Genomic DNA, 44,435 nt, shown 5'->3' with positions numbered 1-44,435 from the left:
ATCCAGCAGCCCAGACCCTCCCCCCCCGCACATTCCGTGTGGGCGCGGGCGTGCGCGCGAATGCGGCGGGCCAGCCGACATCAATGTTGAATGTGCCGGCTTCTTCGCGAGCAAGCCCGCTCCCACAGGATCTGCGGCAGGCTCGAAGTACATGATCGCTTGACGCAACCGCCATGCTATCGTGCCCGCCCGACTTTCCACTGGTTTACGCCAGCATGCTGCCGACCACCCGTACCTTGCGCCTGTCGTTGTACACCTTGCTGATCCTCGCCGGCGCGGCGGTTGCCGCCACCCTCGCCGTGCGCCACGCCGAGCGCGAGGCCTTGGAAGAAGACGCCAGCCGTGCCAGCCAGCAGTTGGCGCTGTATGCCAATTCGTTGCATACCCTGATCGAACGCTACCGCGCCCTGCCCGCCGTGCTGGCGCTGGACCCAGAGTTGCGCTCGGCCCTCAAGGGGCCGGTCAGTCCAGCCCAGCAGGATGCGTTGAATCGCAAGCTCGAACAGATCAATGGCGCCGCCCAGTCATCCACATTGGAACTGCTCGACCACAGCGGCCTGGCCGTCGCGGCCAGCAACTGGCGCTTGCCCAGCAGCTATGTCGGTCACAACTACGGGTTTCGCCCTTACTTCATCCAGACACGCACCCATGGCACCGGGCGGTTTTATGCGGTGGGCGTGACCAGTGGCATTCCCGGTTACTTCCTGTCCAGCGCGGTGACCGACGACGACGGCAAGTTCCTCGGTGCGATGGTGGTGAAGCTCGATTTCCCGGAGCTGGAGAAAGAGTGGCGCCAGGGCAGCGCCACGTTGCTGGTCAGCGATGCGCGAGGCATCATCTTCATCGCCAACCGCCCGGGCTGGCGCTATCGCCACCTGCGCGCGCTGTCCGACAGCGACCTTGCCGAGCTCAAGGCTACGCGCCAATACGACAAGCAACCGCTGAAACCGCTGGCCTTCGAGCCGCTGCGCCGCTTCGATGACAACAGCCATCTGGCCCGGGTAGAAGCCCCCGATGGCTCGGCGGATTACCTGTGGGAATCCTTGCCGTTGACCGCCGAGGGCTGGACCCTGCACTTGCTGCGCCGCCCGCAGATTACCTTCGAGGACTTGCGCAACGCCGGGCTCGCCGCTGCGGGTTTGTGGTGGGCGCTGGTGGTCCTGTTGCTGTATCTCAACCAGCGCTGGCGCCTGGCAAGGTTGCGCCAGCGCAGCCGCGACGAGCTGGAACGGCTGGTGGAGGCGCGCACTCGGGATCTGCGCACGGCCCAGGACGGGCTGGTGCAATCGGCCAAGCTGGCGGCGCTGGGGCAGATGTCGGCGGCCCTGGCCCATGAAATCAACCAACCGTTGACCGCCCAGCGCATGCAATTGGCAACCCTGCGCCTGCTGCTGGATCACGGTCGGGTCGATGATGCCTACAAGGCCCTCAAGCCGGTGGATGACATGTTGACCCGCATGGCCGCCCTCACCGGCCACTTGAAGACGTTCGCGCGCAAAAGCCCCCGCGGCCTGCGCGAACGACTGGACCTGGCGGCGGTGGTGGACCAGGCCCTGCAATTGCTCGACACACGCCTGCGTGATGAGCAGGTCAGTACCGTGTTGCACCTGACCCGCCCGGCGTGGGTGCGCGGCGATGCGATCCGTCTCGAACAGGTGTTGATCAACCTGCTGCGCAACGCCCTCGACGCCATGGCCGGCCAACCGCTCAAACGCTTGGAAGTGCGCCTGGAGGCCGATGAGCAATTGTGGCGCCTGACCGTCAGCGACAGCGGCACCGGCATCGCCGAGGAACACCTGGCCCAGGTGTTCGATCCGTTCTTCACCACCACGGCCGTGGGCGACGGCCTGGGCCTGGGGCTGGCGGTTTCGTTCGCAATCATTCATGAATCCGGTGGGCGGCTGACGGCGGACAACCACGGGAACGGCGCGGTAGTCTGCGTGACCTTGCCCATCGATCAGGAGGCGCAACTGCATGCTTGATTCAGTCATGGTCGTGGATGACGAAGGCAGCATTCGCAGTGCCGTCGAGCAATGGTTGAGCCTGTCGGGATTCCAGGTGCAACTGTTCAGCCGCGCCGACGAATGCCTGGCCCGGTTGCCGGAGCATTTCCCCGGGGTGATCCTCAGCGACGTGCGCATGCCCGGCCTCAGCGGCCTGGAGCTGCTGGCCGAAGTGCGCCGCCGGGATCCGGACCTGCCGGTAATTCTCTTGACCGGTCACGGCGACGTGCCCATGGCGGTGGAGGCCATGCGCGACGGTGCCTACGACTTCCTGGAAAAACCCTTCAGCCCGGAAGCCCTGCTTGGCAGTTTGCGCAGGGCCCTGGACAAGCGTTTCCTGGTGCTGGAAAACCGTCGATTGCACGAGCAGGCCGATACCAGGACCAGGCTCGATGCCACCTTGCTTGGCGTCTCCCGCTCGTTGCAAAACCTGCGCCGCCAAGTGCTGGACCTGGCGACATTGCCGGTCAACGTGTTGATCCGTGGTGAAACCGGCAGTGGCAAGGAATTGGTCGCCCGTTGCCTGCACGACTTCGGCCCACGGGCGAGCAAACCCTTCGTGGCGCTGAATTGCGCGGCCATCCCCGAACCACTGTTCGAAGCGGAACTGTTCGGCCATGAAAGCGGCGCCTTCACCGGCGCCCAGGGCAAACGCATCGGCAAGCTCGAATACGCCGACGGCGGCACGCTGTTTCTCGATGAGATCGAAAGCATGCCGCTGGCCCAGCAGGCCAAGTTGCTGCGAGTCCTGCAGGAGAAGAAGCTCGAACGCCTGGGTTCCAACCAGAGCATCCATGTGGACTTGCGCATCGTCGCCGCGACCAAGCCGGACTTGCTGGACGAAGCACGGGCCGGGCGTTTTCGCGAGGACCTGGCCTACCGCTTGAACCTCGCCGAGCTGCGCCTGCCCCCCTTACGTGAACGGCGCGAAGATATTCCGTTGCTGTTCGAGCATTTCACCCACAGCGCCGCCGAACGCCTCGGCCGCCCCGCCACGCCCTTGAGTGGCCCGCAACTGAGCCATCTGCTGAGCCACGATTGGCCGGGCAACGTGCGCGAGCTGGCCAACGTCGCCGAACGCCAGGTATTGGGGCTCGATCAACTGCCCGTCCTGGAGGCGGAGCCGGGCCAGTCCCTGGCGGCCCAGCAGGAAGCCTTCGAAGCCCAATGCCTGCGCGCCGCCCTGACTCGACATAAAGGCGATGTGAAAGCGGTGCTAGAGGAACTGCAACTGCCGCGCCGCACCTTCAATGAAAAGATGCAGCGGCATGGGTTGAGTCGAGAGATGTTCCTGCAGGACAACTGATGGGCTGTCGCGACGCGACTCGCGATCACCCCTGGCCTGGGGTCAACCCGACAGCAAACTGGCAATCAGCCGTTTCCGACCTGCCACATCCAGCGCGCGGTAGCCATCCAATAGCAATTCTTCATCCGGCGCCAAGGCCGGTGCGGTTGGCGCACGCTCGCCCGTCAGGACGTAGTGGGCATCCACCCCGATCGCCACCAGTTTCGCCACCAGATCGGCCGGGCATTTCTGCCGCCCGGAGACCACTTCTTTCAGGCGTTGCGGGCTCGACTCGCCTGCCGCACGAGACGCGGCGGCCAGCGAAACACCACAACGCGTAATTTCTTCGCGCAGACGAACGTGGATATAATCCACCAAAACTATTGACATGGTGGATATATCCCACCAAAATCGCCAACACAAAAAACGGCCATCATCGCCTCACTAGAATCGGCACCACGGCCGTGCAAAGACTGCGCGCATTCGGAATCCCATCCATTTCGCGGTAATCAGCAAGCAGGGTGCATTGAGCATGAATTTACTCCGGAAATTTCCTACAGGAAATAGCGAAGAGTCTGAAAGCAAAAAAGAGGTAGGACACGGGGTCTTGCGCGGCGTAACGAAGCGCCGTTTTTTTCTCATGCATGACCGCAGGTTGGGTCGAAACACGTCCCCTATGTATTAAACGTTGATCGTCCCTCTTCCTTGTTCGAGGTTTTAAATGCATTTGTATCAAGTGTTTACCCGTCCCTGGGCTGCCCTGGGCAAACTGGCATTCATGACGCTCGCCATCGGCCTGTCGTTGCCAGCCACCGCGAACATGGTGGTCTACCCGATGAACAGCACCATCGGCACCGAGCAGGACGGCATTGGCCAGATCCAACTGCACTCCAAGTCCGACAAGGTGCAATACATCAAGGTCAACGTGACCCAGATCCAGCGCCCCGGCACGCCCGACGAACACGAAAGCCCGCTGTCGCCGGCCGATGCCCTGGGCATTGTCGTGTCGCCACAGCGCACGGTGCTGGCGCCCGGCGCGAGTCGCACCATACGGATCATTGCCCAGGCGATACCCAGCGAAGAAACCGTCTACCGGGTCTATTTCGAGCCGGTCGCGGCACCGGGCCTGGCGGACGAAGACGATTCAGAGCCCGACGGCGTACAACCCAAGATCGGCGTCAATCTGATCTGGGGCGCCTTGGTGCGCGTGTTACCCGACGATCGCCGCACCAGCCTCAAGCTGCAACCCAAGAGCAACGAACTGCGCAACGACGGCACCCTGCGCGTCGGCGTGCTGCAGGTCGGCCAGTGCGCCGACGTCCAGGGCGAGAAAGACTGCATCTGGAACGACGTCAACCGCAGCCTTTACCCCGGCAGCACGCTGCCAGTCTCACCCGGTTCAAGTGGCAACGTGGTCGTGCGTTTCGTGACCAGCGACGACAAACGTCCCCGCACCCTCGCCGTATTGCCGGAAAGCTGATTCCCATTTTTCACCCAAGCCACGTGCCTTGGCACGTGGTCAGGCCCCCGTTCACCCATAGCAAAAGAGGAACACCCATGAAACTGATGAAATTCGCCCCCTTGGCCCTGGTCGCCCTGACCTCGCTGCCCGCCATGGCGGTGGAGAAGAGCATTATGGTCTTTGCCGATGTCGACCCGACGCTGGAAATCCTCCAGTCCGATGGCAGCCCGTTGCCGCCTTCCATGGAGATGGCCTACCTGCCGGGTGCCGGCCTGCGGCCGACCAGCCTGGGTACGCGGATCTACAGCAATGACACCGACAAAGACATGACCTTGCGACTGATCACCAGTCCGGTCCTGGCCAACATGACCAACCCCGCCGCCGCCGCCGTTCCCCTGAGCGTGAGCTACGGCGGTCGTGCGCTCAACACCACCGGTGTCACGTTGCCCGCCGCCGACCTGTTCCCGGGTGGCGACCCTACCAGCGGCTCGATCGAGCAAATGCTGGAGATCCGCCAGAGCACCGCGGGCGCCATCGCCAACGCCGGTCGTTACGAAGGCATGGTCAGCCTGGTATTGACCCAGCAGCCGTAAGTATCGCCGGTTCATCCCCAGAAGGGAGGTACGGCACCGTCGTACTTCCCTTTTCCTTCGTCAAGGCCCTGTATGAAACGCCACTTCACTGCACTCTCCATCTCCCTGACCTGGGCGCTGGCCGATGCCGTATCGGCCGCGTCCACCGATCTGCCCCAGGTGCCGGCCGGTTTCGAGGCGCTGGTTGAAGGTCAGGTGGAACAACTCGAACTTCAATTGCTCAATCGCAACCTCGGCCTGCACCCGGTAATGGTGCGACCCGGCCGTATCGAATTCCAACAGCCCGAGCGAATCGCGGCGCTGCTGGTCGAGGCCGGTGCCTCGGCCTCCGCCCAGGAACTGCAGCCGTTGCTGTCCGAACCGTTGCCCAGCAACAGCCAGTTGGCCTGCTCCTATGGCCTGGCCAGCGAAGCGAGCTGCGGCTACCTGGAAACCGATGCGGTGGCAGTGATTCTCGACGAGGCCGGCGCACGCCTGCAAATCCTCATGCGCAAGGATTGGCTGCCGGCCAACGATGCAGCGGCGCTGCGCCTGCATACGCCCACCGAGGCCCAGAACGCCCTGGTCCATCGGCAGAACATCAACATCGCCCAGGCCGACAGCTACCGCGCCCTGGGTGCCAGCGGCCTCGGAGCCCTGGGCCTGGGAGAAAGCAGCCACCTGGGCTTCACCTGGAACTACCAGGCCTACCAGAACAAGCGCGGCAGCGAGAGCAACCTGGAGTTCAACAACGCCTACTACCGGCAGGACTTCGATCGCGAACACTACGCCCAGGCCGGGCGCATGGACATGAGCAACCTGTCCAGCGCCGAAGGCGGCAATTTCAGCTTCAGCTTGTTGCCCCTGGGCCGGATCGACGGCGCCCGCGTCGGCACCACCCTGGCCTACCTCAACCGCGAAGTCGTTGGGCAAGGTACGCCGATTTCCCTGATCCTGACCCAGCGCTCGCGGGTCGATGCGTTCCGTGGCGAAGAACTGCTGTCCACGTCCTACCTCGACGCCGGGGTGCAGAACGTCGACACCCGGACCTTTCCCAACGGCAGCTATCCGGTGACCCTGCGGGTGATCGAAAACGGCCAGGTGACCCGTACTGAAACCGTGCCTTTCAGCCGCACCGACGGCAACGGCCTGGGGGACGACACCGTGCAATGGTTCCTGCAAGGCGGGCGCACGGCGGAACATTCGCTGTACGAACAGGACCCCTCCGCCGTGGCCCAGACCGGCCTGCGCATTCCGTTGCGCGATGACCTGGCGCTCACCAGCGCGGTCACCTGGCTGGACTCGGCGTTCTATAACGAAAGCCGCCTGGATTGGGCCGGCACGCTGGGGGCCAGCAGTTGGTCGTTATCCGGCGCCGTCCTGGCCGGCAACGATGGCGCGAGCGGCAACAGTCAGCAAATGACCTTCACCCACGGGATCTCCTGGAACCTGTATCGCTACTCGCTGCGCAGCCCCTCCTGCGAACACAACACCCGCGCCTACCAACAGAGCGGTTGCAACGAAACCTTGATGGCCAGTGCCGCCCTGCCGCTGGCCGGCGGTACCTTCAGCGCCGGCTACACTTACAATCGCTATGCCCAAGTGAACCCGTTCTCCTATTGGAACGATATACCTGACGAAGACGATCCGACCCGCGACCTGACCACATCCACCTGGGCCCGACCCCTGCAACTGGGCTTCTCCCGCAGCCATGTCCTGGGACCCTTCCACCTCATTCATCGGGTGGGCGCGTTCCGCAATGCCAGCGGCAACCGCGACACCGACCACGGCGTGTACCTGAGCCTGAACCTGTCCCACAACGAGCGTTCGAACACCGGCGGCTACCGCCAAAGCAACCTCGGCGTGGACATGCGCCGCGAGCAGCATGCCCGTGACAGCCTGCGCACCGGCCTGGGCCATACCCGCGCCTGGGACAACGAACAGGGCAGGAACGAAGTGAACACCGGCGTCGGCTACGATGACCAGGGCCGCTGGGACGCGGAAGTCGGCGGACGGATCGAACGTAACTGGGGCGAAACCAGCCTGACCGTGGCCCAGCGTGGCGGCGACGAGCAAGACTCGCGGCCAAGCCTGAGCGGCAATCACTCTTCCTCCCTGGCGCTGGGGCGCGAAGGTTTCTTCTGGGGCCAAGGCCAAGGCGGTACAGGACCAGGGGCCGCCGTGGGCATCGTTGCCGCGCCGCTGGAAAACGCCACCGGTGCGGCCGCCAAGATCAGCGGCGGCTACGGCGCCCAGACCAGCATCGGCTTTGGTGAAAAACGCCTGATTCCGGTCAATGGCTTCGAAGCCACCCAGACCCGCATTAGCGACGCCGATGCCTCGCGCCAGAACCTCAGCTCGGTGAACGTCGGCAACGGCAGCCGCGAGTGGTTCCTGCCACCGGGCAAACTGGCGGTGCAACGGATCGAGTCCAGCGTCAGCTACACCTACGTCGGACGCTTGGTGAATCCGCAAGGTGAACCGCTGGCACAGGCAGCCATTCTCAATGCGGCGATGCTCGAAACCGGCGAGGACGGCAGCTTCGTCGTCGCCCTCAACCATCACCCCGAGCCCTTGTTCGCCCTGGACCTCAACGGTGTGCACGCCTGCGCGATCCAAACCCGCGCGGCCCGCAGCAGCCTGCGCCGGGTCGGCACACTGACCTGCGAAAGCACCACTCTGGACGCTTTGCCCAAGGACCTCAACGACCCGGATCGCCTGGGACGCTGGACCGCACGGCGCAGTGCCGCGTTATCGTCGGACAAGAGGAATCAGCCATGAGCAGAACCTTGAACCATTGGGCCCTTCACCTGGTTGTACTCGTTTACTCGGGCGCCGTGCTGCCGGCGCTAGCGGATGTCCATCCCGTCGACCACTACCAGATGGTGACGCTCAATTACGACCGGGCGGCGCCACCTGGGGATCATTACCTCTGGAATAAGATGCTGCATGGCTGGCACGAAGCCCCACAAACGCAAACCGGCTATAGAACCATGCATTTTGTTTGCCTTTCCAATACCGATCCCGCGACCGGCCAGTGCCGCACATCCAGCTATGGGGAAACCGGTATCACCAACGTAGCGCTGCGTTTCACCGAGAGACGCAGCCGCCTGTCCGTGGTACTGCAGGTCAGAGGCTATCTGTCGCGCAAACGCCATCTTGGCAACGGTTGCGGAACCTGGGTGCCGCTTGACTTCTTGCTGAGTTCAACGGCAAGGCTCAGTACCTGCGGGGAGGAGGAGCCCACGGGCACGGCCTCTACCCTTTGGATTCCTCAATCGGAGCTCGCCAAGCTACCCTCCGGTGGCGTCTGGACCGCGCAACTGATCATGAAACTCAAAACGTATCACTCGCAACCCATTGGAAACGCCAAGACCTTCACCGTGGATTTCAAGCTGGACGTCACCGACCACAACAGCATGCAAATCTACCTCCCCGACTACGGCATCAGCACTCCACAGGTAGACCTCAACCTGCGAACCCGCCCGTTGAGCACCGCACCCGGTGGCATCGTCTCCGGCCAGGCGGTGGTGGATGCCTGCCTCTACGACGGCTACAACGCCAACAGCCAGCGCTACGAGATTCGCGTGACCGGCATGAACTCCGTGCCGGGCATGGACGGACGCTTCTTCGTCCACCATGTCTCCGGCGGCACCGGCGAGCGTAACCGCATCGAATACAAGGTGCGCACCCGCACCGCCAATCTAGGGGAGACGCAACATCAGTCCGGGCAACCGGTGAGTTTCAGCGGCATCAACAACGCCGAGATCCGCGCCGTGAAACTGCCCAATGTGCCTTTCCCGGTGGTATGCACACCGTGGCCGATCACCTTGGACACGCCGGCGTTCAACCAGATCGACAAGAACACTGGGCAGTATCGGGGCGAGTTGAAGCTGGAGTTCACGCCTTCGACGTCTTCGCCCTGAGTTTTTTGGCGCCCAGGGTGGCGCCATCGCGAGCAGGCTCGCTCCCACAAGGATTATGTGTACACAGGTCCAAATGTGGGAGCGAGCCTGCTCGCGATGAGGCCAGCAGCGCCGTCAAATTTCCCCTTCCAAAAATGCAGTCATAAGAACCCGCAATGAACAGACTCTTTCCCCGATGGGCTCGCCGATTAGGCGCGCTCATCGCTGCAGCCACCGCATTACCCGCCTTCGCAGGCGTCGTACCCAGCGACCACTACCAATCCGTGGTCCTCAATTTCGACCGCTCGGCCCCACCCGCCGATCATTACCTTTGGACCCGGATGACGCATGGCTGGAGCGAACAACACATACCGGGCGCCGGATATACGAACCTGCACTTTGTCTGCCTGTCCAGCACGGATCCGGCCACGGGCCAATGTTCCACGACGACTGCCGGACGGTTGGGCACCACCAACATCCCGCTGCGCTTCACCGAGCGGCGCAGCGGTCTGAGCTATGTACTCGTCCTCAAGGGCCAACTCCACCGCAGGTTTCCGCTCAATCTTTGCAACGGGTCTTGGGACGGCAAGATATTTGTCTTGACCACCAACGCACCGGCTTATTGCGGCCAGGAAGATGAGGAAGTTTCCCTGCGATCGGAGGGGACAGGCTCAACCGTCTGGCTCCCCCAATCAGAACTCGCCAAACTGCCCACCGGCGGCATCTGGACGGCGAAGATGATCTTGAAACTCAAGCGGTATTACTCGCAACCGATCAGCGCGGCCAACACCTACACCGTAGACTTCAAGCTCGACGTCACCGACCACAACAACATGCAAATCTACCTGCCCGCCTACGGCATCAGCACTCCACAGGTAGACCTCAACCTGCGCACCCGCCCGTTGAGCACCGCCCCTGGCGGCGTCGTCTCCGGCCAGGCGGTGGTGGATGCCTGCCTCTACGACGGCTACAACGCCAACAGCCAGCGCTACGAGATTCGCGTGACCGGCATGAATCCCGTGCCGGGCATGGACGGGCGCTTCTTTGTCCATCATGTCTCCGGCGGCACGGGTGAGCGCAACCGCATCGAGTACAAGGTGCGCACCCGCACCGCCAATCTAGGGGAGACGCAGCATCAGTCCGGGCAGCCGGTGAATTTCACCGGCATCAACAACGCCGAGATCCGCGCCGTGAAGCTGCCCAATGTGCCTTTCCCGGTGGTATGCACACCGTGGCCGATCACCTTGGACACGCCGGACTTCAACCAGATCGACAAGAACTCCGGGCAGTACCGGGGCGAGTTGAAGCTGGAGTTCACGCCTTCGACTTCTTCGCCCTAAGGTTTTTGGTGCCTGAACCGGCCTCATCGCGAGCAGGCTCGCTCCCACAAGGATTATGTGTACACAGGTACAAATGTGGGAGCGAGCCTGCTCGCGATGAGGGCACTAGAGCCGCCGAATTCTCCCATTTAGCCGTGGGGGCCAAGTTGACATCGCGGCGATGAAAAACAGATCGGCCATGTATGAAAAATCTGTCATTCAACTGCGATTAATCCCGCGTTAATGCCCGTGCCCCACCCTGGGTTCACTGGATCGATGTCCTGCGCAAGGTTCGCTGCGAATGCCAAAGCGCGTGAATGCGCCCGCCATAACATCGATTTAATCGATTGTTATTAGCATTTATTTGCGCTTTTCAATCAATTTTATTGGCGTAGCATTCAACCCATGCAAGACATATCGCCAACGAACCCGGAGTAATCACCATGAAAACCAAACTGATCATCGCCCTGACCCTGTCTGTACTGGCCGCCAACACCTTCGCCGCCGATGGCTTCGACCGCACCGTCGCCGCTGACGGTTACGACCGCACTGGCGCTGCCACTGTTGCTGCCGATGGCTTCGACCGCACCAGCGGCGCCATCGCTGAAGACGGCTTCGACCGCACCAGCGGCGCCCTCGCTGAAGACGGCTTCGACCGCACCAATGGCGCCATCGCTGAAGACGGCTTCGACCGCACCAACGGCGCCCTCGCTGAAGATGGCTTCGACCGCACCAATGGCGCTGCCATCAGCTAATCCGATAACCCTCCCTCACAGCCCGGCTTCGGCCGGGCTTAGTTGTTTTTAGGGTCCGTGAAACCCCGCAGCGATAACAGCAGAGCACATGTGTCGGATTTCAAAGATCCAATGTGTCGGCGCCCGCTCGCGAAAGGGCCGGCCCGCACCGCCACATAAGCGGATTCCCGCCCACACCCCCAGCTTCAATAAGCGGATTTCCGCTCACCGAATCACCACACCCCCTCTAAACCGGCCTTCTCCCACCTGGCACAGCTCCTGCTATAGCCCTGTCAGGCTGCGTTCCCACGCGCTCCACAAAAACAATTAAACGAAGGATCCTTCAATGGATAACTCAAACGCCCTGCCCATCGGGTCGGCTGCCGTGCCCGCCCGTGAAAGAACCACCGCCAGCCGGATCAAGTCGATCTTCAGTGGCTCGGTCGGCAACATGGTCGAGTGGTACGACTGGTACGTCTACGCCGCTTTCTCCTTGTACTTCGCCAAAGCCTTCTTCCCCAAGGGCGACACCACCGCCCAATTGCTCAACACCGCCGCGATCTTCGCCGTCGGCTTCCTGATGCGCCCGATCGGTGGCTGGCTGATGGGCCTGTACGCTGACCGCGCTGGTCGCAAACGCGCATTGATGGCCTCGGTGTACCTGATGTGCTTTGGCTCGCTGATCATCGCCCTGAGCCCCGGCTACGAAACCATCGGCGTCGGCGCACCGATCCTGCTGGTGTTCGCCCGCTTGCTCCAAGGCCTGTCGGTGGGTGGCGAGTACGGCACCTCGGCGACTTACCTGAGCGAAATGGCGACCAAGGAACGTCGCGGTTTCTTCTCCAGCTTCCAGTACGTCACGCTGATTTCCGGCCAGCTCATCGCCCTCGGCGTGCTGATCGTGCTGCAACAGGTCCTCACCACTGAACAGCTGTATGCCTGGGGCTGGCGCATCCCGTTCGCCATCGGCGCGCTGTGTGCGGTCGTTGCGCTTTACCTGCGTCGCGGCATGGAAGAAACCGAGTCGTTCACCAAGAAGGAAAAAGCCAAGGAAAGCGCCATGCGCACCTTGATGCGCCACCCCAAGGAATTGCTGACCGTGGTCGGCCTGACCATGGGCGGCACCCTGGCCTTCTACACCTACACCACTTACATGCAGAAGTACCTGGTGAACACGGTGGGCATGAGCATCTCCGACTCCACCACCATTTCCGCCGCCACGCTGTTCCTGTTCATGTGCCTGCAACCGATCATTGGCGGGCTCTCGGACACGATCGGTCGTCGACCGATCCTGATTGCCTTCGGCATCCTGGGGACGCTGTTCACCGTGCCGATCCTCACCACCTTGCACACCATCGAGACCTGGTGGGGCGCGTTCTTCCTGATCATGGCCGCGCTGATCATCGTCAGCGGCTACACCTCGATCAACGCCGTGGTGAAGGCCGAACTGTTCCCTACCGAAATTCGCGCCCTGGGCGTCGGCTTGCCTTACGCACTGACCGTGTCGATCTTCGGCGGCACCGCTGAATACATCGCACTGTGGTTCAAGAGCATCGGCATGGAGACCGGCTACTACTGGTACGTGACGGCTTGCATCGCCGTGTCGCTGCTGGTTTACATCACCATGAAGGACACCCGCAAACACTCGCGGATCCTGACGGACTGATAGCTGCGTTTGTACAAACGAAAGGGGCGAACCTGCACAGGTTCGCCCCTTTCGTCGTTTCGGGCCGGCGTCGTTTCCTACATTAATTTCCACTTAATGGCCCCACTCCATCCTCCCCCCATCAACTATCGATGCTTGGAGTATGACCATGAAAACCAAACTGATCTTCGCCCTGACCCTCACTGCACTGGCCAGCAGCGCCTTCGCCGACGACGGCTTCGACCGCACCGGCACCGCCGCTTTTATCGCCAGCGGTCACGAGCGCGCCGGCTCCGCCGTTGTGGCCAAGAAAGATGAAAACCACGCCATCGAGCCTGCCGTCGCCGCGGATGGCGCCGACCACGCGGATGCGGCGTCTACCAACTACCCTCAGCCATCACTAAATCCTGTGGGAGCGGGCTTGCTCGCGAAGGCAGGGTGTCAGTCGATACTATACTGACTGACACTGCGCCTTCGCGAGCAAGCCCGCTCCCACAAGGTTTTGAGGTGCTGACAAAACGGGCTGATCGCTGCACTATCGTCGGATCCCTCCAAATAGCACCGGATTTGCGCACCCTCATGCCCGACGATACTCATTACTACGAACCCGCCCAAGGCCATGGCCTGCCCCACGACCCGTTCAATGCCATCGTCGGCCCACGGCCCATTGGCTGGATCTCTTCACAAGATGGCGAAGGCCGCCTGAACCTGGCGCCCTACAGTTTTTTCAACGCCTTCAACTACGTGCCGCCGATCATTGGCTTCTCCAGCGTCGGGCGCAAAGACAGCCTCAACAACATCGAACAGACCGGTGAGTTTGCCTGGAACCTGGCCACTCGCCCGCTGGCCGAGCAGATGAACCAGAGCTGCGCGATGGTCGCGCCCGAGGTCAATGAGTTCGAACTGGCGGGTCTGACGGCGGCTCCGTCACGGGTGATCCAGGTACCGCGTGTCGCCGAAAGCCCGGTGTCCTTCGAATGCAAGGTCACGCAGATCATTCAATTGCAGCGGGCGGACAAGGGGCTGGTGCCGAGCTGGCTGATCCTCGGTGAAGTGGTCGCCGTGCATATCGCCCAGTGGCTGTTGAAGGATGGGGTGTACGACACCGCCGCCGCCGAGCCGATCTTGCGCGGTGGCGGGCCGGCGGATTATTTCCAGCTGGGGCCTGAGGCGTTGTTCAAGATGCATCGCCCGAAGTAAGCGATAAAATCCTGCAAACAACACCGCTCACTTGAAATGAAGGTATGTGTGGCGAGGGAGCTTGCTCCCGCTTGGGTGCGCAGCACCCACCAAAAAAGGGGCCGCTGCGCAGCCCAGCGGGAGCAAGCTCCCTCGCCACAAAAGCAATCACCAAAAGACTGATTACCAGACCAACCCGCCCTCATCGTCGACGCCCTTGAGATGAGTCAACTGCACGGCGGCGGCTTCATCGGCCTTGGTAGCGGTTTCGAACGTCTGCTCTTCAAGCACCTTGTTGAAACGCGGCGCACCTGAGCCGCCGATGGCCTTGGTGGCTATGGCGGCGTGGTAACCACCGCCCTCCTTGGGAACAACAGCAGAAACAGCTTCAAAAGTTTCAAAGGCTTTACGTGCCATATTGCGCATCCTGGCGATGAAAAATGACGCTCATTAAACCTTCAACCGGCCAGTTTGTGTACCTGCGCCCGGCACCCTTCGGTCGCCTGGGCGGCGGAGACTTCCCTGAAGGTATGGAAATCCAGGCTGCTCACTACCAGGTCTTGCACCAGCTCGGCGAAAATCGCCATGGCCGGCGAATTGAAGTATGCGTCCATGGACGGCTGATTGACCCAGAGCCCGGACACCAGCCACAAATCAGCGTCGCATTGCGATTGCTGCAAGGCAAAGTGCAAGCAACCGGGCGCCTGGCGCGAAGGTGCGATCAGCGTGCTCAGGCGCGCACCCAATTGCTTGGAGCAACCGCTGCGGGCCCGGATAAAAGCCATGTGGCTGACGGGGATGTATGTAGTCATGTTCAACCCTCCCAGGTAATCCGTTGTGCAGCCGGGGACAGGCTGCGACAGGATCAAAGGTTAAGCGCCGCGCCGCCAGCTTCGTTAGTCGATTCCTGCCGACCCATTGCACAATCCTGCGCATCGGCCGCTCGAATTTCGCCATCGATCCGGTTACAAGCCGGGAAGTTGAAACAAAAGGTTTCAAGCAAGTTTCGGCAGCGTTGCACCGTCATGGCCCATTGCGCCGTGCAGGATCAGGCAAGCTTTCAACAGGATGTGGCTACCGCTGCGCCTTGCACAAACATAAGCTTTGTTCATCGCTCCCTATTGCCTGAGGATTCCGGCATGTCGCCACTCGATCACGCCCACGTCCCGCTGGACACGTACCTGGAACAACAGCGCGCCGAACTGGCGTCGATCATTGACCGTAACACCAGCGAAGACGGCAGCTACGCCACGGCGATCGGCTCGCTGAACCTGTCGCGGCACAGCCAGCCGCACAAATTCGCCCCGGTGCTGGCGCAACCGGCGCTGTGCATCATGGCCCAGGGCAGCAAGCAGGTGCGTCTGGCGGATGAGTTCTTCAACTACGATCCACTCCATTACCTGGTGGTCTCGGTCTCGATGCCGCTCAGTGGTTGCATCGCCGACGTGTCGCCCGAGCAGCCGATCCTGGCCTTGCGCCTGGACATCGACCCGACGGAAATCACCGCGTTGATCGCCGATGCCGGCCCCTTGGGCGTACCGACCCGCCCCGCCGGGCGCGGGCTGTATGTCGAACGCCTGGACACACCAATGCTCGACGCCGTCCTGCGCCTGGCACGGCTGCTCGACACGCCAAAAGACATCGCCATGCTCGCGCCCCTGGTGCGCCGGGAAATCCTCTACCGCCTGTTGCGCAGCCCGCAGGGCTATCGGCTGTATGAAATTGCCATCGCCAACAGTCAGAGCCACCGCATCAGCCAGGCGATCAAATGGCTCAACGGTCATTTCGAACAGCCGTTGCGCATCGATGACCTGGCCCGGGAAGTGAACCTCAGCGTCTCGACCCTGCATCACCGCTTCAAGGCCATGACCGCCATGAGCCCGCTGCAATACCAGAAGCAACTGCGCTTGCAGGAAGCCCGCCGGCTGATGCTGGCCGAAGGGCTGGAAGCTTCGGCGGCGGGGTATCGGGTGGGTTACGAAAGCCCTTCGCAGTTCAGCCGCGAGTACAGCCGGTTGTTCGGCGCGCCGCCGCTAAGGGATCTGGCGCGGTTGCGGATGACTGTTTGAGCTGAGGGTTGTGTTGGCAGGGCTGGCCTCATCGCGAGCAAGCTCGCTCCCACAGGGGATGTTCAGTGAACACAAATTGTTTGTTCACCGCAGTCCAATGTGGGAGCGAGCTTGCTCGCGATGGGGCCAGTCGTCACACCTCAGTTAATCCAATTTCCAGCGCGCCTGATTGATCTCAATCAACGTCGGCCCCTGCCGCTCACGCGCCGCCAGCAACGCAGCCCGAAGCGACGGCACATCATCGATGGCCTCGGCAAAACAGCCCAAGGCCTTGGCGACGCCGATGAAGTCCGGGGTATGGATGTCCACGCCCACCGGTTCGATGGCGCGGTTGAGCATGTATTTCTTGATCTCTTCGTAGCCCTGGGTATTCCACAACAGCACGATCACGGGGGTGCGCGCTTCCACGGCGCTGGCCAGTTCCGGCAGGGTGAACTGCAACCCGCCGTCGCCGATCAGGCACACCACCGCCGGGCGGCCGTGGCCCAGGTCCTTGCCGCCGAGCCAGGCGCCGATGGCCGCCGGCAATGCGTAGCCGAGGGTGCCGTAGCCGGTGGAGGAGTTGAACCAGCGGCGCGGCTGTTCCAGGTTGAAGGTCAGGTTGCCGGAGTACACCGGTTGCGTGGAATCGCCGACAAACACCGCCTCCGGTAGCGTCTGCAAGACCGTGTCGAGAAACACCATCTGGGCCCGGGTCGCGGCGTCCCAACTGCCTTGAAGCTCGGCGCACAACCGGGCGGCACGCGCCGGTCCCCAATCGGCGTGGCGTTCAGCCAAGGGTTGCCGGCCCAATTCGTCGAGCACGGCCCGGGCCGCGATGCGGGCGTCGGCCACCAAGGCCAGGTGCGGCGGGTAGTTGCGCACGGTCTGGTCCGGGTCGATGTCGATACGCAGCAGCGCACCGGGAATTTCGAAGCCGCCGGCGAAGGTAATGTCGTAGTCGGTCTCGGCCAATTCGGTGCCGATGGCCAGCACCACGTCCGCCTCGGCCACCAAGGCACGGGTGGCCACCAGGCTCTGGGTGGAGCCGATCAACAACGGATGGCGCGCCGGCAGCAGGCCTTTGGCATTGATGGTCAACGCCACGGGCGCGCCGAGGCGTTCGGCCAACTCGGTCAATTCGGCCGCGGCGTCAATGGCCCCGCCACCGGCCAGGATCAAAGGCCGCCGAGCGGTCGCCAGCAGGCCAGCCATTTGTTTGACCGCATGGGGTGCGGCACCGGCTCGGCTGATATTCACTGGCACGCTGGCCAGCCAGGCATCGGCGTCTTCGACCAGCACGTCCAGCGGGATTTCAATGTGCACTGGCCGTGGGCGCCCGGCCTGGAACACCGCGAACGCCCGGGCCAGCACGCCGGGCAACTCGGCAGCGGACATCAGCGTGTGGGAAAACGCCGCGACACCGCCCACCAACGCAGACTGGTTCGGCAGTTCATGCAGCTTGCCGCGGCCGCCGCCCAACTGGCTGCGCGACTGCACGCTGGAGATCACCAGCATCGGGATCGAATCGGCATAAGCCTGGCCCATGGCGGTGGTGATATTGGTCATGCCCGGGCCGGTGATGATGAAACACACGCCGGGCTTGCCGCTGACGCGGGCGTAACCGTCGGCCATGAAGCCTGCGCCCTGCTCATGTCGCGGCGTCACATGGCGGATGCTCGAACGGGCCAGCCCGCGGTACAACTCGACGGTGTGCACGCCGGGAATGCCGAACACCTGCTCCACGCCATAACCTTCAAGTAACTTGACCAATACTTCGCCGCACGTCGCCATTGCCATTGCCATTGCCTTTTTCTGGTCGGGTAAAGGGCCGCGCACTGCACGCGGCAGGCCCGTTTTTGTCTTGGGAATGGCGTTATTGGAACGGGCCGGGCATGGCGGCAACAATCGATAAAAAGTCATACTCGCCATGTCTCCACGTCATGGCTTGGATCGAAATGAAACGACTTCCCCCGCTGCCGGCGCTGCACACCTTTCTGATCACGGCCCAATGCTGCAACTTCACCCGGGCCGCCGAACAGCTGCACATCACCCAGGGCGCGGTGAGCCGGCAGATCGCCGGGCTGGAAGATCATTTGGGTTATGCGCTGTTCCGGCGCCAGGCGCGCGGCCTGAGCCTGACCGCCGAGGGCCAGGCCTGGCTGCCACGGGTGCAGCAGGTGTTCAGCCTGATCGACGAAGCGGTCGAGCAGATCGGCGAGAAGCGCCAAGTCCTGCGACTCAAGGCCCCGACCTGCGTGATGCGCTGGTTGCTGCCGCGTCTGTTGCAGTGGCAAAAGGAACGACCGGACGTGCCGGTGGAGCTGACCACCACCGTCAGGCACGGCGTGGATTTCCAGCGCGAAGCCTTCGACGCCGCAGTGGTCTATGGCCCGCCGCCGGACACCTCGCTGGCGTGCCTGCACCTGTTCGATGAACAACTGACGCCCGTGTGCTCGCGCCCGGTCCTCGAAGGCCTGGTGCCGTTGCATGAACCCGCCGACCTGCAACACTACCTGCTGTTGCACCCGGCCCTTGACCAGCGCGACTGGAACGCCTGGCTGGCGGCGGCCGATGTGCATTTAAGCAATGTCAGCAAGGGCCAGCACTTCGAAACCCTGGACCTGGCGATGTCCATGGCCTCCCAGGGCACCGGCGTGGCGATTGGCGACTGGTCGCTGATCGGCGACGACCTGAGCGCCGGCCGACTGGTGATGCCGTTCGAGCTGAAGGTCAAGACCGGCCTGGGCTATCACCTGGTGCACCCGCGCAAGCCCCAGGCCCCGGGGCCGTTGCAGGAATTGATGGGGTGGTTGGTGGAGCAGGCTCGGGCACGTTGAATGCTCGCAAGGTGCTTTTGTGGCGAGGGAGCTTGCTCCCGCTGGGCTGCGCAGCAGCCCCCAAAAACTTCAGTCTGATCCTATCCCACAGTCGAGCTTTTTGGGACCGCTTCGCGCTCCAGCGGGAGCAAGCTCCCTCGCCACGAAAGCAGGACAGATCTCAAGCACCCGGGTTTTTCAGAGCAGGTTGGGCGCCTGCGCCGGCTCGATCTGAGCCCAGTGCGAAGTGTCTTCACGGTGCTGCTGCAGGTACGGCAACACCGCCCCCAGCAAGGGCGCCTTGAACGCGTCCTGGAAGCGATGGGCCAGGCCCGGGATCAGTTTCAGTTGGCTGCCTTGGATGTGCGCGGCCAAGTGCACGCCATGCATCACCGGCAGCAAAGGGTCGGCGGTGCCGTGGACGACCAGGGTCGGCACCCGCAGTTGATTGAGCAGGGCCACCCGGCTCGGCTCGGCCATGATCGCCATGATCTGGCGCTTCACGCCTTCAGGATTGAAGGCCCGGTCATAAGCCACGGCGGCCTGATGCAGCAAGGCCTGGCGATCGTCCATCACCACCGGGCTGCCCAAAGCGGCCAGCAGATCGGCTTGCTGTTCAAGGGCCATTTCGCGATTCGGCGCACCGCGCCGGGATAACAGTTGCACCAGTTTTTCGCTGGGCGCGGGCAAGCCGGCGGCACTGGAGCTGGTCATGATCAGGGTCAGGCTTTCAACCCGCTCAGGCGCCATGGCGGCCATGTGCTGGGCGATCATCCCGCCCATGCTCGCGCCCAGTACGTGAAAGCTTTGCACATGCAGCGCGTCCATCAGCCCCAGCCCGTCGTCGGCCATGTCGGTCAAGGTATACGGCGCGGCCACGGGCAAGCCGAGTTTGTAGCGCAGGGCTTCAAAGGTCAGGTTGGCGCTGCCGGGCGCCTGGCGCCAGGTGGACAGGCCAACATCGCGGTTGTCGTAGCGAATCACCCGGAAACCCTGCTCACACAGGGCGACCACCACTTCGTCCGGCCAATGGATCAGTTGCCCGCCCAGGCCCATCACCAACAGCAAGGCAGGATCCGAAGCACGGCCAATGCTTTGGTAAGCCAGGCTGACCTGATCCAGGTCGACATGTTGAGTTGCAACGTTGACATCACAACGAGACGCCGCCATCGACGGCAGGCCGAAAAACAGCACGGCCAGGAAAATGAATACACGCATGAAGAAACACCAAAACGCAGAACCCCAGTAGAGCGCGAGTCTGATGAAGTTTGTTCAAGCGCGCTGCCACAGTTGCGTGACAGTTTGATGAAGATTGCCGAATGGTGATCTGAAGCCAGGTGCGCACCCTGTGGCGAGGGAGCTTGCTCCCGCTGGAGCGCGAAGCGGTCCCAAAAGGCTTCAACCTCAAAATAGGAACAGGGCATGAAATGTAGGGGCTGCTGCGCAGCCCAGCGGGAGCAAGCTCCCTCGCCACAAAAAAGCGTCGTTGCCTAAGACAGGGAGCTCGCCCACAACATCCAGGCTTCAGGCCAGTTGGCCACGCAACTGCCGCGCCGCCGCCACCATGTTCACCAAGGCCGCTTCCGTCTCAGGCCAGCCCCGGGTTTTCAGCCCGCAGTCGGGGTTGATCCACAGCCGCTCGGCGGCGATTCGTTTCACTGCCTTGCTCATCAGCGCAACCATCTCGGCGGTGTCCGGCACCCGTGGCGAGTGAATGTCGTAGACACCCGGACCGATGTCGTTCGGGTAGTCGAACGCCTCGAAGGCATCCAGCAACTCCATGTCCGAGCGCGAGGTCTCGATGGTGATCACATCGGCGTCCATGTCGGCGATGGCCTTGATCACATCATTGAACTCGCTGTAGCACATGTGGGTATGGATCTGGGTGTCATCCGCCACGCCCGAGGCGCACAAGCGGAACGCCTCCACGGCCCAGTCCAGGTAGGCCTGCCATTCCCCGCGACGCAACGGCAATCCCTCGCGGAACGCCGCTTCGTCGATCTGCACGATCTTGATCCCGGCTTTTTCCAGGTCCAGCACTTCGTCCCGCAGGACCAGGGCCAGTTGCCGGGCCTGGACCTGGCGCGACACGTCTTCGCGGGGGAACGACCACATCAGCATGGTCACGGGACCGGTGAGCATGCCTTTCATGACTTTGTCGGTCAGGCTTTGCGCGTAACGGATCCAGTCGACGGTCATGGCTTTCGGGCGGCTGATATCGCCGTAGATGATCGCCGGCTTCACACACCGCGAGCCATAACTCTGCACCCAGCCGAAACGGGTGAAGGCATAGCCATCCAGTTGCTCGGCGAAGTACTCCACCATGTCGTTGCGTTCGGCTTCACCGTGCACCAGCACGTCCAGGCCCAGGCGCTCCTGGATCTGCACGGCATGGCGGATCTCGGTGTGCATGGCGTCCTGATAGTCGTTGGCCGACAATTTGCCTTGTTTGTAGGCCTGGCGCGCCAGGAGGATGGCCGGGGTCTGCGGGAAGGAGCCGATGGTGGTGGTGGGAAAGGTCGGCAGCGCCCGGCGTGCGCGCTGGCGTTCGATGCGCTGGGCAAACGGCGACCGCCGCTGGCGGGCCTGTGGCCCGACCGCCGCCAGGCGCGCCGGGACCTCGGCTTTGTGAATACGCGCCGAGCCCGCGCGACGGGCCTGCACCGCGCGGCTGTCGCTCAAGGCCTGTCGCACGGTGGGGGCCTGGGGATCGTTCAGCGCATCGCGCAGCACCGCGACTTCACCGCACTTCTGCACGGCAAAGGCGAGCCAGCTTTTGAGTTCCGGATCGAGCCGGTCTTCACGTTCCAGGTCCACCGGGCTGTGCAGCAGCGAACACGAGGTGCTGACCCAGAGGTTGTCGCCAAAGCGTTCCTGGGCCGGTTGCAAGTGCGCCAGCGCCTGTTCCAGTTCGCAGCGCCAGACGTTGCGACCGTTGACCAGGCCCACCGAGAGAATCTTGTACGTGGGCAGGCGGTCCAGCACCTGGCCCAGTTGTTCCGGGTCACGTACCGCGTCGATGTGCAAGCCGTCCACCGGCAGGCTCACCGCCAGGCCGAGGTTGTCTTGCAGGCCACTGAAATAGGTGGCCACGAGTTTTTTCAACGGCGAGTACTGGAGGATGTGGTAAGCGCGCTCGAAGGCGCTCTTCCAGGCCTGGGGCAGGTCGAGGGTGAGGATCGGTTCGTCGATCTGCACCCATTCCACGCCCTGGGCCTTGAGGCGGTTGAGGATTTCACCATAGACCGGCAGCAGGCGCTCCAGCAGGTCGAGTTTGTCGAACGCCTCGCCCTTGGCCTTGCCCAGCCACAAGTAGGTCAACGGGCCGATAAGCACCGGCTTGACCCGGTGACCCAAGGCATGGGCCTCGTCCACTTCGTCAAACAGCTGTTCCCAGCTGAGGGCGAAGGTCTGGTCGGCGGAAAACTCCGGGACCAGGTAGTGGTAGTTGGTGTCGAACCACTTGGTCAGCTCCTGGGCGTATTGCGCCTGGCCGTGGTCAGCACCGCAGCAACTGGCCGTGGCGCCACGGGCCATGGCGAACAAGGTATCGAGGGTCGGTCGGCCCCGGGCATTCAAGGTGCTGTGGAAACGCTGCGGGACGGCGCCCAGGGTCAACGTGTGGCTGAGCACTTGGTCGTACCAGGCGAAGTCGCCGACGGGCAGCAGGTCGATGCCGGCGTCTTTTTGCAGTTGCCAGTGCCGGGCCCGCAGTTCACGGCCTACGGCCTGCAACGCTACCGGGGCCAGGTCGCCCTTCCAGTAGGCTTCAAGGGCTTTTTTCAATTCGCGGTCGGCGCCGATGCGGGGGAAACCGAGGGTGTGGGCCAGGGCCATGGTGTGCGTCCTCCTGTAAAAGATGGCGCCATTGTCGACAACCCGACCTGCATGAGACAAACTCAACCTTTTCGTGTTGATCACAAGTTTTACTCATGGAGCTACTCCGGTGCTTGAACTCCGTCACCTCAAGACCCTGCACGCCCTGCGCGAAGCCGACAGCCTGGTCGAAGCCGCCGAACGCCTGCACCTGACCCAGTCCGCCCTCTCCCATCAGTTCAAGGAATTGGAAGAGCGCCTGGGCATGCAGTTGTTCGTGCGCAAGACCAAGCCGGTACGCTTCACCAGCGCCGGCCTGCGCCTGTTGCAACTGGCCGATGCCGCCCTGCCGTTACTGCGCAGTGCTGAACGGGACATCGCTCGCTTGGCAGGCGGCACCGCCGGGCGCCTGCACATGGCTATCGAGTGCCACAGCTGCTTCCAGTGGCTGATGCCGACCATCGACCAGTTCCGCGATGCCTGGCCGGAAGTCGAGTTGGACCTGGCCTCGGGCTTCGCTTTCGCGCCGTTGCCGGCCCTGGCCCGGGGCGACCTCGACTTGGTGGTGACCTCCGACCCGCTGGAACTGGCCGGCATCACCTACGTGCCGCTGTTCACCTACGAAGCGATGCTCGCCGTCGCCAACCAGCATCGGTTGGCGGGCAAGCCCTACATCGTGCCCGAGGATTTGGTCAGCGAAACCCTGATCACCTATCCCGTGGAACGAGACCGGTTGGACATCTTCACCCGTTTCCTGGAACCGGCCGACATCGAACCGGCTCAGGTGCGCACCTCCGAGCTGACGGTGATGATGATGCAACTGGTGGCGAGCGGCCGTGGCGTCTGCGGCATGCCGCACTGGGCGCTGCATGAATACAGCTCACGGGGTTATGTGAAAGCCAAGCGGCTGGGGGAGAAAGGCTTGTTCGCCACGCTGTACGCGGCGGTGCGCACCGACATGCTCGACGCGCCGTACATGCGCGATTTTTTGCTGACGGCCAAGGACACGTCGTTTTCGACATTGGATGGGGTCAGTGCCGTGCGCTGACAGCTTTTTGTGGCGAGGGAGCTTGCTCCCGCTGGGCCGGTCCGACGCTTCGGGCGCAGCAGACCCGTTTTATGGCCGCTTCGCGCCCATGCGGGAGCAAGCTCCCTCGCCACAAAAGCTCCATCACTCAAATCAGTGGTTCGCTCAAAGTTCTAGCCACATATGGATTTTGTCGAGGTACTCATCGTCCACCCGGATCGCCATCGGGTCGAGGCCGTAGAGGACGAAACCGCAGCGTTGGTAGAGCTTGAGCGCCGGGGCGTTGCCGGCGGTGACGGTCAGTTGCACCAGGCGCAGGAAGGTGTGGCGCCGGGCTTCGTCGAGGGCGGCCTGCACCAGTTGGTGGCCGAGCCCGCGATGGCGATGTTCGTCGGCGACGTACATGCCGAACAGCAGCGCCTTGTGTCGGGCTTTTTCCCGGGGCTCCAGGGCCAGGCCGACGATGCCGACCAGTTCTTGTTCGACAAACGCCCCCAACAGCACATCGAGCCGACTGCCCAGGCGTGACTCCCACCAGTTGTTGGGCAACATCGCCCGCTCGCTGACGCTGGAGGTGAAGGCCTGGGGGTGCAAGGCATACGCCTGGAGCATCAGCTCGCGATAGGCCTCGGCATCGCCAGCCCGCAGGCGTCGAATGCTCACGCCGAACGCCGCTGCTCAAGCATCAGGCGCAGGGCCAGGGCACCGAGGACAAACCCCATGAAATAGCGCTGCACCGCCAGCCAGCTCGGGTTATGGACGAACCACGAGGCGATGCCGGCGGCGAACAGGGCGATCAGCAGGTTGACGCTGAAACTGACGCTGATCTGGGTCAGCCCGAGGATGAGGCTCTGGGTGAACAGCGAACCGTGTTCCGGGCTGATGAACTGCGGGAACACCGACAGATAGAACACCGCGATCTTGGGATTCAGCGCGCTGGTGAGAAAGCCCATGGTGATCAGCTTGCGCGTCGAATCTGCCGGCAGTTGCTGGGCCTCGAAGGGCGAGCGCGCACCCGGCTTCACCGCCTGCCAGGCCAGCCACAACAGGTACAGCGCACCGGCCCATTTCAATACTTCGTAGGCCATGGGCACCGCCAGGAACACCGCCGTCAGCCCCGCCGCAGCAGCGAACATGTGCACGATGAAACCCGCCACCACGCCCACCAAGGACGTGACGCCGGCCGTGCGACCCGGGCAGATCGAACGGGAGATCAGGTAGATCATGTTCGGACCGGGCGTCAGCACCATCAGCAACGCGGCGGCGGCGAAAATAAGCAGATCCGGCAATGGAATCATGGGCATCCGTCCTTGAAATGTGAATCAGCAGGTGGCGAGCAGTGTCGCTCGATAAAACGGCAGGATCACCTCGCCTGTCAACGGTGCCAGCACCAGATCGCTGTCGCCGGCCGGATCGATCCAGCACACCTCTTCGATTTCGGCCGCTGGCGAAACCGCAGCGTCGATGCTCAGCAGAAACACCTCGGCCTGCACGGTAAACCCCGGCTCGTTGGCCGCCGGCGCGCTGAACACGCCCAGGTGGCGGGCCTGGGCCGGGTCGATCCGCAGGCCAAGTTCTTCTTCCAGCTCACGGGCCAGCGCTTGCACCGGTTGTTCATGGGCTTCGATCTTGCCGCCCGGCTGCATGAAGGCTTGGGTGCCGCGCTTGCGCACCAGCAGGGTTCGCCCGTCCGGCCCGAGCAGCAGGGCGGCGGCGATGCGGATGAGGGGGGTGGTCATGAGGAGTCAAAGCCTTGGTCGAGAAAATGCCAGGGAGATTACAGACCGCAGCGGCGGGAGCAAAGCCTGGCCCAACCTCTAAACCAACACAATCTCCTGTGGGAGCGAGCTTGCTCGCGATAGCGGTGTGTCAGTCGAAAAATATCTGACTGTTATTCCGTTATCGCGAGCAAGCTCGCTCCCACAGGGGACCCCAGTCGCCTGTCAGGTTTTCTTCACCCCAAAATCGGCTTCGGCGCCGAAGGGTCGGCCGCCTCTTCGGGAATCTTGACGAATACGCTGTACCGCGCGCCTTCCATCGCTTCGAAGGCAATGAGTTTTTCGATCAACGGGCCGCTCAGGACCTTGCCGGCGTTGAGCAGCAACATGCCGTTGTCGGCATTGAGGTTGCGCGCCAGGATCATCCCCGGAGTCAACTCGCGAGTGGTGGAGACTTGCACCGTCGGGTCCGACAAGGTCACGTCTTCCAGGTATTCGGCACAGGCCTTGATGAAATCCTCGATCATGTCCGGGTCGTACAGCTTGCCGGCGTATTTGCGGATGTAGACCAGCGCTTCGTCGCTGTTCATCTGCCGTTCCAGGATCAACCCACGCTGCAGCTCGATGAAATCCACCGCCAGCTTCCACAGCCGCGCACCGAACGGACTCGCTTCGCCTTTCAGATGCTCGGGGAAACCGCTGCCGTCCCAACGCTCCTGGTGATGGCGGATGATCCGCGCCGCGTCCTTCATCGGGTCCAGGGTCATCAGCAGCGATTCGCTCTGCTTCGGATAGGCGCGGTACAGCTCCAGTTCGGTGTGATGCAGCATGTCGGCGGGCGTGACCATCATGTTGTCGGTCCAGCTCAGCTTGCCGATGTTGTAGAGCGCCGCCGCCATGGTCAGGTCGCGGTCGGTGGACTCATCGAGAAAATTGAGCCGGCTATAGACCCGGATCAACTCGATGATCTGCCGGTTGGTCTGCTTGGCCTTGGGCAGGCGCAGGTTGGCGATCAGCGAAAACACCTCGGTGCTGGTCACATAGCTGCGCTTGAGCTCGTCATAAGCCAAGTCAAGCATGTCGGCGGTCTGCTGCAGCTCGGAGGTGCGCGACGCCACGCGTTTTTCCAGGGTGGCGTTCAGGGTCTTGAGTTGCTGGTTCTGCTCGCGGTTCAGCGCTTCGAGGCGCTGGCGCTCGCTTTCGGAATGCTGGTGGGCCAGGGCCTGGCGCAAGGCCTGCACCAACTCCTCATCGTTCCACGGCTTGCTGAGGTAGCGATAAAGCTGCCCCTCGTTGATGGCCTTGGTCATCATGTCCACATCGGCATAACCGGTGAGCAGGATGCGCAAGGTCGATGGATACAACTTGCGGATTTCGGCCAGCAGCGTGGCGCCATCCATGTTCGGCATGCGCGCGTCAGTCATGACCAGGTCGACCGGGCGCTCCTTGAGAATTTCCAGCGCCTTGGCGCCACTGTCTGCCAGCAGGATCTCGTACGGCTGGCTGCGCAATAGCCGACGCAAGCTGTTGAGGATCGACTCTTCGTCATCGACCAGCAGCACCGTCGGCTTCTTTACCGGAACATCCGGCGATTGACCTTCCATTTGCAACCCCCTCCTGATTCACGACAACCGTTCTACCTTAGCCCCAAAAAACAGGCTAGTAGATTGCGAAGATTTAGACACATTTGCCCTCGGTGGCCGAGCGCATCCCGATCAGACGACTATGCTGTACCCCATGAAGGGCCATGTATAGGCCGAATACTCATGCCAGCGAAAGGGATAGCAGATGTTCCCAAGGTTCTATAGTCCGCATCAAAACGGTGCACGGCCATGAGCCTGCCTTTGGATAAAACCAATCGGCGGATCCTGATCGTCGACGACACCCCGACCATCCATGAGGATTTCCGCAAGATCCTCAGCCCGCAGATGAGCGCCGAAGACAACCTGAGCAGCGCCGAAGAGGCCCTGTTCGGCGCGCCGGTGGCGGTCGCCGGCACGAGTTTCGTGCTCGACTCGGCGTTCCAGGGCATGGAGGCCTTGAACAAGGTCGAAGCGGCGCTGGCCCAAGGGCAACCCTACGCCATGGCGTTCATCGACATGCGCATGCCACCGGGCTGGGACGGCCTGGAAACCATCGAACGGCTATGGCGCGCCGACCCCAAGCTGCAGGTGGCGTTGTGCACCGCATACTCGGATTATTCCTGGGAAGATATTTCCGAGCGCCTCGAACTGGGCGACCGCCTGCTTATCCTGAAAAAACCTTTCGACGCCATCGAGATCCGCCAGATGGCCAGCGCCTTGACCGTCAAATGGCAGATGACCGAAGACGCGGCGCTGAAAATGGACATGCTCGAACGAGCGGTCGAGGAACGCACCCGTGAGTTGGCCGACGCCAATATCATCGTGCAGAACAGCCCGACCATCCTCTATCGCCTGCGGGGCGAACCGCCGTTCGCGTTGATGTACATCTCCCATAACATCACCAAGTTCGGTCATTCCGCGGCGCAACTGATCAACTCGCCGGACTGGGCAGAAACCCTGATCCATGCCGATGACCAGGCCAAAGTCCAGGAGGCCATGGTGCGCGTCCTCGACCGTGACACCGTGGGGGCGTCCATCGAGTTTCGCATGCGCACCGGCGACGACACGTTCCGCTGGGTGGAGAACCGCTACATCCCGGTGCGCAACGACCAGGGGCTGTTGCTGGAAGTGGAAGGCATCATCCTCGACATCACCGAACGCCAGCTGGCCGAAGAAAAGATAGCCCTGCTCGCCCGCACCGACGGCCTGACCGGGCTGGCCAACCGCGCCACCATGATCGAGCGCTTGCACCAGGCCTTCGCCGCCGCGCGTCGCGGGGCGGCGCCGTTTGCCATGTTCTACCTGGACCTGGACCACTTCAAACGCATCAACGACACCCTGGGCCATCCCATCGGCGACCTGCTGTTGCAGGAAGTCGCCACGCGCATCAAGGCCTGTACACGGGAAAACGACGTGGTGGCGCGCCTGGGCGGCGACGAGTTCGCCCTGCTGCAACTGGACGTGCATGAAGCGACCCATTGCGCCGCGCTGGCGGGCAAGATCCGCGACGCCCTCGTGGCGCCGTACTCCCTGGACGGCAACGACGTGCGGATCTCGGTGAGCATCGGCATCGCCCTGTACACCCCGCAGAGCCTGAGTGCCGACAGCCTGATGGCGCAATCCGACATGGCCCTGTACCGCTCCAAGGAAAAGGGCCGCAACCAGTACCACTTCCACAACGAGGAGATCAACCAGGAAGTCACCGACCGGGTCGCCCTCGCCAACGACCTGCGCCAAGCCATCGAAAACCACGAGCTGCACCTGCACTACCTGCCGGAAGTCGACCTCGGCACCGGCAAGATCCTCGGCATGGGCGTGCAGGTGCGCTGGAACCACCCCGAACGGGGCTGGCTGGAACCGGCGGCCTTCATGCCCGCCGCCGAGAAGACCGGGATCATCATTGGCCTGGGGCATTGGGTGCTGGACCAGGCCTGCCAGCAGATGCGCCAATGGCGCGACCAGGGCATGGCGCCGCCGGTGATCGCCATCGATCTGTCCCTGACCCAGCTCAAGACCGGCCCGGAACTGATCTACGACGTGCTGCGCACCACCGCGCGCTGGGAACTGGCGCCCTGGGACCTGCGTTTCGACGTTACCGAAGCCACCCTGGCCCAGACCAAGTGGACCCACAACGACGTGCTGCCGCGCCTCTGCGAATTGGGTGTGCAGATCGCCATCGATGACTTCGGCACCGAATATTCCTCCTTCGACTACCTCAAGACCTACCGGGTCAATCACCTCAAGCTCGCGCAGCGGTTCCTAGACAGTGCCAGTGACAATCCCGAAAACGCCACGACCTTGCGGGCGATCATCAACTTTGCCCGGGACGTGGGCATCGGGATCATTGCCGAGGGCGTCGAGACCCAGGAGCAACGCACCACGCTGATGTCCAGCGGCGGGGCGATGCAGGCCCAGGGGCATTACTTCAGCACCGTGGTCGACAGCGGCCAGGCCGCCGAATTGCTCAAGGCCGGCACCATCATTCCCGCGACAGACCACTGGACCCGACCAGCGAGCCAGCTATCGGAGAGCAATCCATGAACCCCATGTCGGTACCTGCCAACCGGCGAATCCTGGTGGTGGACGATACGCCGGCGATCCACCAGGACTTTCGCAAGATCCTCAGCCCCAGCGCCGGCCTCGATGACTCGCTGGACGACACCGAGAGCCTGCTGTTCGGCACCCCGCAGGTCAGCCGGCTGCAATTCCAGATCGACTCGGCCTACCAGGGCGAGGAGGCGCTGGAACTGGTCAAGCGCGCCCAGGCCGAAGGCCAGCCCTATGCGCTGGTGTTCGCCGACATGCGCATGCCGCCGGGCTGGGATGGCCTGCAAACCATCGAGCGGCTGTGGGAGGCCGACCCACGGCTGCAAATCGCCCTGTGCACGGCGTTCTCGGATTACTCCTGGGAAACCATGTCCGAACGGATCGAGTTCGACGATCAGTTGCTGATCCTCAAGAAGCCCTTCGACACCCTGGAAATCCGCCAGATGGCCAGCGCCATGACCTGGAAATGGCAACTGGCCCAGGATGCGGCGAGGAAAATGCGCAGCCTGGAACGCACGATCGAAGAGCGCGTCCAGGAATTGCTCAAGGTTTCCCACCTGCTGCAATACGACGTGCTCACCGAACTGCCCAACAGCATGTTGCTCGGCGATCGCCTGACCCAGGCCATGGCCCAGTGCCGTCGGCACGACCGGCAACTGGCGGTGATGTTCCTCGGCCTGGACCGCTTCAAGCGTATTAACAATGCCCTGGGCCATCCGGTGGGCGATGAGATGCTCAAGCGCGTGGCGCGGACGTTGGCAACCGTGGTGCGCGAGTCCGACTCGGTGTTTCGCTACGGCTCCGATGAATTCGTCGTGGTGCTGGGGGACATTGTCGATCCGCAGCAGATCAAAGGCGTGGCCGACAAACTGCTGGCGGCCATCAGTTCCCCGCAACCGATCGACGGCCATGACCTGAGCGTCACCGCGAGCCTGGGCATCAGCGTCTACCCAAGCGACGGTTTCGACGCCGTGGCGCTGATCAAGAAAGCCGAGACAGCGATGCGCAACGTCAAGGAGACCGGCCCCAACGACTACCGCTTTTTCACCGAGGATATGAACCGCCGGGCACGGCAGCAGCAGACCATCGAATCGGGCCTGCGCCTGGGCCTGCAACGCAAGGAATTCGTGCTGCATTACCAACCCAAGCTCGACCTCAAGAGCGGCAAGGTGGTCGGCGTCGAGGCGCTGGTGCGCTGGGACAGGCCGGGGCACGGCATGGTCTACCCGTCGGATTTCATTCCGGTGGCCGAGGACAGCGGCCTGATCGTCCCACTGAGCCAATGGGTGCTCCAGGAAGCCTGCCAGCAGGCCTGTCGCTGGCAAGCCGAGGGCATGCGCCCGCTGTACCTGTCGGTGAACGTCTCGGCCATCGACTTTCGCCAGCGCGGCTTCGTCGAAGGCATCGCCCGCACCCTCAAGGAAACCGGCCTGGAACCGACACAGTTAGAACTGGAGATCACCGAAAGCGTACTGATGCAGAACGTCGACACTACGGTCGCCATCCTCAAGGCCATCAAGCAGTTGGGGATACGCCTGGCCATCGATGACTTCGGCACCGGCTATTCGAGCCTGAGCTACTTGCAGAAATTTCCGGTGGATGTGCTGAAGATCGACCAGTCGTTCGTCGGTGACCTGAGCATCGACAGCAACGATGCCAAGCTGGTGAGCACCATCATCAGCCTGGGCAAGAGCCTGAATCTGCACATCATCGCCGAAGGGGTGGAAACCCTTGAGCAGCTTGAATTTCTCAAGCAGCACCAATGCGAGGAAGTCCAAGGTTATTACTTCAGCAAGGCCGTCGAACCACAGGCCTTTGCCGACTGGATGACCGAATGGGAAAAACGCCAGAACCCGTTTTCGTGAACACCGGAGTGTCCTCAACCAACGTTTCAAGGAAAACATCCCATGGCGTTACATGGACTGACTCTGGCGCTCGGCCTGCTCGTGGGAATGAGCGTGACCGCGCACGCCGCCCCACTGGACGAACCCCTCAAGCCCCTGCCACCGATCCCGACCCTGGACCCCAAGCGCGTCCAGCTGGGGCTGCGGCTGTTCAATGACCCGCGGCTGTCGGTCAACAACACGCTGTCCTGCGCCAGTAGCCATCGCCTCGAAAAGGGCGGTGCCGACGACACACCGGTTTCCCTGGGCTGCGACGGCAAGCCGGTAGAGGTCAATACGCCGACCGTGTTCAACGCCGGCCTGAACTTTCACCAGTTCTGGGATGGCCGCGTCGATACGCTGGAAGAACAGGTGCATATCGTGGTCCTCAGCCCCACGGAAATGGGCAGCACCTGGGAAACCGTGGTCAAGCGCATCGCCGATGACCCAGGTTATGCCAAGGACTTCAAGGACGCCTACCCCGACGGCGTGACCAAGCCCAATATCCAAAGCGCCCTGGCCGATTACGAACGCACCCTGCAGACACCCAATTCGCGCTTCGACCAGTACCTACTGGGCAATACCGATGCCCTCACGCCCCGGGAAAAATTCGGTTACCAGCGGTTCAAGGAATACGGCTGCATCGCTTGTCACCAGGGCGTGAATATCGGGGGCAACATGTTCCAGAAATTCGGCATCATGGGTGACTACTTCATTGACCGCGGCAACCCCACCCGGGCCGACGAAGGACGCTTCAACATCACCGGTGATGAAAATGATCACCAGGTTTTCAAAGTACCGAGCCTGCGCAACGTGGCCGTTACCGCGCCCTATTTCCATGACGGGTCGGCGCCAACCCTGGAGCGCGCGGTAGAGGTCATGTTCAAGTACCAACTGGGTCGTGAGCCCCTCAAGAACGATACGACGTTGATCGTCGAGTTCCTCAAGACCCTGACCGGTGAATGGGAGGGCAAGCCCCTATGACAGTCCTCCGTCGCCTCGGCCTGGCCTTCATTGGCGTCTTGCTGGCGGGCATCCTGTTATTCATGTACGTCAACTCGGGCGCCCAACAGGCCGCCTCGTACATTGAATCCCGGGACCTGATTCGCCTGCTCAAACAACAGGACGCCATCTGGGACAACGAAATCCTCAAGTCGCGGATCGCCCTGACCCACAACTACGACCCGCTGGTCTCCCCGTTGCACGAGATGGCACGCCTGTGGCAGCGCCTGGACGCCATCGAGGCGGAGCCGGGCCGGCATGGGCCGTCACTCTGGGAGGCCCAGCGCGACGAATACCTCAAGCTGGTCAAGGAAAAGACCCGCTTGGTGGAGCAGTTCAAATCCCATAACGCGGTGTTGCGCAACTCCCTGGCCTTCCTGCCCACCGGCGAGGACGATATCCAGGGCCAGTTCGCCCGGCTGCCCGACACGTATCGGCTGGAGTTGCAGAACGTTGCCCTCGACACCTACGACCTGTTGCTCAGCAGCATGGAGTTCGCCCAGCTCAGCTCCCCTGATATCGCGGCTGAGGTCCTGCTGGGGTTGAACCAGTGGGAGGTCAACAAGGAGCGCCTGCCTGAGGGACTGCTCAACTCCGTCGAAGTCCTGCGCAGACACATCGGGGTGATCCTGCGGGAACAGCCAAAGGTCAATGAATTATTAATGGGCATCGAAATGGTCCCCTTGGCCGGCCGCCTGGACACCATTACCAACCTACTCGAGAAAGACCAGGCAAAAGCCGCGGCCAAATACGAGCGCAACCACGTTTACCTGCTGGTGTTCGCCACGCTCCTGGTGTTGATCCTGATCTGGCTGGGGATCCGGCTGATCCGCAGCTTCGCCGAGATCAAGCGGGTCAACAACGCCCTGCAAACCGCCAACGACGAGCTGGAACAACGGGTCGAAGAGCGTACCCGCCAACTCAAGGACACCCAGAGCGAGCTGATGGACACCGCCCGCCAGGCCGGCATGGCGGAAATCGCCACCAACGTGCTGCACAACGTCGGCAACGTGCTCAACAGCGTGAACATCTCTGCCGACCTGGTCAGCCGCAAACTGCGCAGCAGCAAGGCGCTGGGGCTGGGCAAGGCGATGCAATTGATCAACGAACACACTGACGACCTCGGGCACTTCCTCACCGAAGACGCCAAGGGCAAGCTGCTGCCCGGCTACCTCAACCAACTGGTGGAGGCCATCGCGTCGGAGCAGCAGAGCCTGACCGATGAGCTGGCCCAGTTGAGCAAGAGCGTGGACCACATCAAGGACATCGTCGCCACACAGCAATCCTATGCCGGGGCCAACAGCCTGCTCGAACCCCTGGTGGTCAGCGAGCTGCTCGAAGACGCCCTGCGCATGAACTCCGGCGCCCTGACCCGTCACCATGTTACGGTGATCAAGGAATACGGCGACGTGCCGCGGATCATGGGCGACAAGCACCGTCTACTGTTGATTCTGATCAACCTGATCAGCAACGCCAAATACGCCATGGCCGGGGTGTCCAACCATGCGCGGAACATGACGCTCAAGGCGGACGTCGTCGATGGCGAGACCCTGCAAATCAGCGTCAAGGACGAAGGCGAAGGCATTGCGGAGGAAAATATGACGCGCATCTTCGCTCACGGTTTTACCACGCGTAAGGAAGGCCACGGCTTTGGCCTGCACAGCTGCGCATTGGCGGCCATTGAAATGAACGGCCACCTCACCGCCCACAGTGAGGGGCCAGGCAAAGGGGCGACGTTCCAATTGCAGGTGCCCCTGAAACTTGCAGAAGGTGAACCATGAACAGCCTGAGTAACCGCCGCATCTTGTTGATCGACGACACACCCGCCATTCATGAAGATTTCCGCAAGATCCTCACCCCCGAGGATGACAGCAGCACGGACTTGCAGGACATGGAAAGCGCCCTGTTCGGCGAAGCGCCGAAACCTGCCGCCACCGTGTTCGAACTCGACTCGGCTTATGGCGGGCAGGAAGGCCTGAACAAATTGCTGGCGGCAGCGGCCAAGGAACGACCCTATGCCCTGGCCTTTGTCGACATGCGCATGCCCGAAGGCTGGGATGGCGCCAAGACCATCGAAGAACTCTGGAACCGCGACCCGCAGCTGCAAGTGGTGGTGTGCACCGCCTATTCGGATTACTCCTGGGATGAACTGCTCGACCGCCTGAACGGCCACGACCGCTTGCTGATCCTGAAGAAGCCGTTCGACAACATCGAAGTCCAGCAGATGGCCAACACCTTGACCACCAAATGGGAAATGACCTCCCGTGCGCAGTTGAAAATGAACAAGCTCGAAGACCTGGTGGAGCAACGTACCCAGGCGTTCAAACAGGCCAGCGAGCTGCTGCAAATGGAGCTCGACGAACGCAAGATGCTGGAAACCCAGTTGGTGCAATCGGAAAAACTCGCCTCGCTGGGGCAGTTGGCAGCTGGCGTGGCCCACGAAATCAACAACCCGATCGGCTTCATTTCTTCGAACCTGGGGGCGCTGGACGGCTACTTCGGCAAGCTCCAGGAAATGCTCAGCGACTACAGCAGCGCCGAGGAGGCCATCGCCTCGCCGGAGCTGGTGGTGAACCTGAGGAAGCTGCGCGAACAGGTGGAGCTGGATTTCCTTGTGGAGGACATCCCCCTGCTGATCAAGGAATCCAAGGATGGCATCGGACGGGTCGGGCAGATCGTCAAGGACCTGAAGGACTTCTCCCGCGTCGACTCCAGCCAGGAATGGCAGATGGCCAATTTGCAGCAAGGCATGGATTCGACGTTGAACATCGTCGCCAATGAGGTCAAGTACAAGGCCGACGTAGTCAAGCAGTACACACCGTTGCCGGAGGTGGAATGCCTGCCGTCGCAGATCAACCAGGTGATCATGAACCTGATCGTCAACGCCGCCCAGGCCATCGGCCCAGAACGCGGCACCATCACCCTGCGCAACGGGGTCGGTGACGAAACCGTGTGGATCGAAGTGGCGGACAACGGCTCGGGCATTCCCCCCGAGACCCTGCAGAAAATCTTCGACCCGTTCTTCACCACCAAACCCATCGGTCAAGGCACCGGGCTGGGGCTGTCGTTGTCCTACGGCATCGTGAAAAAACACCACGGCGAGATCACCGTCCGCAGCGAAGTCGGCGTCGGCACCACCTTCCGCGTGGAATTGCCGGTGCGGCAGATGAAGCAGGCAGGCTGAGCCCCTCGGCAGTTCAAATTGTGGGAGCGAGCTTGCTCGCGATAGCGGTGGGTCAGTCAATGCAGGTATTGAGTGTGCGACCTCCATCGCGAGCAAGCTCGCTCCCACGGGTTATCGGCGATTCCAGCCAACACACACAACCTGTGGCGAGGGAGCTTGCTCCCGCTCGGCGGCGCAGCCGTCGTAAAACCTGCTGACGCGGTCTGTCTGAATGGTCGCAATGACCCCTTGGGGCCGCTGCGCAGCCCAGCGGGAGCAAGCTCCCTCGCCACGGGCTGCATTCCAAGCTAATGTCTCGCCAATCGCTCAACCCCAAGGAACCCGCATGAGCCTGTCGCTGCTGAGCCGCTACGCCTTCTTCGCTGGCTGCGTGATCTTCACCCTCGCCAGCCTGCCGTTCCTGCAACACGACTGGCTCTGGCCCATTGCGCTGGTGACCGGGCTGTTGAGCCTGCTGGGGTTGTTCGATCTGCTGCAGAGCCGCCACGCCGTGCGGCGCAACTATCCAATCCTGGGCAATATCCGCTACCTGGTCGAAGGCATCCGCCCAGAGATCCGCCAGTACCTGCTCGAATCCGACAGCGATGCCCTGCCCTTCTCCCGCGCCCAGCGCTCGCTGGTGTACTCCCGGGCCAAAAACGAACGCGCCGACAACCCCTTCGGCACCTTGATCGACGTCTACCAGACCGGTTTCGAATTCATCGGCCACTCCATGCGCCCGGCGCCGTTGAGCGACCCCAGCGGTTTTCGCGTGACGGTCGGCGGCCCGCAATGCACCCAGCCCTACTCGGCCTCGGTGTTCAACATCTCGGCCATGAGCTTCGGCTCCCTGAGCGCCAACGCCATCCGGGCATTGAATCAAGGCGCCAAGCTCGGCAACTTCGCCCACGACACCGGAGAAGGCAGCATCAGCCCCTACCATCGCGAACACGGTGGCGACCTGACCTGGGAACTGGGCAGCGGCTATTTCGGCTGTCGCACCAGCGACGGACGCGTCGACCCGGAGCGTTTCGCCGCCCAGGCCCGGAATCCGCAGGTGCGGATGATCGAAATCAAGATGAGTCAGGGCGCCAAGCCCGGCCATGGCGGGATCCTGCCCAAGCACACAGTCACTCGGGAAATCGCCGAGACCCGCGGCATCCTCATGGGTGAGGATTGTATTTCGCCGTCATGCCACAGCGCGTTCTCCACGCCGATCGAACTGATGCAGTTCGTCCAGCAACTGCGAGAATTGTCCGGCGGCAAACCGGTGGGCTTCAAGTTCTGCCTGGGGCATCCGTGGGAATTCATGGGCATTGCCAAGGCCATGCTGGAAACCGGGATCCTGCCCGACTTCATCGTGGTGGACGGCAAGGAAGGCGGCACGGGCGCGGCGCCGGTGGAGTTCACCGACCACATCGGCGTGCCGTTGCGCGAGGGCCTGCTGTTCGTGCACAACACCCTGGTGGGCCTGAATCTGCGGGACAAGATCAAGCTCGGCGCCAGTGGCAAGATCGTCAGCGCCTTCGACATCGCCAGCGTCCTGGCCATCGGCGCCGACTGGGCCAACGCCGCGCGCGGCTTCATGTTCGCCATCGGCTGCATCCAGTCGCAAAGCTACACCAGATAAGTTCACAGAAATCACTACTCCATAGAAAATCGCCAGAAATGGACAACCCAGCTGAAGGTCTGAACCAGCAAGGGTTTTCATAGCAAAATTCAAGTTCAAATCGACCGAAAATGATGTACAACATGTCCATTTCCGCATCACGGCATGCAAAAACCTCCCAGAACCGCCAGCTCCTTCAACACGCGGTAACCGTTCAATCCCCAAACGCTCCCATTTCTCTACTCGTCGCAATGCCATTCAACACGCAGAAGGTAGCCAGTAGCTCCGCCTTGCCGGGACTGAAGTACGCAAAGACTCATCCCTCCCATCCTTCAACGCCAAATATCGGCAATGGAAAGGGATCCCTCAATTGACCTCAGGCGCATTGTTCTATTGCCGAAACTAAGAAGTACGGGTTCTGATTCGATTTGGAAACGTCAAACAGTGCTTTTCACACACAAACGATAAAGCGCTCTGTGCTTATACGCACACTTCATGATGTGAAGCTCAGCAAACGCCGGCATCTGTAGTAGGGGATAAGCTCAAATCGTGACCGGAGTGCTACTAAAAACCTAAGTACCAACAAACAATAAAAATTCAAATCAAGAACTTAATCACAAGAAACAACCACGCCCTCGGAAACATATACAACCAAAACTACCGCACCTCTTCAAACTATCCAAACTTTCAGAAAAATATAACCACTATTTACACATATATTGATTCACGAAAAAACATCGGATTTACGAATTAACCATTTATTGAAAACAACGATAAATACCTTTAAATTCAATAACATATAATTATCTATTGACAGCTATTTTTTTTGCAGATGGACTGTACAAAAATTTCGAGCCGTCACCATGACCACGACCTATCGCAGACTAAACATAAGAGAACTTTACATAACGGATAAATTCGTCGAAGGGTCGATCTCGAAGTCGATTACTCATCCTATACACATAGACAACAACGAATCTTCTGGTTACCACTGGAACAGAGATGAAGTAGAACCCTATTATCATTTCCCGGTAATTCTCAACCCAGATAACACACTGTGGAGTGACGGCAACCTTTATCTGCTAAGTCTTATTTCCTCTATCGAGCCCATCGACAACAAAACACTAAGATTGATAGCGAACGACCTAGTAATATTCAAACGAACACTAAATCCCTATAACATTGACTACCGGATTTTTCCTAGCCGCCCTATTAGCAGACCAACTTATTTTTTTCGATCAATTCTAAGTAGACAGATCAAAGAGGAGACCTGCGCGCCGAGTACTGCCGCACGACGGATGCGGAATGTCATCGGGTTTTACATATGGATGTTGAACCAACACCATTTCAAGCCTTCACATGAGCTTTGGAAGGAAAAATTGGTATCCTATGCGTATATAGACGATTACGGTTTTCGGCACACAAAGCAGCGCCTAAGTTACGATCTTGCAATAAAAGTTCCAAAAAACAATCCATCATTAACTGGAAAAATCCGCGATGGTGGAGTACTCACGCCAATAGAATCCGAAATACAAAAAACTCTAATTAGTAGCCTTTTTGAAATTGCAAACCCAGAGATGATTTTCATCTTTCTGCTGGCTTTAGTTACTGGCGCCAGAATTCAAACACTGCTTACTCTTCCTCCTGTCAACTTCAGCGAAGTAATCGACGACGGACGAAAAAAAGTCGCTATCCCTGTGGGGCGCGGCAAGGGAGCAGACACCAAGAAAGATAAACGATTGGCCATATATGTACCGACTTGGCTTTACAAAAAAATACAAACGTACCTTTGTAGCCAGCGTTACACCGAGCGCAAGAATGAGTATCTCCTCACTTCTGGTGCCAGTAGTGAAGGGTATGTATTTCTGAATAGAAATGGCTCCCCTTATTATATGCGAAAGCGTGACAAAAGCCGAAAGCACTATAAAAATGTTCCGGAAGGCCAAGGCGTTCGTAGCTTCTTAGCACAACAACTGACCCCTGAAATTCAAAAAAAACATAAAGACTTCAAGTTTCGGTTTCATGACTTGCGAGCCACATTCGGTATGAATCTAGTGGAGCAAAAGTGGAAAGAATTCGAGTACAGACCTGAAGCTTTAAATTTGATACTAGATATTGTCCGGGAGGCACTAGGGCATACAAACGTTAAAACCACTTTGGAGTATCTGAACGCGCGCAGATACCAGCAACTTATATATCAGACCCAATCAGACTTCGAAACTTATTTGGAGAACCGGATGGAGAGCACTGACTTTGAGTAATCAACAGAGCCGGACAGATATCGTTTTTAATCACGAGCAACCCGAGACTTTTTTTGACGACATTGAAAATGCGAGAATTGAAACATTACGTGTAAAATTTGATCAGAGCTATGGTTTTATAAATCTCGGAGCTTATGCATTTAGCCCTGCCATCATTGCAGGGCAACTAACTATTGACCCCCATAGATCAGCAGCGCTGAGAAACTGGGCCATTAATTCTGGTACTGCTGTAAGCCTCGGACTGCAGGGTGTTACTGTACATGCAAAATTTGAAAGACTAAGAAAAATGTTGAGTTGGTGCGATAGAGCGAGCTTCCACTTTGCCCTTCACAATATGAATCAATACAATTTAGCAGTAGAAGCCTACACAGAATACCTTCAAGAAACCTTTCTTGATAACAATATCTCTTCTTCTCGCGCCTCAGAGATCCAACGGGAGGTTTTGCACTCAGGAAATTGGTTCTTCGAAAACTATGTAGAAAGCTACGTTCTAAAACGCCTCAAACCTGGTGTCAAGCTACCTAAGCCTCTACCCTCCGGAAGTGACTACTCAGCTAGCTATAAGTTCTGCTATAGCGTTTTCAACCAATTAACTGACCACCTTATCACGTTTACAAAACTACCTTTCTTCTTAGGGCTTAGTGGCGTACCACATTGGATAATTCCTTCAAAAAAATGGATTGCGAGCGAGACCCAAATCTATAGTAATGACCAGAATTACGCGATGGCCTGGAACTATGCAACGGGCGAAATCCGAACGCCAGAGCAACTACTCACACGCATGAGCCACATGAAGCATAGCCACCGAAGTGATGCTATAAAGCTAATTAATCGTACGGAGTCTTTCGTAACCGCATCAAACAGCAGCATTGATAGCCCTTTTAGACTGCAGATAGCCAAAGTAGCTCATGATGCTTTCTTGTGTCTATTTGCCGCTAACACGGGCATGAATGAAGCGCAAATCATTAAACTAAAATTGGAGGATTTTATAGATCTCATCCAATCCCACAATACATCTTCAATCAAGCCAAGAGCGGGATACAAAAAACAAGAACACCCCATTACCAAACGACTCATAAAGTACGCCGAGAAATTTTTAACACTGAGAAAACTCATGCTTAAAAATCTCGATTACGAATATGCTTTCTTATCTTGGGATAGGAAATCAGCTACTTATGCCTCTCCACTACCACTGAACAGCATCGGCAAATTCTATCAGCGCATAGAAGGATTGCTTGGCATTAAATTTATTCCAATTAACACCAGCACCGCCAGACAAATAAAATCCAAGTTTATAATCAAAAAGCACAACCCGCTGGTCGCATCGGAGCTTTTACAAAACTCGCCACAGACCATCTTACGAAACTATACAAAAGGAAACATAGACGAGGCAGAAAGAGAACTAACTAATTTTTATAAAAAATTAAATCAAAGAGTGAGAATAATATCATCACAAGTAGATAGTGATGAAACTCCGGCCGGGCAATGCCTGAGCCACAGAAATCCTAGTAATATTAACTCTGTCGATTTGGAACCTGACTGCAAAAATTTCTTGGGCTGTCTTTTTTGCTCAAGTTTCGCTCTGCATGCCGATGACAATGACATTCGAAAGCTTCACAGCATGTCTTTTTTTATCACTGAAATGAAGGCGTCAGCGAAATCAGAAACCACTTTTTTTCAATCATTTGGCAAAACATTGGCAAAAATTTCATCTGCTCTAAATGATATCGCCAGTATCTCAGAAGATCGAGCAACAAGAGTAAAGGATATTGGGGAGGAGGTTTCAGCCTACGGTGAAATGACGTCCTACTGGAACGCAAAATTATTTATGTTAGTTCGTGCAGGGGCCATCGTATGATCCTTCGAAAACATGACTACTCCATTGCCACAATACAACCAAACACAACACTTCGACTTTTAACCATCAGACCTGAATTCGTCATCTCACGAAACGAAAATGGCGACACACTTTCCATATTCAGCGACAACACATGGAATCTCGAATGTTATATCACGTCGATTAAGTCACCAAAATACTTTAACTTTCACAAGATTAAAGCAGAGGAACAACTAATCTCCCAAACCAAAGAACTGCTACTAGTATTGTGGAATACTTTAACAGGCAACAATGGCATCAACATATCAATCACCAGCCTATACAATTATTTTCTACTTTTATGGGATATGGCCGAATACTGCCACAACCTCTCAATTGACATGTACAACCTTATTCACAGCGAAGTCGAGCTGGATAAGTTTACGCAAACATTAACACACGGCAATCTGAAAAAATTAAAACCATTCCTTAGAGCTATTTACCGAACCACCCAATACAATATCGAAAACAAGGCACCAGCAAGCTCTTTGACACCAATCACCCGCGCCATTCGCAGTTCAAAAAAGGATACAAATCAACACCCGGTAATCCCACCGCATATCCTTCTAGAAAAAATCACAAACTACAGAAAAATAGTCGATGACTATTTTCAACATGAAGAAAAACTTAATATATTCTCAGTTAAAATTTCACAGGACATGAGCTACGGGAGAAGTGAGACCCAGCAACACCTTAACGACGCAGAAAATTACAGGCCAAACTTCCGCGAGGCAACATTCAACTATGGCCTTGATGATTTATTCAAACAGTATGATATAACCAATGTATCCAAGCTATCAGGCTATTATAGCCTGGTACAGTACGCATCCAAAATGTTGATGCATATATTTTCAGGAATGAGGGATTCCGAAGCTTACTCGATGATGCAAAATAGTTTCAGTATCGTCGATGGGACTCATGGTCGAATTGCACGAATACTTAGCGTTACCACGAAACTAACTGGAGAAAAAACACCTGTTAACTGGGTTACTTCCGTCGAGATCGAAGCCCCGTATTCAGCAGCACTATCAATAGCAAAACTCATCACAGAGATTAATGGCTGGACGCCATCAGAGAAAAATCCGCTTTTCATATCGTGCAGCCACTTTCCATTCAGCAACGGCTACAAACGTTATAATCTGGAAAATACCAAAAAAATAATTATAGCCAACCTTGCCCCAATTACTTACGACCATTTATTGCCGCCTTCGATTATAAACAACGATGATCTTCGCCATCTATCGAATATTGATCCCCATCGGGAATGGCATGCAGACCCTGAATTTGCGATTGGTAACACTTGGCCTACAACCACGCACCAATTTCGTAGATCATTATGCGTTTACGCGCTTCAAAGTGGCTTAGTCAATCTATCATCTTTGAAAGTCGCCCTTCATCACATCAGGATTGAAATGACGATGTATTACTCAAGAGGATTTTCCAACGCCTCTTGGTTGCTTGATACACCAAATGATCATATCAAAAATGATTTTACGGACGAGCAATCTTTATGGGAGTCGCGAGCTTACACCTCGAATGTCTTGGATAACGGCACTGCTATTTATGGAGCACAAGCTGCCAACACTCAGGCAGACATCGACAATTTTATTATCTATAGAGATAGGAGTGAAACCGCTAAAAACTTCCGGAACGGGTTGATTTTTTACCGAGAAACCGCTTTGGGTGGTTGTATGTCACGTAGTGGATGTGCATTACGAGCGCATGTGGTTGTGACCGCTTGCATCAACTGTAAGGACGGTTTGATTCAACATTCTAAAATAGATTCTCTTATTGAAGAACAACAAAATTTTGTTGATCAACTTAAACCCAACACGATGGAATATGTCACAGAAGTAGAGCAACTTAACGACTTTAAACGCATGAGAATGGAGATTATTTCGTGACTATGCTTAGTGAATATGAGCAAGCGCTTGATCGGCTCATCCGGAATAAACCCAAACGTGTGGCTTTAGGAACACGTATTTCCAATGACAGTGTAGCGTTGGAGGCTGGGAGATCTAAAGGTTCAATCAAGAAAAGCCGGCGTGTATTTTATGGCTTAATTTCTGCCATTCAAAAAGCAAAACAAGAGCAGCCAGAATACCAAGCACCCACATCGAAACTCGAACAGAAAACTCACAAAGAAGAACATTATCGATTACTGTATGAGCAATCATTAGGGCGAGAGCTACTATTATTGAAACGGTTACACGACATGGAACTGGAACTACATAACCCCAACACTCGATCCAGACTAACAATTGTCAAATAAATCAGACCCCTCCGTAACCAAACATACCTTTTTCCGAGCACTGACAATGAACAAAAAAAACAGCATCAAAAACTATCAATCCAAACCCTATCTATATGCATACTATCAATATCACCTAATTTCTAGCCCACCTCAACTATCAAATGACACTGGCTTATATCCAGAAAGCTTCGCCGCAGGAATTCCGAGTATTCCATTTAGCACGCCCTCTGAATATTATACTCCCGCCATTACACCCCCTCTGGGGAAGTCTCCTTCACGTGATGATCAATAGAGGCCGTTAGGAAACCGTTCTATGGTGGTCAGAATTTGATCAGAGCATCACTCATTAACAGGATGCTCTGAGGAAACTGCAGCGTATCAGATGACACAACCATCGGTATGAAGACGTCCCAGAGAAGATACTTTATCGGAGCCAGAATGAAGAACTATGTCGAACTTATAGAACTGCAAGCCGAGCAAATTTTTGCCAACAAAGCCAAAGCCGACAGATGGCTGAACCAGCCGAAATGCGCTCTCGGAGATAGCACACCATTGCAGCTCGCTCACTCTGAAGCGGGATACGAACTCGTAAAAGCTGAACTTGAAAGAGTCAGTCATGGGTACGCCTGCTAATTCGCCCCCTCTTCCAAAACTCCGGACTCATCATGATTGTCTTTGATCTCAATGGAAACGACAGCGAAGCCCTTCTCCGGCACGTTGAGGAG

Annotated in this window: 35 protein-coding genes and 2 pseudogenes; 26 read left to right on the top strand and 11 right to left on the bottom strand. The window is 59.1% G+C overall.

Going from position 1 to position 44,435, the window contains the following annotated elements:
- Positions 1-215: 215 nt before the first annotated feature.
- Both HGO40_RS07595 and mifR read left to right on the top strand, forming a co-directional pair.
- Entirely contained in the window at positions 216-1,982 is a 1,767-nt protein-coding gene (locus tag HGO40_RS07595; RefSeq protein WP_250962519.1) for a sensor histidine kinase, read from the top strand.
- Positions 1,975-3,309 carry a two-component system response regulator MifR gene (gene mifR, locus HGO40_RS07590; RefSeq protein WP_250962518.1) on the top strand — a complete coding sequence of 445 codons (1,335 nt, stop codon included), beginning with the start codon at positions 1,975-1,977 and terminating at the stop codon, positions 3,307-3,309. Before HGO40_RS07595 ends, mifR begins: the two co-directional genes overlap by 8 nt.
- A 42-nt stretch (positions 3,310-3,351) precedes the next feature.
- Here mifR and HGO40_RS07585 read toward each other — a convergent pair whose 3' ends face one another.
- Positions 3,352-3,678 (bottom strand): hypothetical protein, encoded by a 327-nt coding sequence (locus HGO40_RS07585; RefSeq protein WP_250962517.1) that lies wholly within the window; start codon positions 3,676-3,678, stop codon positions 3,352-3,354.
- 331 nt (positions 3,679-4,009) lie between these two features.
- On the opposite strand from HGO40_RS07585, the gene HGO40_RS07580 reads away from it, so the two are divergent.
- The 9 genes from HGO40_RS07580 (at position 4,010) to HGO40_RS07540 (ending at position 14,125) form a co-directional block, all read left to right on the top strand.
- Positions 4,010-4,768 carry a hypothetical protein gene (locus HGO40_RS07580; RefSeq protein WP_250962516.1) on the top strand — a complete coding sequence of 253 codons (759 nt, stop codon included), beginning with the start codon at positions 4,010-4,012 and terminating at the stop codon, positions 4,766-4,768.
- A gap of 77 nt (positions 4,769-4,845) precedes the next feature.
- Positions 4,846-5,343: a CS1 type fimbrial major subunit gene (locus HGO40_RS07575; protein WP_250962515.1), complete on the top strand. Its 498-nt coding sequence runs from the start codon at positions 4,846-4,848 to the stop codon at positions 5,341-5,343.
- 72 nt (positions 5,344-5,415) lie between these two features.
- Positions 5,416-8,103, top strand: coding sequence for a TcfC E-set like domain-containing protein (locus HGO40_RS07570; RefSeq protein ID WP_250962514.1), 2,688 nt, complete (start codon positions 5,416-5,418; stop codon positions 8,101-8,103).
- Positions 8,100-9,248 carry a CblD like pilus biogenesis initiator family protein gene (locus tag HGO40_RS07565; RefSeq protein ID WP_250962513.1) on the top strand — a complete coding sequence of 383 codons (1,149 nt, stop codon included), beginning with the start codon at positions 8,100-8,102 and terminating at the stop codon, positions 9,246-9,248. Before HGO40_RS07570 ends, HGO40_RS07565 begins: the two co-directional genes overlap by 4 nt.
- A gap of 155 nt (positions 9,249-9,403) precedes the next feature.
- Positions 9,404-10,567, top strand: a complete 1,164-nt coding sequence (locus HGO40_RS07560; RefSeq protein WP_250962512.1) for a CblD like pilus biogenesis initiator family protein — start codon at positions 9,404-9,406, stop codon at positions 10,565-10,567.
- A gap of 422 nt (positions 10,568-10,989) precedes the next feature.
- Positions 10,990-11,301 (top strand): hypothetical protein, encoded by a 312-nt coding sequence (locus HGO40_RS07555; RefSeq protein WP_250962511.1) that lies wholly within the window; start codon positions 10,990-10,992, stop codon positions 11,299-11,301.
- 325 nt (positions 11,302-11,626) lie between these two features.
- A complete protein-coding gene (locus HGO40_RS07550) occupies positions 11,627-12,946 on the top strand; it encodes an MFS transporter (RefSeq protein ID WP_250962510.1) in 1,320 nt (439 codons plus the stop codon).
- Between the two features lie 148 nt (positions 12,947-13,094).
- Complete coding sequence (locus tag HGO40_RS07545; RefSeq protein WP_250962509.1) at positions 13,095-13,385, top strand: hypothetical protein; 291 nt, start codon at positions 13,095-13,097, stop codon at positions 13,383-13,385.
- Positions 13,386-13,504: 119 nt separating this feature from the next.
- On the top strand, positions 13,505-14,125 hold the full coding sequence (locus HGO40_RS07540) for a flavin reductase family protein (protein WP_250962508.1): 621 nt from the start codon (positions 13,505-13,507) through the stop codon (positions 14,123-14,125).
- Between the two features lie 162 nt (positions 14,126-14,287).
- Here the strand turns inward: HGO40_RS07540 and HGO40_RS07535 are convergent, their stop codons facing one another.
- From HGO40_RS07535 to HGO40_RS07525, 3 genes are read right to left on the bottom strand one after another with little or no spacing between them, the layout of a single operon-like run.
- On the bottom strand, positions 14,288-14,521 hold the full coding sequence (locus HGO40_RS07535) for a hypothetical protein (RefSeq protein ID WP_250962507.1): 234 nt from the start codon (positions 14,519-14,521) through the stop codon (positions 14,288-14,290).
- A 41-nt stretch (positions 14,522-14,562) separates the two neighbouring features.
- Complete coding sequence (locus tag HGO40_RS07530) at positions 14,563-14,916, bottom strand: putative quinol monooxygenase (protein WP_250962506.1); 354 nt, start codon at positions 14,914-14,916, stop codon at positions 14,563-14,565.
- 53 nt (positions 14,917-14,969) lie between these two features.
- Positions 14,970-15,131, bottom strand: a complete 162-nt coding sequence (locus HGO40_RS07525) for a hypothetical protein (RefSeq protein ID WP_250962505.1) — start codon at positions 15,129-15,131, stop codon at positions 14,970-14,972.
- 112 nt (positions 15,132-15,243) lie between these two features.
- On the opposite strand from HGO40_RS07525, the gene HGO40_RS07520 reads away from it, so the two are divergent.
- A complete protein-coding gene (locus HGO40_RS07520) occupies positions 15,244-16,173 on the top strand; it encodes an AraC family transcriptional regulator (protein ID WP_053124712.1) in 930 nt (309 codons plus the stop codon).
- 144 nt (positions 16,174-16,317) lie between these two features.
- Here the strand turns inward: HGO40_RS07520 and HGO40_RS07515 are convergent, their stop codons facing one another.
- Positions 16,318-17,946 (bottom strand): 5-guanidino-2-oxopentanoate decarboxylase, encoded by a 1,629-nt coding sequence (locus tag HGO40_RS07515; protein ID WP_250962521.1) that lies wholly within the window; start codon positions 17,944-17,946, stop codon positions 16,318-16,320.
- Positions 17,947-18,110: 164 nt separating this feature from the next.
- Between HGO40_RS07515 and HGO40_RS07510 the strand changes: the two genes are divergently transcribed.
- The gene (locus HGO40_RS07510) at positions 18,111-18,992 is read left to right on the top strand and encodes a LysR substrate-binding domain-containing protein (protein ID WP_250962504.1); all 882 of its coding nucleotides are present in this window, start codon (positions 18,111-18,113) and stop codon (positions 18,990-18,992) included.
- Positions 18,993-19,169: 177 nt separating this feature from the next.
- Here HGO40_RS07510 and HGO40_RS07505 read toward each other — a convergent pair whose 3' ends face one another.
- Together HGO40_RS07505 and metE are read right to left on the bottom strand one after the other, a co-directional pair.
- On the bottom strand, positions 19,170-20,189 hold the full coding sequence (locus HGO40_RS07505; RefSeq protein ID WP_250962503.1) for an alpha/beta fold hydrolase: 1,020 nt from the start codon (positions 20,187-20,189) through the stop codon (positions 19,170-19,172).
- A gap of 306 nt (positions 20,190-20,495) precedes the next feature.
- The gene (metE, locus tag HGO40_RS07500) at positions 20,496-22,808 is read right to left on the bottom strand and encodes a 5-methyltetrahydropteroyltriglutamate--homocysteine S-methyltransferase (protein WP_250962502.1); all 2,313 of its coding nucleotides are present in this window, start codon (positions 22,806-22,808) and stop codon (positions 20,496-20,498) included.
- 109 nt (positions 22,809-22,917) lie between these two features.
- On the opposite strand from metE, the gene metR reads away from it, so the two are divergent.
- Positions 22,918-23,835, top strand: coding sequence for a transcriptional regulator MetR (metR, locus tag HGO40_RS07495; protein ID WP_053124730.1), 918 nt, complete (start codon positions 22,918-22,920; stop codon positions 23,833-23,835).
- 144 nt (positions 23,836-23,979) lie between these two features.
- Here the strand turns inward: metR and HGO40_RS07490 are convergent, their stop codons facing one another.
- From HGO40_RS07490 to nosR, 4 genes are all read right to left on the bottom strand, one after another.
- Positions 23,980-24,477 carry a GNAT family N-acetyltransferase gene (locus HGO40_RS07490; RefSeq protein WP_250962501.1) on the bottom strand — a complete coding sequence of 166 codons (498 nt, stop codon included), beginning with the start codon at positions 24,475-24,477 and terminating at the stop codon, positions 23,980-23,982.
- Complete coding sequence (locus HGO40_RS07485; protein ID WP_250962500.1) at positions 24,474-25,112, bottom strand: LysE family translocator; 639 nt, start codon at positions 25,110-25,112, stop codon at positions 24,474-24,476. The genes HGO40_RS07490 and HGO40_RS07485 overlap by 4 nt, the downstream gene beginning before the upstream one ends.
- A gap of 24 nt (positions 25,113-25,136) precedes the next feature.
- Complete coding sequence (locus HGO40_RS07480; RefSeq protein ID WP_250962499.1) at positions 25,137-25,553, bottom strand: NUDIX hydrolase; 417 nt, start codon at positions 25,551-25,553, stop codon at positions 25,137-25,139.
- Positions 25,554-25,768: 215 nt separating this feature from the next.
- Entirely contained in the window at positions 25,769-27,136 is a 1,368-nt protein-coding gene (nosR, locus tag HGO40_RS07475; RefSeq protein WP_250962498.1) for a response regulator c-di-GMP phosphodiesterase, NosR family, read from the bottom strand.
- Positions 27,137-27,364: 228 nt separating this feature from the next.
- On the opposite strand from nosR, the gene HGO40_RS07470 reads away from it, so the two are divergent.
- The 12 genes and pseudogenes from HGO40_RS07470 to HGO40_RS07420 all read left to right on the top strand — a co-directional run bounded on the left by HGO40_RS07470 (position 27,365) and on the right by HGO40_RS07420 (position 44,343).
- A complete protein-coding gene (locus HGO40_RS07470; protein ID WP_250962497.1) occupies positions 27,365-29,656 on the top strand; it encodes a GGDEF/EAL domain-containing response regulator in 2,292 nt (763 codons plus the stop codon).
- Positions 29,653-31,527: a putative bifunctional diguanylate cyclase/phosphodiesterase gene (locus tag HGO40_RS07465; RefSeq protein ID WP_207966756.1), complete on the top strand. Its 1,875-nt coding sequence runs from the start codon at positions 29,653-29,655 to the stop codon at positions 31,525-31,527. Before HGO40_RS07470 ends, HGO40_RS07465 begins: the two co-directional genes overlap by 4 nt.
- A gap of 42 nt (positions 31,528-31,569) precedes the next feature.
- Positions 31,570-32,529, top strand: a complete 960-nt coding sequence (locus HGO40_RS07460; RefSeq protein WP_250962496.1) for a cytochrome-c peroxidase — start codon at positions 31,570-31,572, stop codon at positions 32,527-32,529.
- The gene (locus HGO40_RS07455) at positions 32,526-34,328 is read left to right on the top strand and encodes a DAHL domain-containing sensor histidine kinase (protein ID WP_250962495.1); all 1,803 of its coding nucleotides are present in this window, start codon (positions 32,526-32,528) and stop codon (positions 34,326-34,328) included. The genes HGO40_RS07460 and HGO40_RS07455 overlap by 4 nt, the downstream gene beginning before the upstream one ends.
- 590 nt (positions 34,329-34,918) lie before the next feature.
- Positions 34,919-35,005: pseudogene (locus HGO40_RS30800) on the top strand (hypothetical protein); the annotation flags it as partial.
- Positions 35,006-35,062: 57 nt separating this feature from the next.
- Positions 35,063-35,731: an ATP-binding protein gene (locus HGO40_RS30795; protein ID WP_502943224.1), complete on the top strand. Its 669-nt coding sequence runs from the start codon at positions 35,063-35,065 to the stop codon at positions 35,729-35,731.
- A gap of 325 nt (positions 35,732-36,056) precedes the next feature.
- Positions 36,057-37,328 (top strand): annotated as a pseudogene (locus HGO40_RS07445) (FMN-binding glutamate synthase family protein); the annotation flags it as partial.
- A gap of 1,319 nt (positions 37,329-38,647) precedes the next feature.
- On the top strand, positions 38,648-39,580 hold the full coding sequence (locus tag HGO40_RS07440) for a site-specific integrase (protein WP_250962493.1): 933 nt from the start codon (positions 38,648-38,650) through the stop codon (positions 39,578-39,580).
- Positions 39,573-41,438: a hypothetical protein gene (locus HGO40_RS07435; protein WP_250962492.1), complete on the top strand. Its 1,866-nt coding sequence runs from the start codon at positions 39,573-39,575 to the stop codon at positions 41,436-41,438. Before HGO40_RS07440 ends, HGO40_RS07435 begins: the two co-directional genes overlap by 8 nt.
- Positions 41,435-43,360 (top strand): hypothetical protein, encoded by a 1,926-nt coding sequence (locus HGO40_RS07430; protein ID WP_250962491.1) that lies wholly within the window; start codon positions 41,435-41,437, stop codon positions 43,358-43,360. The genes HGO40_RS07435 and HGO40_RS07430 overlap by 4 nt, the downstream gene beginning before the upstream one ends.
- Positions 43,357-43,728, top strand: a complete 372-nt coding sequence (locus HGO40_RS07425; protein WP_250962490.1) for a hypothetical protein — start codon at positions 43,357-43,359, stop codon at positions 43,726-43,728. The genes HGO40_RS07430 and HGO40_RS07425 overlap by 4 nt, the downstream gene beginning before the upstream one ends.
- A 420-nt stretch (positions 43,729-44,148) precedes the next feature.
- Positions 44,149-44,343 (top strand): MbcA/ParS/Xre antitoxin family protein, encoded by a 195-nt coding sequence (locus tag HGO40_RS07420; RefSeq protein WP_250962489.1) that lies wholly within the window; start codon positions 44,149-44,151, stop codon positions 44,341-44,343.
- The last annotated feature ends 92 nt before the right edge of the window (positions 44,344-44,435 follow it).

The sequence above is a fragment of the Pseudomonas sp. CG7 genome (assembly GCF_023701885.1).
Taxonomy (GTDB): domain Bacteria; phylum Pseudomonadota; class Gammaproteobacteria; order Pseudomonadales; family Pseudomonadaceae; genus Aquipseudomonas; species Aquipseudomonas zanjanensis.
The sequence above is the reverse complement of the archived record's forward strand: the minus strand, read 5'-3'. Positions and strand labels throughout refer to the sequence as shown.

Coding starts and splice junctions, on each gene's coding strand:
- HGO40_RS07470 (WP_250962497.1), top strand. CDS start 27,365: ATGAGCCTGCCTTTGGATAAAACCAATCGGCGGATCCTGATCGTCGAC.
- HGO40_RS07530 (WP_250962506.1), bottom strand. CDS start 14,916: ATGACTACATACATCCCCGTCAGCCACATGGCTTTTATCCGGGCCCGC.
- HGO40_RS07540 (WP_250962508.1), top strand. CDS start 13,505: ATGCCCGACGATACTCATTACTACGAACCCGCCCAAGGCCATGGCCTG.
- HGO40_RS07510 (WP_250962504.1), top strand. CDS start 18,111: ATGAAACGACTTCCCCCGCTGCCGGCGCTGCACACCTTTCTGATCACG.
- metE (WP_250962502.1), bottom strand. CDS start 22,808: ATGGCCCTGGCCCACACCCTCGGTTTCCCCCGCATCGGCGCCGACCGC.
- HGO40_RS07515 (WP_250962521.1), bottom strand. CDS start 17,946: ATGGCGACGTGCGGCGAAGTATTGGTCAAGTTACTTGAAGGTTATGGC.
- HGO40_RS07480 (WP_250962499.1), bottom strand. CDS start 25,553: ATGACCACCCCCCTCATCCGCATCGCCGCCGCCCTGCTGCTCGGGCCG.
- HGO40_RS07430 (WP_250962491.1), top strand. CDS start 41,435: ATGATCCTTCGAAAACATGACTACTCCATTGCCACAATACAACCAAAC.
- mifR (WP_250962518.1), top strand. CDS start 1,975: ATGCTTGATTCAGTCATGGTCGTGGATGACGAAGGCAGCATTCGCAGT.
- HGO40_RS07460 (WP_250962496.1), top strand. CDS start 31,570: ATGGCGTTACATGGACTGACTCTGGCGCTCGGCCTGCTCGTGGGAATG.
- HGO40_RS07580 (WP_250962516.1), top strand. CDS start 4,010: ATGCATTTGTATCAAGTGTTTACCCGTCCCTGGGCTGCCCTGGGCAAA.
- HGO40_RS07560 (WP_250962512.1), top strand. CDS start 9,404: ATGAACAGACTCTTTCCCCGATGGGCTCGCCGATTAGGCGCGCTCATC.
- HGO40_RS07545 (WP_250962509.1), top strand. CDS start 13,095: ATGAAAACCAAACTGATCTTCGCCCTGACCCTCACTGCACTGGCCAGC.
- HGO40_RS07505 (WP_250962503.1), bottom strand. CDS start 20,189: ATGCGTGTATTCATTTTCCTGGCCGTGCTGTTTTTCGGCCTGCCGTCG.
- HGO40_RS07550 (WP_250962510.1), top strand. CDS start 11,627: ATGGATAACTCAAACGCCCTGCCCATCGGGTCGGCTGCCGTGCCCGCC.
- HGO40_RS07520 (WP_053124712.1), top strand. CDS start 15,244: ATGTCGCCACTCGATCACGCCCACGTCCCGCTGGACACGTACCTGGAA.
- HGO40_RS07525 (WP_250962505.1), bottom strand. CDS start 15,131: ATGACGGTGCAACGCTGCCGAAACTTGCTTGAAACCTTTTGTTTCAAC.
- HGO40_RS07595 (WP_250962519.1), top strand. CDS start 216: ATGCTGCCGACCACCCGTACCTTGCGCCTGTCGTTGTACACCTTGCTG.
- HGO40_RS07565 (WP_250962513.1), top strand. CDS start 8,100: ATGAGCAGAACCTTGAACCATTGGGCCCTTCACCTGGTTGTACTCGTT.
- HGO40_RS07585 (WP_250962517.1), bottom strand. CDS start 3,678: ATGTCAATAGTTTTGGTGGATTATATCCACGTTCGTCTGCGCGAAGAA.
- HGO40_RS07575 (WP_250962515.1), top strand. CDS start 4,846: ATGAAACTGATGAAATTCGCCCCCTTGGCCCTGGTCGCCCTGACCTCG.
- HGO40_RS07535 (WP_250962507.1), bottom strand. CDS start 14,521: ATGGCACGTAAAGCCTTTGAAACTTTTGAAGCTGTTTCTGCTGTTGTT.
- nosR (WP_250962498.1), bottom strand. CDS start 27,136: ATGGAAGGTCAATCGCCGGATGTTCCGGTAAAGAAGCCGACGGTGCTG.
- HGO40_RS30795 (WP_502943224.1), top strand. CDS start 35,063: ATGCTCAGCGACTACAGCAGCGCCGAGGAGGCCATCGCCTCGCCGGAG.
- HGO40_RS07455 (WP_250962495.1), top strand. CDS start 32,526: ATGACAGTCCTCCGTCGCCTCGGCCTGGCCTTCATTGGCGTCTTGCTG.
- HGO40_RS07555 (WP_250962511.1), top strand. CDS start 10,990: ATGAAAACCAAACTGATCATCGCCCTGACCCTGTCTGTACTGGCCGCC.
- HGO40_RS07485 (WP_250962500.1), bottom strand. CDS start 25,112: ATGATTCCATTGCCGGATCTGCTTATTTTCGCCGCCGCCGCGTTGCTG.
- HGO40_RS07465 (WP_207966756.1), top strand. CDS start 29,653: ATGAACCCCATGTCGGTACCTGCCAACCGGCGAATCCTGGTGGTGGAC.
- HGO40_RS07420 (WP_250962489.1), top strand. CDS start 44,149: ATGAAGAACTATGTCGAACTTATAGAACTGCAAGCCGAGCAAATTTTT.
- HGO40_RS07440 (WP_250962493.1), top strand. CDS start 38,648: ATGTTGAACCAACACCATTTCAAGCCTTCACATGAGCTTTGGAAGGAA.
- HGO40_RS07570 (WP_250962514.1), top strand. CDS start 5,416: ATGAAACGCCACTTCACTGCACTCTCCATCTCCCTGACCTGGGCGCTG.